This is a genomic window from Pseudomonas sp. NY15364, assembly GCF_048068235.1.
GTDB classification, from domain to species: domain Bacteria; phylum Pseudomonadota; class Gammaproteobacteria; order Pseudomonadales; family Pseudomonadaceae; genus Aquipseudomonas; species Aquipseudomonas mendocina_D.
In genome coordinates this window covers 55922-107132 of record NZ_JBLUPX010000015.1, presented here as the reverse complement: position 1 = coordinate 107132, position 51211 = coordinate 55922, and the positions used below count along the sequence as shown (strand labels likewise).

At 61.1% G+C, this 51211-nt stretch carries 43 protein-coding genes, 2 tRNA genes and 2 pseudogenes (1 of these 47 only partly in view); 33 read left to right on the top strand and 14 right to left on the bottom strand.

The features are described from left to right. Nucleotides 1-214: 214 nt before the first annotated feature. From ACNFCJ_RS14455 to clpB, 3 genes are all read left to right on the top strand, one after another. Nucleotides 215-700 (top strand): glutathione peroxidase, encoded by a 486-nt coding sequence (locus ACNFCJ_RS14455; RefSeq protein ID WP_106735368.1) that lies wholly within the window; start codon nt 215-217, stop codon nt 698-700. Between the two features lie 134 nt (nt 701-834). Then, complete coding sequence (locus ACNFCJ_RS14450) at nt 835-1572, top strand: nitroreductase family protein (RefSeq protein WP_416772008.1); 738 nt, start codon at nt 835-837, stop codon at nt 1570-1572. Between the two features lie 129 nt (nt 1573-1701). Next, a complete protein-coding gene (gene clpB / locus ACNFCJ_RS14445) occupies nt 1702-4266 on the top strand; it encodes an ATP-dependent chaperone ClpB (protein WP_416772006.1) in 2565 nt (854 codons plus the stop codon). A gap of 300 nt (nt 4267-4566) precedes the next feature. On the opposite strand, the gene dld is transcribed toward clpB, so the two are convergent. The 3 genes from dld to ACNFCJ_RS14430 form a co-directional block, all read right to left on the bottom strand. Continuing rightward, nucleotides 4567-6279: a D-lactate dehydrogenase gene (gene dld / locus ACNFCJ_RS14440; protein WP_416772005.1), complete on the bottom strand. Its 1713-nt coding sequence runs from the start codon at nt 6277-6279 to the stop codon at nt 4567-4569. A gap of 4 nt (nt 6280-6283) precedes the next feature. Next, nucleotides 6284-7423, bottom strand: coding sequence for an FMN-dependent L-lactate dehydrogenase LldD (gene lldD / locus ACNFCJ_RS14435; RefSeq protein ID WP_004424458.1), 1140 nt, complete (start codon nt 7421-7423; stop codon nt 6284-6286). Nucleotides 7424-7507: 84 nt separating this feature from the next. Continuing rightward, the gene (locus ACNFCJ_RS14430; protein ID WP_179574425.1) at nt 7508-9199 is read right to left on the bottom strand and encodes an L-lactate permease; all 1692 of its coding nucleotides are present in this window, start codon (nt 9197-9199) and stop codon (nt 7508-7510) included. Between the two features lie 295 nt (nt 9200-9494). On the opposite strand from ACNFCJ_RS14430, the gene ACNFCJ_RS14425 reads away from it, so the two are divergent. Next, entirely contained in the window at nt 9495-10262 is a 768-nt protein-coding gene (locus tag ACNFCJ_RS14425; protein ID WP_416772004.1) for an FCD domain-containing protein, read from the top strand. Nucleotides 10263-10314: 52 nt separating this feature from the next. On the opposite strand, the gene smpB is transcribed toward ACNFCJ_RS14425, so the two are convergent. Beyond that, nucleotides 10315-10797, bottom strand: coding sequence for an SsrA-binding protein SmpB (gene smpB / locus ACNFCJ_RS14420; protein WP_099526116.1), 483 nt, complete (start codon nt 10795-10797; stop codon nt 10315-10317). 127 nt (nt 10798-10924) lie between these two features. Here smpB and ACNFCJ_RS14415 point away from each other — a divergent pair, with 127 nt between their 5' ends. Genes ACNFCJ_RS14415 through ACNFCJ_RS14405 form a run of 3 tightly spaced genes read left to right on the top strand, consistent with a single transcriptional unit; the run spans nt 10925 to nt 13076 of the window. Next, nucleotides 10925-12328 carry a sodium-dependent transporter gene (locus tag ACNFCJ_RS14415; RefSeq protein WP_416772001.1) on the top strand — a complete coding sequence of 468 codons (1404 nt, stop codon included), beginning with the start codon at nt 10925-10927 and terminating at the stop codon, nt 12326-12328. After that, nucleotides 12329-12763: a type II toxin-antitoxin system RatA family toxin gene (locus ACNFCJ_RS14410; RefSeq protein ID WP_055987035.1), complete on the top strand. Its 435-nt coding sequence runs from the start codon at nt 12329-12331 to the stop codon at nt 12761-12763. It abuts the gene before it with no gap. Beyond that, nucleotides 12756-13076, top strand: a complete 321-nt coding sequence (locus ACNFCJ_RS14405) for an RnfH family protein (protein WP_106735375.1) — start codon at nt 12756-12758, stop codon at nt 13074-13076. The genes ACNFCJ_RS14410 and ACNFCJ_RS14405 overlap by 8 nt, the downstream gene beginning before the upstream one ends. 79 nt (nt 13077-13155) lie before the next feature. On the opposite strand, the gene ACNFCJ_RS14400 is transcribed toward ACNFCJ_RS14405, so the two are convergent. Further along, the gene (locus ACNFCJ_RS14400; RefSeq protein ID WP_099526113.1) at nt 13156-13674 is read right to left on the bottom strand and encodes an outer membrane protein assembly factor BamE; all 519 of its coding nucleotides are present in this window, start codon (nt 13672-13674) and stop codon (nt 13156-13158) included. Between the two features lie 94 nt (nt 13675-13768). On the opposite strand from ACNFCJ_RS14400, the gene fur reads away from it, so the two are divergent. Further along, nucleotides 13769-14173, top strand: a complete 405-nt coding sequence (gene fur, locus ACNFCJ_RS14395) for a ferric iron uptake transcriptional regulator (RefSeq protein ID WP_003240531.1) — start codon at nt 13769-13771, stop codon at nt 14171-14173. Nucleotides 14174-14278: 105 nt separating this feature from the next. On the opposite strand, the gene recN is transcribed toward fur, so the two are convergent. Beyond that, nucleotides 14279-15955, bottom strand: coding sequence for a DNA repair protein RecN (recN, locus tag ACNFCJ_RS14390; RefSeq protein WP_416772000.1), 1677 nt, complete (start codon nt 15953-15955; stop codon nt 14279-14281). Nucleotides 15956-16113: 158 nt separating this feature from the next. Here recN and grpE point away from each other — a divergent pair, with 158 nt between their 5' ends. From grpE to ACNFCJ_RS14350, 8 genes are all read left to right on the top strand, one after another. Next, on the top strand, nt 16114-16683 hold the full coding sequence (grpE, locus tag ACNFCJ_RS14385; RefSeq protein WP_256832978.1) for a nucleotide exchange factor GrpE: 570 nt from the start codon (nt 16114-16116) through the stop codon (nt 16681-16683). Nucleotides 16684-16782: 99 nt separating this feature from the next. Then, nucleotides 16783-18699, top strand: a complete 1917-nt coding sequence (gene dnaK, locus ACNFCJ_RS14380; RefSeq protein ID WP_416771999.1) for a molecular chaperone DnaK — start codon at nt 16783-16785, stop codon at nt 18697-18699. Nucleotides 18700-18834: 135 nt separating this feature from the next. Then, nucleotides 18835-19962 (top strand): molecular chaperone DnaJ, encoded by a 1128-nt coding sequence (dnaJ, locus tag ACNFCJ_RS14375; RefSeq protein ID WP_416771998.1) that lies wholly within the window; start codon nt 18835-18837, stop codon nt 19960-19962. Between the two features lie 47 nt (nt 19963-20009). After that, a complete protein-coding gene (dapB, locus tag ACNFCJ_RS14370; RefSeq protein ID WP_416771997.1) occupies nt 20010-20813 on the top strand; it encodes a 4-hydroxy-tetrahydrodipicolinate reductase in 804 nt (267 codons plus the stop codon). A 190-nt stretch (nt 20814-21003) separates the two neighbouring features. Then, nucleotides 21004-22152 (top strand): glutamine-hydrolyzing carbamoyl-phosphate synthase small subunit, encoded by a 1149-nt coding sequence (gene carA / locus ACNFCJ_RS14365; protein WP_416771996.1) that lies wholly within the window; start codon nt 21004-21006, stop codon nt 22150-22152. 36 nt (nt 22153-22188) lie between these two features. Beyond that, the gene (gene carB, locus ACNFCJ_RS14360; RefSeq protein WP_416771994.1) at nt 22189-25410 is read left to right on the top strand and encodes a carbamoyl-phosphate synthase large subunit; all 3222 of its coding nucleotides are present in this window, start codon (nt 22189-22191) and stop codon (nt 25408-25410) included. Further along, a complete protein-coding gene (greA, locus tag ACNFCJ_RS14355) occupies nt 25407-25883 on the top strand; it encodes a transcription elongation factor GreA (protein WP_143506221.1) in 477 nt (158 codons plus the stop codon). The genes carB and greA overlap by 4 nt, the downstream gene beginning before the upstream one ends. Further along, a complete protein-coding gene (locus ACNFCJ_RS14350; RefSeq protein WP_416771992.1) occupies nt 25861-26301 on the top strand; it encodes a DUF4149 domain-containing protein in 441 nt (146 codons plus the stop codon). The genes greA and ACNFCJ_RS14350 overlap by 23 nt, the downstream gene beginning before the upstream one ends. A 26-nt stretch (nt 26302-26327) precedes the next feature. Here ACNFCJ_RS14350 and yhbY read toward each other — a convergent pair whose 3' ends face one another. After that, the gene (gene yhbY / locus ACNFCJ_RS14345) at nt 26328-26639 is read right to left on the bottom strand and encodes a ribosome assembly RNA-binding protein YhbY (protein WP_017675336.1); all 312 of its coding nucleotides are present in this window, start codon (nt 26637-26639) and stop codon (nt 26328-26330) included. Nucleotides 26640-26729: 90 nt separating this feature from the next. Here yhbY and ACNFCJ_RS14340 point away from each other — a divergent pair. The 17 genes and pseudogenes from ACNFCJ_RS14340 to ACNFCJ_RS14260 all read left to right on the top strand — a co-directional run bounded on the left by ACNFCJ_RS14340 (nt 26730) and on the right by ACNFCJ_RS14260 (nt 42838). Continuing rightward, a pseudogene (locus ACNFCJ_RS14340) lies at nt 26730-27227 on the top strand (RlmE family RNA methyltransferase). A gap of 171 nt (nt 27228-27398) precedes the next feature. After that, nucleotides 27399-29312 (top strand): ATP-dependent zinc metalloprotease FtsH, encoded by a 1914-nt coding sequence (gene ftsH, locus ACNFCJ_RS14335; protein ID WP_416771990.1) that lies wholly within the window; start codon nt 27399-27401, stop codon nt 29310-29312. 8 nt (nt 29313-29320) lie between these two features. Continuing rightward, nucleotides 29321-30172, top strand: coding sequence for a dihydropteroate synthase (folP, locus tag ACNFCJ_RS14330; protein WP_273256243.1), 852 nt, complete (start codon nt 29321-29323; stop codon nt 30170-30172). Between the two features lie 13 nt (nt 30173-30185). After that, nucleotides 30186-31523, top strand: a complete 1338-nt coding sequence (gene glmM, locus ACNFCJ_RS14325; protein ID WP_416771989.1) for a phosphoglucosamine mutase — start codon at nt 30186-30188, stop codon at nt 31521-31523. Between the two features lie 65 nt (nt 31524-31588). After that, on the top strand, nt 31589-32344 hold the full coding sequence (tpiA, locus tag ACNFCJ_RS14320; RefSeq protein WP_179574415.1) for a triose-phosphate isomerase: 756 nt from the start codon (nt 31589-31591) through the stop codon (nt 32342-32344). Nucleotides 32345-32347: 3 nt separating this feature from the next. Beyond that, nucleotides 32348-32725 carry a preprotein translocase subunit SecG gene (gene secG / locus ACNFCJ_RS14315; protein ID WP_416771988.1) on the top strand — a complete coding sequence of 126 codons (378 nt, stop codon included), beginning with the start codon at nt 32348-32350 and terminating at the stop codon, nt 32723-32725. A 7-nt stretch (nt 32726-32732) separates the two neighbouring features. Then, nucleotides 32733-32818 (top strand) — tRNA-Leu (locus ACNFCJ_RS14310). A 97-nt stretch (nt 32819-32915) separates the two neighbouring features. Continuing rightward, a tRNA-Met gene (locus tag ACNFCJ_RS14305) sits at nt 32916-32992 on the top strand. 126 nt (nt 32993-33118) lie between these two features. After that, on the top strand, nt 33119-33577 hold the full coding sequence (gene rimP, locus ACNFCJ_RS14300; protein ID WP_099526098.1) for a ribosome maturation factor RimP: 459 nt from the start codon (nt 33119-33121) through the stop codon (nt 33575-33577). A 160-nt stretch (nt 33578-33737) separates the two neighbouring features. Next, nucleotides 33738-35219 (top strand): transcription termination factor NusA, encoded by a 1482-nt coding sequence (gene nusA / locus ACNFCJ_RS14295; RefSeq protein WP_143506227.1) that lies wholly within the window; start codon nt 33738-33740, stop codon nt 35217-35219. Between the two features lie 27 nt (nt 35220-35246). After that, complete coding sequence (gene infB, locus ACNFCJ_RS14290; protein WP_416771986.1) at nt 35247-37736, top strand: translation initiation factor IF-2; 2490 nt, start codon at nt 35247-35249, stop codon at nt 37734-37736. Nucleotides 37737-37845: 109 nt separating this feature from the next. After that, entirely contained in the window at nt 37846-38238 is a 393-nt protein-coding gene (rbfA, locus tag ACNFCJ_RS14285) for a 30S ribosome-binding factor RbfA (RefSeq protein ID WP_143506229.1), read from the top strand. Nucleotides 38239-38241: 3 nt separating this feature from the next. Further along, nucleotides 38242-39162 (top strand): tRNA pseudouridine(55) synthase TruB, encoded by a 921-nt coding sequence (truB, locus tag ACNFCJ_RS14280; protein ID WP_416771985.1) that lies wholly within the window; start codon nt 38242-38244, stop codon nt 39160-39162. A gap of 170 nt (nt 39163-39332) precedes the next feature. After that, entirely contained in the window at nt 39333-39602 is a 270-nt protein-coding gene (rpsO, locus tag ACNFCJ_RS14275) for a 30S ribosomal protein S15 (RefSeq protein WP_004424394.1), read from the top strand. 171 nt (nt 39603-39773) lie between these two features. After that, entirely contained in the window at nt 39774-41879 is a 2106-nt protein-coding gene (gene pnp / locus ACNFCJ_RS14270; RefSeq protein ID WP_179574414.1) for a polyribonucleotide nucleotidyltransferase, read from the top strand. A 349-nt stretch (nt 41880-42228) separates the two neighbouring features. Beyond that, a complete protein-coding gene (locus ACNFCJ_RS14265) occupies nt 42229-42582 on the top strand; it encodes a BON domain-containing protein (protein WP_099526094.1) in 354 nt (117 codons plus the stop codon). A gap of 58 nt (nt 42583-42640) precedes the next feature. Next, on the top strand, nt 42641-42838 hold the full coding sequence (locus tag ACNFCJ_RS14260) for a CsbD family protein (protein WP_416771982.1): 198 nt from the start codon (nt 42641-42643) through the stop codon (nt 42836-42838). A gap of 215 nt (nt 42839-43053) precedes the next feature. On the opposite strand, the gene ACNFCJ_RS14255 is transcribed toward ACNFCJ_RS14260, so the two are convergent. From ACNFCJ_RS14255 to pgi, 7 genes and pseudogenes are all read right to left on the bottom strand, one after another. Further along, nucleotides 43054-43356: a DUF2845 domain-containing protein gene (locus ACNFCJ_RS14255; RefSeq protein ID WP_125835133.1), complete on the bottom strand. Its 303-nt coding sequence runs from the start codon at nt 43354-43356 to the stop codon at nt 43054-43056. A gap of 13 nt (nt 43357-43369) precedes the next feature. After that, nucleotides 43370-43678, bottom strand: coding sequence for a DUF2845 domain-containing protein (locus ACNFCJ_RS14250; protein WP_416771980.1), 309 nt, complete (start codon nt 43676-43678; stop codon nt 43370-43372). After that, nucleotides 43675-46557 (bottom strand): annotated as a pseudogene (locus ACNFCJ_RS14245) (DUF748 domain-containing protein). The gene ACNFCJ_RS14250 and the pseudogene ACNFCJ_RS14245 overlap by 4 nt, the downstream one beginning before the upstream one ends. A gap of 102 nt (nt 46558-46659) precedes the next feature. Beyond that, the gene (locus tag ACNFCJ_RS14240; RefSeq protein ID WP_416771979.1) at nt 46660-47676 is read right to left on the bottom strand and encodes a class I SAM-dependent rRNA methyltransferase; all 1017 of its coding nucleotides are present in this window, start codon (nt 47674-47676) and stop codon (nt 46660-46662) included. 72 nt (nt 47677-47748) lie between these two features. Further along, on the bottom strand, nt 47749-48621 hold the full coding sequence (locus ACNFCJ_RS14235; RefSeq protein ID WP_416771978.1) for an oxygenase MpaB family protein: 873 nt from the start codon (nt 48619-48621) through the stop codon (nt 47749-47751). Between the two features lie 69 nt (nt 48622-48690). Then, a complete protein-coding gene (acs, locus tag ACNFCJ_RS14230) occupies nt 48691-50628 on the bottom strand; it encodes an acetate--CoA ligase (RefSeq protein ID WP_416771977.1) in 1938 nt (645 codons plus the stop codon). A gap of 149 nt (nt 50629-50777) precedes the next feature. Further along, nucleotides 50778-51211, bottom strand: the final stretch of a protein-coding gene (gene pgi, locus ACNFCJ_RS14225) for a glucose-6-phosphate isomerase (RefSeq protein WP_416771975.1). The gene runs 1231 nt beyond the window's last position; the window shows 434 of its 1665 coding nt (coding positions 1232-1665); the start codon falls outside the window, past its right edge — the gene reads right to left on this strand; its stop codon occupies nt 50778-50780.

The window sequence follows — 51211 nt, the reverse complement described above, 5'->3', positions numbered from 1 at the left end:
CTACCTCATCGCCGTGAGGATCGCAGTTATCCGCGAGCGGTCAAACCCAAGCCGTCCAAGTATCCGACCAGAAATAAAAATGCCAGTCAGCTTAACTGACTGGCATTAGCCTCAGGGCGCCTTTTTCATGCATGGCGGTCTGTGCGCTTGCAGCCGCTTCGAGGATTTACCGGGCCGTGCGCCCGTTGCACTGAATTCGCTGAGGAAGTTCGTCATGAGTGCTTTTCACGATCTCAATCTGCGTGCGTTGGACGGTCAGGAACTGCCGTTGGCGCCCTACAAGGGCCAAGTAGTGCTAGTGGTCAACGTCGCCTCCAAGTGCGGCCTGACCCCTCAATACGCCGGGCTGGAAAAACTCTATCAACAGTACAAGGGCAATGGTTTCACCGTGCTTGGTGTGCCGTGCAACCAGTTCGCCGGCCAGGAGCCTGGCAGCGAGGACGAGATCCGTTCGTTCTGCAGCCTCAACTACGGCGTGAGCTTTCCGCTGGGCAGCAAACTGGAGGTCAACGGCCCTGCTCGTCACCCGCTCTATCGCCTGCTGGCCGGTGAGGGAGCCGAGTTTCCCGGTGATATCACCTGGAACTTCGAGAAATTTCTGGTCGGCCAGGACGGTCGTGTGCTGGCGCGTTTCTCTCCGCGTACCACGCCGGACGATCCGGCCTTGATCCAGGCCATCGAAAAAGCCCTGGGCCTCTGAAGTAGCAACGCCTGCGCTCGCTATTCTGGGCGCAGGTGAGGCTAATCGGCCAAATTCCCGGCCATTTCCCCTTGCCCCCTTGTTCTCATCGTCATCCGCTTGCTTAATCGGCCGACCTGCCGAGGAGTACGCCCATGACCAGCTTTCCCCACGAGCAACCGCCTGCCATGGCCTCACCAGGCGAGCTGCGTGCACTGATCGAAAGTCGCCGTTCAGTGCGCCGTTTCACCCCTGAGCTGGTGCCGGACGCGGTGATCCGCGATTGCCTGGAACTGGCCGTGCTGGCGCCTAGCTCCTGCAACCTGCAGCCCTGGAGCTTCCAGGTGATTCGCGACCCGGCGCTGCTGGCGCAGCTGCACCCGGTCTGCATGAGCCAGAACGCTGCGCGTGCGCCCTTGATTATTGCCGTGCTGGCGCGCCCGGACACCTGGCGTCAGGCCTGCCGTAACGTCATCGATTACTGGCCGGAGGCCGAGGTGCCGGCGCGTATCCGCAGCTTCTACAGCAAGACCGCGCCGTTCCAGTACAACCAGGGGCCGTTGGGGCTGCTGGGCCTGTTCAAGCGCCAACTGGTGCGGCTGATGGGGTTACGCAAGCCGCTGATGCGCAAGCCCAACAGCAAGGCCGATATGCGCCTGTGGGCGGTGAAGTCGACGGCGCTGGCGGCAGAAAATCTGATGCTCGCTTTCCAGAGTCACGGCTATGCCACCTGTCCGATGGAGGGCTTCGACGAGCCGCGTTTGCGTCGTGTGCTGGATATCCCGCGCCAGGCCATCCCCATCATGCTGCTGGCCGTTGGGCGTCAGGGCGAGAAGGGTGTGTACAACCCGCGCCTGCGCTTTCCGCTGGAACAGCACGTCACCTGGCGGTAACCAGGTTTGACTTGGATCAAATCGCCTTGTCTTGAATACGGCGTAATCGTCCTTATCTTGTCTGCATCTGAGCGAGTTTCTTTTTTCGGGGAAGTTGTCCCGGCTCGCCATCCTGGAGGAAGGACATTTATGCGTATCGATCGTTTGACCAGCAAGCTGCAACTTGCACTCTCCGATGCTCAATCCCTGGCGGTGGGCATGGATCATGCCGCCATCGAGCCGCTGCACTTGATGCAGGCGCTGCTCGAGCAACAGGGCGGTTCGATCAAGCCGCTGCTGATGCAGGTCGGTTTCGACATCAATAGCCTGCGTCAGGGGCTGACCCGTGAACTGGATCAACTTGGCAAGCTGCAGAACCCCACGGGCGACATCAACCTGTCGCAGGACTTGGCACGTCTGCTCAACCAGGCCGACCGCCTGGCACAGCAGAAGGGCGACCAGTTCATTTCCAGCGAGCTGGTGTTGCTCGCCGCCATGGACGAGAGCAGCAAGCTAGGCAAGCTGCTGCTCGGTCAGGGTGTATCGAAGAAAGCCCTGGAGAATGCCATCGCCAACCTGCGCGGCGGTCAGGCCGTCAACGACCCTAATGTCGAGGAGTCGCGGCAGGCGCTGGACAAGTACACCGTCGACCTGACCAAGCGCGCCGAAGAAGGCAAGCTCGACCCGGTGATCGGCCGTGACGACGAGATTCGCCGCACCATCCAGGTGTTGCAGCGCCGGACCAAGAACAACCCGGTGCTGATCGGCGAGCCTGGCGTCGGCAAGACCGCCATCGCCGAAGGCCTGGCCCAGCGCATCATCAACGGCGAAGTGCCGGATGGCCTGAAGGACAAGCGCCTGCTGTCGCTGGACATGGGGGCACTGATCGCCGGTGCCAAGTTCCGCGGCGAGTTCGAAGAGCGTCTGAAGGCGGTGCTCAACGAACTGGGTAAGCAGGAAGGGCGCATCATCCTGTTCATCGACGAGCTGCACACCATGGTCGGCGCCGGTAAGGCCGAGGGCGCCATGGACGCTGGCAACATGCTCAAGCCGGCCCTGGCTCGTGGGGAGCTGCACTGTGTGGGCGCGACTACCCTGGATGAGTACCGCCAGTTCATCGAGAAGGACGCCGCGCTGGAGCGCCGCTTCCAGAAAGTACTGGTGGACGAGCCGAGCGAGGAAGACACCATCGCCATCCTGCGTGGCCTGAAAGAGCGCTACGAGGTGCACCACGGTGTGACCATCACCGACGGTGCGATCATCGCCGCGGCCAAGCTCAGCCATCGCTACATCACCGACCGCCAGTTGCCGGACAAGGCCATCGACCTGATCGACGAGGCGGCCAGTCGCATCCGCATGGAGATCGATTCCAAGCCGGAGGAGCTCGATCGCCTGGATCGTCGTCTGATCCAGCTGAAAATCGAGCGCGAGGCGCTGAAGAAGGAAGACGACGAGGCGACCAAGAAGCGCCTGGTCAAGCTGGAAGAAGACATCGCCAAGCTGGAGAAGGAATACGCCGACCTGGAAGAAATCTGGAAGTCGGAAAAGGCCGAGGTGCAGGGTTCGGCGCAGATCCAGCAGAAGATCGAGCAGGCCAAGACCGAGCTTGAGGCTGCGCGGCGCAAGGGCGATCTCAACCGCATGGCCGAACTGCAGTACGGCATCATTCCGGATCTGGAGCGCAGCCTGCAGATGGTCGATGCGCACGGCAAGAGCGAGAACCAGCTGCTGCGCAACAAGGTCACTGACGAGGAAATCGCCGAGGTGGTGTCCAAGTGGACGGGCATTCCGGTGAGCAAGATGCTCGAAGGCGAGCGCGAGAAACTGCTGAAGATGGAAGGCCTGCTGCACCAGCGGGTGATCGGCCAGAACGAGGCGGTGGTCGCTGTTTCCAACGCAGTGCGCCGTTCGCGTGCCGGTCTGGCTGACCCGAACCGTCCGAGTGGTTCGTTCCTCTTCCTCGGCCCGACCGGGGTGGGCAAGACCGAGTTGTGCAAGGCGCTGGCCGAGTTCCTCTTCGACACCGAGGAGGCGCTGGTGCGCATCGATATGTCCGAGTTCATGGAGAAGCACAGCGTTGCCCGCTTGATTGGTGCACCGCCCGGCTACGTGGGTTACGAAGAGGGCGGTTATCTGACCGAGGCCGTGCGCCGCAAACCCTATTCGGTGGTGCTGATGGACGAAGTCGAGAAAGCGCACCCGGATGTGTTCAACGTGTTGCTGCAGGTGCTGGAGGACGGTCGCCTGACCGACAGCCATGGCCGCACCGTGGACTTCAAGAACACCGTGATCGTGATGACCTCCAACCTCGGCTCGGCGCAGATTCAGGAGTTGGTCGGCGACAAGGAAGCGCAGCGCGCGGCGGTGATGGATGCGGTGAGCAGCCACTTCCGTCCCGAGTTCATCAACCGTATCGACGAAGTGGTGGTATTCGAGCCGCTGGGCCGTGAGCAGATCGCCGGCATCGCCGAGATCCAGTTGCAGCGTCTGCGTGGCCGTCTGGCTGAGCGTGAGCTGACTCTGGAGCTGACGCCGGAGGCGCTCGACAAGCTGATCGCCGTCGGTTACGACCCGGTGTATGGCGCACGTCCGCTCAAGCGTGCGATCCAGCGCTGGATCGAGAACCCGCTGGCGCAGCAGATACTCTCTGGCGATTTCGCCCCGGGGGCGGTAGTGCATGCCAAGGTCGATGGCGAAGAGATCGTATTCGCCTGATCGAGTGTCGCGTTAAAACAAAGGCCCGCCAAATCGGCGGGCCTTTGCTTTTGTAGTCGTAGGGAAAAGGGGAGAACTCGTAGGGCGTACTCGGCTTTGGCTTCCTGCGTCGCTCTACCTCCTGCATCCATGCAGTCGTCGCGAAGCAGTACGCCGGTCGTTGTGCTGCCAGGCCTGGCATGGCCCGGCGGGCTACTCGCTACGCTCGTGAGGCCGCCCTACGCTAATCCGTAGGAGCGGCTTCAGCCGCGATTTTCCTCGTTCGAGTCTGAAGCCGCTCCTGCATAAAGGTTCAGAGTCTTAGCAGCAATTGCCCCAATGCTTCTTCTTCGAGGTATGGCCGATGCCGGGGTTGAAGGTGTTGGTCGGGTCGAGCTCGCGGTAGAACCCGGCCAGCGCCGGCTTGGCCACGTACAGATGGCCAACGTTGTGCTCGGCCGGGTACTCGGCGCGGCGTTCGTCCAGCAGCTTCCACATACGGTGTTCCATCTCGATCGGGTCGACGCCTTTCTTGACGATGTAGTCCTGGTGGAACACATGGCAGAAGAAGTGCCCGTAGTAGAGCTTGTGGATGATCTGCTCTTCCATCTCCTGCGGCAGCGTCTCGACCCATTCACGGTCGTTACGGCGCAGAGCGATGTCCAGGGCGAGGATGTCCTCGACACTGCTGCGGTACGACTCGCGGTAGCGGATCGCCGCGCCGGCCACGGCGAAGCGATGCAGGAAGGCTTTGCGCCCCTCATCGGCATCGCACTCGAAATAGGCACCGCTGTCACTGCCAGTGAAATACTCGGTCAGGAAGCTGCGGGTCTGTTCCAGCGTGTCGTTGGAAACGCGCACCAGCAGGTGATGCTCGAAACGGTCACGGTACTCGCGCATGCGTTGCGGTAGGTGGCTGGGCAGCAGGTTCATCAGGGCCTGGATCACCTTGTCGGTCACGCCACGCAGGCCGAAGCGCTCGAAGAAACCGTCCACGCGGCTCTTCATGGCGAAGGCGGCCGGCACCTTGGACGTGCCGAATTTGTCGATCACCAGGAAGGTGTCCTTGCCGTACTTCTCGCCGATGTCGAATGCCGTGCGATGGATGTATTCCCCGGCAATCGGCAGGCGTGGCAGCTTGGCCAGCAGGTGGCGGCGCACTTCGGTGAGATCGTGCGGGTCGTTGCTGCCGATGTAGAACACCGTGCTCGGCTCTTTCGGGAAGGTGTCCAGGCGCACGGCGAACAGGCACAGCTTGCCAGCCGAACCGGAGGCTTCGAACAGGCGCGACGGGTCGGCGTTGAAGCGCGCGGGGGTGTCGGCGTCGATGTCGCGCACATGTTCGCCGTAGCGCGCATCGGAGGCCTTGGCGGTGTCCTCGTTGCGTACCTGCTGCGGTGTGTAGTCGCCGTTCTGCAGGCGGGTGAGAATTTCCTCCGGATCGTCGCCCAGTTCGATGCCAAGATGGTTGACCAGCTCCAACGAGCCGTCATCCTTTACCTGAGCGTATAGCGCCAGCTCGGTGTAGGCCGGGCCGCGACGCACCAAGGCGCCACCGGAGTTGTTGCAGATACCGCCGAGTACCGAGGCGCCGATGCAGGACGAGCCGATCACCGAATGCGGTTCGCGATTCAGTGGCGCCAAGGCCTGTTCCAGGCGATCCAGGGTCGCGCCCGGTAGGCACACCACCTGCTGACCATCGTTGATCAGTTGTACACCGGTGATGCGCAGGGTGTTGATCAACACGATCTCGCGGTCGTAGTCATCGCCATCGGGAGTCGAGCCGCCGGTCAGGCCGGTGTTGGCCGCCTGCATGATGACAATGCGGTCGGCCGCTACTGCCGCCTGCAGGATGCGCCACTGCTCCAGCAAGGAGCCTGGGCGCACCACCGCCAGCACGTTGCCTTCACCCGTACGGTGGCCCTTGCGGAAACGCCGTGTTGCTTGTTCGTCGGTCAGCACGTGGCTGCTGCCGACGATCTGGCGCATCTGCGCCAGCAGGGCGTCACGGGTGATGGAGGCGGCAGCAGTCATTGGCTCAACGCTCCTTTACCAGTAGATCCGGAGTGATTTCGGCGATGGACTTGGCGCCGGTCAGCACCATGGCCACGCGCATTTCCTTCTCGATCAGATCGAGAAGGTTGCTCACACCGGCGCCACCGGCTGCTGCCAGGGCGTAGATGAAGGCGCGACCGAGCAGCACGGTGTCGGCACCCAGGGCCAGCATGCGTACCACATCGAGACCGGTACGGATGCCAGAGTCGGCGAGGATTTTCAGCTCGCCCTTGACCGCGTCGGCGATGGCCGGCAGCGCCCGGGCGCTGGACAGCACGCCGTCGAGCTGACGTCCGCCGTGGTTGGAAACGATGATGCCGTCGGCGCCGAAGGTCACCGCGTCGCGGGCATCTTCAGGGTCGAGGATGCCTTTGATCACCATCGGGCCGTCCCAGAAGTCGCGAATCCATTCCAGATCCTTCCAGGAAATCGACGGGTCGAAGTTGGCGCCCAGCCAGCCGATGTAGTCGGCCAGACCGGTGGGGTTGCCGCGATAAGCTGAGATGTTGCCCAGGTCGTGCGGCTTACCCAGCAGGCCGACATCCCAGGCCCACTGCGGATGGGTCATGGCCTGCAACATGCGTCGAAACGGAGCGTTCGGGCCGCTCATGCCGGAGTGGGCATCGCGATAGCGCGCACCGGGTACGGGCATATCGACGGTGAACACCAGGGTCGAGCAACCGGCCGCCTTGGCGCGCTCCAGGGCATTCTTCATGAAGCCGCGATCCTTCAGCACGTAGAGCTGGAACCACATGGGCCGGTCGATGGCTGGCGCGACTTCCTCGATCGGGCACACCGAAACGGTGGACAGCGTAAAGGGAATACCTTTGGCTGCTGCGGCCTTGGCCGCCTGCACTTCACCGCGCCGGGCATACATGCCGGTCAGGCCGACCGGAGCCAGGGCAACAGGCATGGACAGCTGTTCGCCGAACAGCTCGGTGGACAGGCTCAGGTCGGACATGTTCTTCAGCACCCGCTGGCGCAGTGCGATGTCCGACAGGTCGGCAACGTTACGGCGCAGGGTGTGCTCGGCGTAGGCGCCGCCGTCGATGTAATGGAACAGGAAGGGCGGCAGCTTGCGCTGGGCCGCGGCGCGGTAGTCGGTGGAGGCAGAAATGATCATGGGCTCATCCTGTTACTAAAAAGAGAAAGCGTAGCCTGACGGAAAATGCCCCGACAGGGTCGGGGCGCTTTCGTGTGACGAGGTTCAGTGCACCAGCGGGTCAGTCACACCCAGTACGTAGATCGCGACCATCGCGATGATGCCGGTAAACAGCAGGTAGTACAGCGTCGGCCAGATGGTCTTGCGCAGGGTACTGCCTTCGCGGCCGAGCAGGCCAACGGTAGCCGAGGCTGCAACCACGTTATGGATCGCCACCATGTTGCCGGCGGCGGCACCCACGGCCTGGACCGCGACGATCAGCGCGCTGGAAATACCCAGGCTGCTGGCCACGCCGAATTGGAACTGACTGAACATCATGTTGCTGACGGTGTTGGAGCCAGCGATGAAGGCGCCCAGGGCACCGATGCTCGGGGCCAGTAGCGGATAGATGCCGCCAACGCTGTCGGCCACCCAGCGCGCCATGAGGATCGGCATGCTGGCCAGTTCTGCACCATTCACGCCGGAGTTGATCAGGATGCGCACCATCGGCACGGTGAACAGCAGCACGAAACCGGCGCTGAGCAATACGCTGGATGACTCTTTCACCGCCTTGCCCAGGTCACGCGCCTTCATGCCATGCAGGAAGAACGTGGCCATAACCACCGCGACCAGAATGCCGCCCGGTAGGTACAAGGGTTGGAAGTTGGCGCTGACGCCGGCTTCGCCGAGCAGGTCGGGGAAGTTCACCACCACGGCCTTCAGCGCGTTGCCTACTTCCGGGAACACTCGGCTGATCACCAGCAGGGCGCCGACCAGCACATAGGGCAGCCAGGCGCGCAGTGCGCTCATCGGTTTGGCGGTCAGTTCGTCCAGCTTCATCTCGACGGTGCCCAGCCATTCGCTCGGCCATTTGTCCGCCGGGGCGAAGTCCCAGGTCTTTTTCGGCACCAGGAAGCCGAAGCGGGCGGCGCTGGTGACGATGGCCAGGCCGATCAGGCCGCCCAGCAGCGATGGGAATTCCGGGCCGAGAAAGACGCCGGTGAAGACGTACGGCACGACGAAGGCCAGTCCGGCGAAAATCGCGAACGGCAGCACTTCCAGACCGGCTTTCCAGCTTTTCTCCTGACCGAAGAAGCGGGTCAGCATCATTGCCATGATGACCGGCATGACCACGCCTACGGTGGCATGGATGATTGCCACTTCACTGGTGATCAACTGCAGGAACTGCGCCCAGGACGAACCCTGCTCGACCAGCTGCGCACCGATGGTGGCAGTGTCCAGACCGGTATTGAGGCCGACGATGATCGGCGTACCGACGGCGCCGAAGGAGACCGGCGTGCTTTGTACCAGCATGCCCATCAACACGGCGGCCATGGCCGGAAAACCGATGGCAACCAGCAGCGGGGCCGCGATGGCGGCCGGCGTACCGAAGCCCGAGGCGCCCTCGATGAAGCAGCCGAACAACCAGGCGATGATGATGGCCTGGATGCGGCGGTCAGGACTGATGGTGGTGAAGCCGGCACGGATGGCGGTGATACCACCAGAGTGCTTGAGGGTGTTCAGCAGCAGGATGGCGCCGAAAATGATCCACAGCAGGCCGAGAGTGATCAACAAGCCTTGCAGGGTGGAGGCCAGGACACGATTGAGGGTCATGTCCCAGGCGAACAGACCGACGGCGGCAGTCACTAGGTAGACCAGAGGCATGGCGTGTTTGGCCGGCCAGCGCAGGCCGATCAGCAGAACGGCGGCAAGCAGAATCGGCGAGAACGCCAGCAGGGCGAGAATTCCGTTGGACATTGGGTCTTACTCCACACGAGCGCGCAGCGGGCGCGGCAGGGATGAGGCGTGATCGAGCAGGCTTGCAGCGCGTAGGGCTGTCATGGCGTGACCTCGATGGTTTGTTGTTCTTGTTGGTTAAATTGGTAATACCAATTTACAGTTAAGCGAGGTCAGGTTAAAAGTTGCTCAATTGACTGTCAAATCGAGTGGCTAAGACTTTGGTCGTAGAGTGCCTGCTTGTTCAGCGAAAGGGCGCGCTATAGGCTTGCCTCCTGAGGCTTTCGGCCTGGTCAAACCAATGGAGATGTGGGTGATGGAAGTAGGTCAGGTGCGGCAGCGTCGTCTCTCCGATGACATCGTCGCGCAACTGGAAACCATGATTCTCGAAGGTACCTTGCGTGCCGGTGAGAGGCTGCCCGCAGAACGTGCGCTGGCCGAGCAGTTCGGCGTGTCTCGTCCGTCCCTGCGTGAAGCGATCCAGAAACTGGTGGCCAAGGGGCTGCTGATCAGTCGCCAGGGTGGCGGTAACTATGTCGCTGAATCGCTTGGCTCGACCTTCAGCGACCCGCTACTGCAGCTGCTGGAGCACAAGAAAGATGCTCAGCGTGACCTGCTGGAATTCCGCCATACGCTGGAAGGCTCCTGCGCCTACTACGCGGCCAGGCGCGCCACCGATATAGACCGGCAGCGCCTCACCGAAGCGTTCGAAGCCTTGCAGGATTGCTACGCGCGAGTCGGCAAGGTGACTCGTGCCGAGGAGGGGGCGGCCGATGCGCGCTTTCACCTGGCGATTGCCGAGGCCAGTCATAACGCGGTGCTGCTGCACACCATCCGTGGTCTGTTCGACTTGCTCAAGCGCAACGTGGTGACCAACATCGGCGGCATGTATGCCCAGCGTGAGGAGACCCGCGACATGTTGATCGGGCAGCACCGCGAGTTGTACCAGGCGATCATCGAAGGTCGTGCGGAGGATGCTCGCGAGGTTTCCAACCAGCACATCGACTATGTGCAGGAGGTGCTCTCGGAAGTGCAGCTGGAAGCCCAGCGTGTGGCGCGTGCGCAGCGCCGGCTAGGCCTGTAAGAAACAACGAGCCCAGGCGATCGATCATCACCCGGGCTACGAAGTGAGATGTTCAGTCTTCCTTGCCCTTGCTGCGCATCGCGCGCTGAACTTCGCGGTCAGCGTCACGTTCCTTCTCGGTGTGGCGCTTGTCGAAGTCTTTCTTGCCCTTGGCCAGGGCAATTTCGCATTTGACCAGATGCTGCTTCCAGTACAGCGACAGTGCCACGGCGGTGTAGCCCTTCTGCTGTACTGAGCCAAACAGCTTTTCCAGCTCGCGCTTGTTCAGCAGCAGTTTGCGAGTGCGGGTCGGGTCGGCGATGACGTGCGTACTGGCGGTTTTCAGGGGTGCGATGTGGCAACCCATCAGCCAGGCTTCATCGTCCTTGAGCAGCACGTAGCTGTCGACCAGCTGTGCCTTGCCGGCACGCAGGCTCTTCACTTCCCAGCCGGACAGCACCAGGCCGGCCTCGAACTTGTGTTCGATGAAGTAGTCATGCAGCGCCTTTTTGTTCAGCGCGATGGTGCCTTGAGGATGTTTCTTTTGCTTAGCCATAGGGCGCGCATTATAGGGAGTCGTCCGCGCCTGCGCTATGGGGCGTTACCGAGCCAAACTTGAGCCCATGCCGCTAATCTCCGACAATGTGCGATCTTTTTTCCCGCAGTATGGGGTCTTGGCCGTAATGGCGAGCGACAAAGTTTCGATTCACGGTGCCTGGGCCAGTCGCTGGGTATTCATTCTGGCGGCGACCGGCTCGGCAGTCGGTCTCGGCAATATCTGGAAATTCCCCTATATGACAGGGGTCTATGGCGGCGGTGCGTTCGTCGTCATGTACCTGTTCTGCATTGCCCTGGTGGGTGTGCCGATCATGCTGGCAGAAACCATGATCGGCCGCCGCGGCCGGCAGAGCCCGGTCAATGCGATGAAGAGTCTGGCGATCGAAGCTGGAGCCTCCAAGCACTGGTCGCTGGCTGCGCTGATGGGGATGGTCGCCGCGCTACTGATTCTGTCCTTCTACAGTGTGGTGGCTGGTTGGTCGCTGGATTACATCATCGGTATGGGCCGTGGCGACTTCACCGGTATCAGCGCCGATGGCGCAGGAGCGGCGTTCGGCGGTCTGACTTCCGACCCGTGGCGCCTGACCTTGTGGCACAGCCTGTTCATGCTGGGGACCGGCTTCGTCATCGCCAAGGGCGTGGTGGCAGGCCTGGAGCGCAGCCTGCGCATAATGATGCCGCTGCTGTTCGTGCTGCTGCTGGTGCTGCTGGGTTACAGCTTCACCACCGGACATTTCCGCGAAGGTTTCGATTTCCTCTTTCATTTCGATCCGAGCAAGGTGCAGGACGGCATCCTCGCCGCCATGGGCCATGCGTTCTTTACCCTGAGCGTGGGTGTCGGCTCGATCATGGTCTACGGCGCCTATATGCCGAAGAAGGCTTCGATCGGCGCCACGGTACTGACCGTTGGTGTGCTCGATACCCTGGTGGCGTTGACGGCGGGCCTGGCCCTGTTCCCCATCGTCTTTGCCGCCGGTCTGGAGCCGGGTGGTGGCCCGGGGCTGATGTTCGTCACGCTGCCGATTGCCTTCGGCAATATCGCCTTTGGTCAGGTGATGGGGTTGATCTTCTTCGTACTGGTGGCCGTGGCAGCATGGAGCTCCTCAATTTCCATGCTGGAGCCGGCCGTGGCCTACTTCGTCGAGAAAACCGGGCGCAGTCGCGCGCAGGTAACCGCCGCACTGGCGCTGCTGTGCTGGCTGGTGGGGATGGGTACGGTGCTGTCGTTCAACCTCTGGGCTGAAGCCAAGTTCTTCGTTTTCGCCGAGGATGGTTTCCATCTGCTGCAGTGGGGCGCCGAAGGCGGCAAGACCTTCTTCGACAGCATCGATTACCTCACCAGCCGTATCCTGCTGCCGCTGGGCGGTCTGGCTTTCGCCATGTTCGCCGGTTGGGTGTTGAGCCGTGACGCCGTGCGTGACGAGCTGTCCATCAAAAGCCCGCTGCTGTTCAATCTGGCCCTCTGGCTGATTCGCGTCGTGGCGCCAATCGGCGTCCTGATCGTTTTCATCGCGGAGCTGAGCAAGTAAATGGCTACTCGAATTCAGCGTTCGGCGTTACTGCCTTATCCGGCGCAGGCACTGTTTGATCTCGTCAACGATGTTGCCGGTTACCCGCAGTTTCTGCCCTGGTGCCGCGCCAGTGAGGTATTGGAGGTCAGCGAGACGCATATGCTGGCCAGCCTCGAAGTGGCCAAGGGCAGCATCGGTCAGCGCTTCGTCACGCGCAATGTGCTTCAGCCAGGGCAGCGTATCGAGATGAATCTGCAGGAAGGACCTTTCACCAGTCTCCATGGCGTCTGGGAGTTCAAGGCGCTGGGTGACAAGGCCTGCAAGATCAGCCTGGACCTGACCTTCGACTACGCTGGGCCGCTGGTGCGTGCCACGCTGGGGCCGCTGTTCAATCAGGCGGCCAATACCATGGTCGATGCCTTCTGCCAGCGAGCCAAGCAGTTGTATGGATAAGCCCAGTATTGCCATCGAAGTGGTCTACGCCCTTGCCGAGCGGCAGAAGCTGCTGCGCTTGTCCGTACCGGCCGGCACCACGGTGCGCGAGGCCGCACTGCGTTCAGGTATGCAGCAGTTCTTTCCGGAACTGGATCTGAGCCAGGCGCCGCTGGGCATTTTTGGCAAGGCGGTAGGCAAACCGGAAGAGCGAGTGCTGGAGGAGGGTGAGCGCGTCGAGATCTATCGGCCGCTGATCGCCGACCCGAAGGAAGTACGCAAACAGCGTGCGGCCAAAGCCAAGGCCAGGGAAGAGGGCGAAGAACCGGCGTGATGATGGCGCGTCGGTAGGCTAGCCAGGCGCCAGATGTGAAAAAGCCCGGATTCGATCCGGGCTTTTTCGTGTTCGCGTATTACTGCGGATTGGTGTCCAGCGGCTCAGGTGTCGGTACCGGGACGGTTTCGACCTGATCCACCTCGCGCTGGATCTGCTCCAGCAACGAGCCGGGCGCTGGCGGCGTTTCATCCTGTGGTTTGGCTTGCGGCTGGGCACTGCTGGTGTCGCCGCCTTCGCCCATGATCGCCTGGTCACGGCTTACGCCGGGCATGAAGTCGCCGGCCAGGCCAACCAGTTGATCGCTGCCGTCGAACACCAGGCTGACGCGTTCCTGCAGGCGCTGACGGCCGCCAGGTTGGATGCTGTACAGATAATCCCAGCGATCGGCATGGAAGGTGTCGGTGATCAGCGGGTTACCCATGATAAACCGCACTTGGCGTCGGGTCATTCCCGGGCGCAGCTGGTCTATCATGTCCTGTGTCACGACATTGCCCTGTTGAATGTCGATCTTGTAAACCCCGGGGAATGAACAACCGGCGAGTGCGAAGAGCCCGGTCAGCGACAGGCTGGTCAGCAAGAGCTTGGTTTTTTGCATCGGAGGGTGACTTCCACTATCTTGGGCAACTTGAACCCCGGATCATACCCGTATTGAAGGGTGCTGCGAAGCAGCATCCATGAGAAAGCAGACCATGGTTGAAAATAACGAACTGCGCAAAGCTGGACTGAAGGTGACTCTGCCACGAGTCAAAATCCTGCAAATGCTGGATAACGCCGAGCACCGCCACATGAGTGCGGAGGATGTCTACAAAGCGCTGATGGAGGCCGGTGAAGACGTCGGCCTGGCCACCGTATACCGCGTGTTGACTCAGTTCGAGGCCGCTGGCCTGGTGGTGCGTCACAACTTCGATGGCGGCCATGCCGTATTCGAGCTGGCTGATAGCGGCCATCACGACCATATGGTCTGCGTCGACTCAGGTGAAGTGATCGAGTTCTTCGACGCCGAGATCGAGAAGCGCCAGAAAGAGATCGTCAAGGAGCACGGTTTCGAGCTGGTTGACCACAACCTGGTGCTGTACGTGCGCAAGAAGAGCTGATTCTTCTGCGGCAATCAATAAGGCGACCCGCGGGTCGCCTTTTTGCTTTGTCATGGTCCGGTTGTAATTGGGGGGCTTCCGGATTGCGTCCGCGCTAAGCGTGTCTCACGCCGCCTGGGCGCTGGTGACCATCTTGCGCGCATGAGCCAGGGATTCCTCGGTCAGGTCGACGCCACCGAGCATGCGGGCGATCTCTTCGACGCGGCCGCTCTCGTCCAGCTTGCTCACTGCGGTAGAGGTGGCGTCTTCGTCGCGGCGTTTGTGCACGAACAGGTGCTGGTGGCCCTGTGCTGCGACTTGCGGCAAGTGGGTGACGCACAGCACCTGGCCACGTTCGCCGAGGCGGCGTAACAGCTGGCCGACCACTTCTGCGGTTGGGCCGCCGATACCGACGTCCACTTCGTCGAATACCAGGGTCGGTACGCGCGAGGTCTGTGCGGTGATCACCTGAATCGCCAGGCTGATGCGTGACAGTTCACCGCCAGATGCCACCTTTGCCAGGCCGCGTAGCGGCTGACCAGGGTTGGCGCTGACCAGAAATTCCACTGTCTCCAGGCCGCTTGCGTGTGGTTCTTCGCTGCTCATGGCTTGGAGTTGAATATTGAAGCGCCCGCCGGGCATGCCCAGAGCCTGCATTTCCTGCTCTACGGCTGCGGCCAGGCGCTCGGCAGCATTGCTGCGCAGTGTGCTGAGCTCGGCTGCTTTCTCCTGGTAGTGGCGCTCATAAGCCGCCAGCTCCTCGGCCAGGCGTTCGTTGGCCTGATCGTCGGCATTCAGGCCTTCGAGCTCATCGAACAACTGCTGCTGCAAAGCGGCCAGTTCGGCTGGTTGAATACGGTGCTTGCGGGCCAGGGTGTAGATGGTGTCCAGGCGCTCTTCGAGAAACTGCTGACGCTCTGGGTCGGCGTCGAAGTGATCGAGGAAGCGGTTCAGCTCGCCGACTGCTTCCTCTACCTGGATCTGCGCGCTGGCCAGCAAGTTGCTGGCTTCGCTCAAGGTGCCACCCTGACCGCCAAAGGCGCCCAGGCGGTTGAGGCTGGCGGTCAGCGCCGACAGCACGTTGCCGGCATCGCTTTCGCTACACAAATCGAGCACTTGGCGACAGGCCGCGAGCAGCGCTTCAGCATTGCTCAGCGCCTTGTGCTCCTGTTCCAGCTGTTCCAGCTCGTTGTCGCCCAGCGCCAGATTTTCCAGCTCTTCCAGTTGATAACTGAGCAACTGGTGGCGGGCGCGCTGCTCGTCGCTCTGGCTGGAGATGCGCTCAAGTTCGTTGCGCGTCTGCTTCCAGCGCTGCGCGGCGAGTTGCACCTGGCGCGCGAGGTCCTGGCTGCCGGCGTATTCGTCGAGCAGGCGACGGTGGGTGTCGGTCTTGAGCAGCGACTGATGTTCGTGCTGGCTGTGGATATCGATGATCAGTTCGCCAAGGGCCTTGAGATCGGCCTGCGGGCAGGGGCTGCCATTGATATAGCCGCGCGAGCGGCCCTCGGCGGTGATCACCCGGCGCAGGATGCACGGGCCGTCGCTGTCCAGGTCGCGCTCGGCAAGCCAGGTGCGGGCTTCGGGAATGTCCGCCAGGTCAAAGCTGGCGAGAATGTCCGCCTTGTCACTGCCTGGGCGCACCACACCGCTGTCAGCACGATCACCCAGGCACAGGCCGAGGGCGTCGAGCATGATCGACTTGCCGGCACCGGTCTCGCCGCTGATGGCGCTCATGCCGGCATCCAGCTCGAGATCCAGGTGGTCGACGATGGCGTAGTTGTGAATGGACAGGTGCACCAGCATGGCGAACGCTCCCGAATTGATGTCTGGTTATTTATACAGTGTTTTTTCTTTTCCTGGCAATCCTCGTCTATCGCCCCTTGAAAGCTGTGGAATTGACTCCATATAGGCGGCAGGAGCGCGAGCCGGTATCGCGCCAGTTTTTTCGAGAGGAGAAAGGCATGGCTGACGAACAGACCCTGGATACGCAGAATCCCGAAGCGCAGGCAGCGGATGCTGTGGCGCCGAGTGACGATCTGGCTGCTCGCGTGCAAACGCTGGAAGAGCAACTGGCCGCTGCGCAGGATCAGTCGCTGCGCATGGCTGCCGACCTACAAAACGTGCGTCGCCGCGCAGAGCAGGATGTGGAAAAGGCGCACAAGTTTGCGCTGGAAAAATTTGCCGGCGACCTGCTGCCGGTAATCGACAGCCTGGAGCGTGGCCTGGAGCTGTCCAGCCCTGACGATGTATCGATCAAGGCCGTACGTGAAGGTATGCAGCTGACCCTCAAGTTGTTCCACGACACGCTGGCTCGCTACAACCTGGAAGCCATCGACCCGCACGGTGCGCCGTTCAACCCGGAGCACCACCAGGCCATGGCCATGGAAGAGAGCATTCATGCCGAGCCTAATTCGGTGCTCAAGGTGTTCCAGAAGGGCTATCTGCTCAACGGTCGCCTGCTGCGCCCGGCCATGGTCGTGGTCAGCAAGGCACCAACCACGCCGCCGCCGAGTATCGATGAGCAGGCTTGAAATCAGCTGTAGCGACCCCATTTTTAAGTCAAGCGTTTTAGTGCTGCCGGCGCCTGAGAAACGAGGCGACGGAAAAATCAAAGTTTCGGGAGAATATTCATGGGCAAAATTATCGGTATCGACCTGGGGACTACCAACTCCTGTGTCTCCATTCTGGAAAACGGCAACGTCAAGGTAATCGAGAACGCCGAAGGCGCTCGTACCACGCCGTCCATTATTGCTTATGCCAATGACGGTGAAATCCTCGTTGGTCAGTCGGCCAAGCGTCAGGCGGTGACCAATCCGCACAACACGCTGTATGCGGTGAAGCGTCTGATCGGCCGTCGTTTCGACGAAGAAGTCGTGCAGAAAGACATTCAGATGGTGCCGTACAAGATCGCCAAGGCGGACAACGGTGACGCCTGGGTCGAAGTGAACGGCCAGAAGATGGCACCGCCGCAAATCTCGGCTGAAATTCTCAAGAAGATGAAGAAGACCGCCGAAGACTATCTCGGCGAAGCGGTCACCGAGGCGGTAATCACCGTCCCGGCTTACTTCAACGACAGCCAGCGTCAGGCTACAAAGGATGCTGGTCGTATCGCCGGTCTGGACGTCAAGCGCATCATCAACGAGCCGACTGCGGCTGCGCTGGCCTACGGGATGGACAAAGCCAAGGGCGACCACACCGTGATCGTCTATGACCTGGGTGGCGGTACCTTCGACGTGTCGGTGATCGAGATCGCTGAAGTCGATGGCGAGCACCAGTTCGAAGTGTTGGCTACCAACGGCGACACCTTCCTCGGTGGTGAGGACTTCGACATTCGTCTGATCGATTACCTCGTCGACGAATTCAAGAAAGAAACCGGCATGAACCTCAAGGGTGACCCGCTGGCCATGCAGCGCCTGAAGGAAGCCGCCGAGAAGGCCAAGATCGAGCTGTCCTCGAGCCAGCAGACCGACGTCAACCTGCCGTATATCACTGCAGATGCCACCGGTCCGAAGCACCTGAACGTGAAGATCTCCCGCTCCAAGCTGGAGTCGCTGGTCGAGGATCTGGTGCAGCGCACCATCGAGCCTTGCCGTATCGCGCTGAAAGATGCTGGTGTCGACGTCGGCTCTATCAACGATGTGATTCTGGTCGGTGGTCAGACCCGTATGCCGCTGGTGCAGAAGTTGGTGACCGAGTTCTTCGGCAAGGAACCGCGCAAGGACGTCAACCCGGACGAAGCCGTTGCCATGGGCGCAGCCATTCAGGGCGCCGTTCTGGCTGGTGACGTCAAGGACGTTCTGCTGCTCGACGTGTCCCCGCTGACCCTGGGTATCGAAACCATGGGCGGCGTGATGACTGCGCTGATCGAGAAGAACACCACCATCCCGACCAAGAAGTCGCAGGTGTTCTCCACTGCTGATGACAACCAGAGCGCCGTGACCATTCACGTGCTGCAAGGTGAGCGCAAGCAGGCCGCGCAGAACAAGTCGCTGGGCAAGTTCGACCTGGCCGAGATTCCGCCGGCGCCGCGTGGCGTGCCGCAGATCGAAGTGACCTTCGATATCGACGCCAACGGAATCCTGCACGTGTCCGCCAAGGACAAGGCCACTGGCAAGCAGCAGTCCATCGTGATCAAGGCCAACTCCGGTCTGTCCGATGAGGAAATCGAGCGTATGGTGCGTGACGCCGAGGCCAATGCCGAGGAAGACCGCAAGTTCGAAGAGCTGGCCACGGCACGTAACCAGGGCGATCAGTTGGTGCACGCCACTCGCAAGATGCTCACTGAAGCAGGCGACAAGGCCACTGCCGACGAGAAGGCGGCCATCGAGAAAGCCATTGGCGAACTGGAAGTGGCCGTGAAGGGTGACGACAAGGCTGCCATCGAAGCCAAGATGAACGCACTGTCCGAAGCCACCACGCCGCTGGCGCAGAAGATGTACGCCGAGCAGCCGCAAGGCGGTGCTGCCCAGGCTGACGCTGGCGACGCCAAGGATGCCGGTGACGACGTGGTCGACGCTGAGTTCGAAGAGGTCAAGGAGAACAAGTAAGGGATGCGGCCTGCTCGGCGGGCCGCCTCTTCTTTACGCTCCACCGTCGCTCGCGACGGGCAGGATTCGCCGCGCGGGAGCCTTCTCCCGCGTCGGCGTATCTGGAGCTCACGAATCTGAGAGTGCAGCACAACTATGGCAAAACGTGACTATTACGAGATCCTGGGGGTCGAGCGCGGTGCTAGCGAAGCCGAGCTGAAGAAGGCCTATCGGCGCCTGGCGATGAAATATCACCCGGACCGCAACCCAGACGACAAAGACGCCGAAGAGAAATTCAAGGAGGCCAACGAGGCCTACGAAGTACTTTCTGATGCGGCCAAGCGTTCGGCTTACGACCAATACGGCCACGCCGGGGTCGACCCGCAAATGGGTGGCGGTGGTGGCGCTGGTTTCGGCGGCGCCAACTTCTCCGATATCTTCGGGGATGTGTTCAGCGACTTCTTCGGCGGTGCTCGCGGCGGTTCGCGTGGCGGCGCCCAGCGCGGCTCGGATCTGCGCTACACCCTTGAGCTGGATCTGGAAGAAGCGGTACGCGGCACCACCGTGACCATCCGCGTGCCGACCCTGGTCGGTTGCAAGACCTGCGATGGCTCGGGTGCCAAGAAGGGTACCAGCCCGGTCACCTGTACCACGTGCGGTGGCATCGGTCAGGTGCGCATGCAGCAGGGTTTCTTCTCCGTACAGCAGACCTGTCCGCGCTGTCATGGCAGCGGCAAGATGATCTCCGACCCGTGCGGCAGCTGTCATGGCCAGGGGCGCGTGGAAGAGAGCAAGACCCTGTCGGTCAAAGTGCCGTCAGGTGTCGATACCGGTGACCGCATTCGCCTGTCTGGCGAGGGCGAGGCCGGCACCCATGGCGGTCCGGCCGGTGACCTGTATGTGGTGGTCAACGTCCGTGAGCATGCGATCTTCCAGCGTGACGGCAAGCATCTGTACTGCGAAGTGCCGATCAGCTTTGCCGATGCGGCGCTGGGTGGCGAGCTGGAAGTGCCGACCCTCGATGGTCGGGTCAAGCTGAAGATCCCGGAAGGTACTCAGACCGGCAAGCTCTTCCGCCTGCGTGGCAAGGGCGTGGCACCTGTGCGTGGTGGTGCGGCTGGTGATCTGATGTGCCGGGTGGCGGTGGAAACGCCGGTCAACCTGAACAAGCGTCAGCGCGAGCTGCTCGAGGAGTTCCGCAAGTCGCTGCAGGGTGACGATTCCCACTCGCCCAAGGCCAGTGGCTGGTTCGAAGGCGTGAAGCGCTTCTTCGGCGACGTTTAATCGCAACGCGCCCTGGTGATGCCGGGGCGACAGCTTGGAGCTGATGTATGCAACGTATTGCAGTGATGGGCGCCGCCGGGCGTATGGGCAAGACCCTGATCGAGGCCGTCAATCAGGCCGAGGGTGCCAAACTCAGTGCCGCCATCGACCGTGCTGACAGCAGCCTGATCGGTGCAGATGCTGGTGAGCTGGTCGGTCTGGGCAAGATCGGGGTAACCCTGGCAGGCGACCTGAGTGCCGTGATCGATGACTTCGACGTGCTGATTGACTTCACTCACCCGTCGGTGACGCTGAAGAACCTGGAGGCCTGCCGTCAGGCGGGCAAGGCCATGGTCATCGGCACCACCGGCTTCACTGTCGAGGAAAAGCAGCAACTGAGCGAAGCGGCCAAGCAGATTCCGATCGTTTTCGCCGCCAACTTCAGCGTCGGCGTCAACCTGTGCCTGAAGTTGCTCGATACCGCAGCTCGCGTATTGGGTGATGACGTGGATATCGAGATCATCGAAGCCCACCACCGGCACAAGGTCGATGCGCCCTCCGGCACCGCGCTGCGCATGGGCGAAGTAGTTGCCGATGCATTGGGGCGTGATCTGCAGAAGGTTGCCGTCTACGGTCGTGAAGGTCAGACCGGTGCGCGTGAGCGTGAAACCATTGGTTTCGCCACCGTGCGTGCCGGTGATGTGGTGGGTGATCACACCGTGTTGTTCGCCGCCGACGGCGAGCGCGTAGAGATCACGCACAAGGCCTCCAGCCGCATGACTTTCGCCAAGGGCGCAGTGCGTTCTGCACTGTGGCTGCAGCAGCGTTCGCCGGCGCTGTACGACATGCAGGACGTGTTGGGCCTGCGTTGATGCGAATGTGTGACTGAGGTGTCTTATCGGGTGGACCGAAAAAGGGTTTTCCTGTAAGCTTCCTGTTTTAGTGTGTCCACTAAAAGTTACGCAGAATGGCTCAAATAAAAAAGCGGGATGACCTTCACACGTCATCCCGCTTTTTTACAACCTGCGTTTGCTTCAAGCCTTGATCGAGACGGAGGTCTTCTTGACTAAGCCAGCCCCCAAACCTGCCATTTTGGCCCTTGCTGACGGCAGCATTTTTCGCGGCGATTCCATCGGGGCCGATGGCCAGACGATTGGAGAGGTGGTGTTCAACACCGCCATGACCGGCTATCAGGAAATCCTTACCGATCCATCCTATGCCCAGCAGATCGTTACCCTGACTTACCCGCACATCGGTAACACCGGCACCACGCCGGAAGATGCCGAGTCCAACCGCGTATGGGCCGCTGGCCTGATCATTCGTGACCTGCCGCTGATCTCCAGCAACTGGCGCGACAAGCAGCCGCTGGACGAGTACCTGAAAGCCAACGGCACCGTCGCCATCGCCGGTATCGATACTCGCCGCCTGACTCGCATCCTGCGCGAGAAGGGTTCGCAGAACGGCTGCATCCTGGTCGGTGATGACGCCACCGAAGAGAAAGCACTGGAGCTGGCGCGTAGCTTCCCGGGTCTCAAGGGTATGGATCTGGCCAAGGTGGTCAGCTGCACCGAGCGCTACGAGTGGCGCGAAAGCACCTGGAATCTGAAGGACGACAGCCATCCGGAAATCCCGGCCAGCGAGCTGCCTTACCACGTGGTTGCCTATGACTACGGTGTGAAGCTGAACATCCTGCGCATGCTGGTCGAGCGTGGCTGCCGCCTGACCGTGGTGCCGGCGCAAACTCCTGCCAGCGACGTGCTGGCGCTCAATCCTGACGGCGTGTTCCTCTCCAACGGTCCTGGCGATCCCGAACCGTGCGACTACGCGATCAAGGCGATCAAGGAAGTCCTGGAAACCGATATCCCGGTATTCGGCATCTGCCTCGGCCACCAGTTGCTGGCCCTGGCCTCCGGCGCCAAGACCCTGAAAATGGGTCATGGCCATCACGGTGCCAACCACCCGGTACAGGATCTCGACAGCGGCGTGGTGATGATCACCAGCCAGAACCACGGTTTTGCCGTGGACGAAAGCAGCCTGCCGAGCAATGTGCGTCCGATCCACAAGTCGCTGTTCGACGGCACCCTGCAGGGCATCGAGCGTACCGACAAGGACGCCTTCAGCTTCCAGGGGCACCCCGAAGCGAGCCCCGGCCCGCACGACGTGGCGCCGCTGTTCGACCGCTTCATCGAAGCCATGGCCAAGCGCCGTTAAGCCCCGCCGACTGACCCAAGGATTCGAGTAACCGCTATGCCAAAACGTACAGATATCAAAAGCATCCTGATCCTCGGCGCCGGCCCCATCGTCATCGGCCAGGCCTGTGAGTTCGACTACTCCGGCGCCCAGGCCTGCAAGGCGCTAAAGGAAGAAGGGTTCCGCGTCATCCTGGTGAACTCCAACCCGGCCACCATCATGACTGACCCGTCGATGGCCGACGCCACGTACATCGAGCCGATCAAGTGGGCCACCGTGGCCAAGATCATCGAGAAGGAGCGTCCCGACGCCCTGCTGCCGACCATGGGTGGCCAGACCGCACTGAACTGTGCGCTGGACCTGGAGCGTCATGGCGTGCTGGAAAAGTTCGGCGTCGAGATGATCGGTGCCAACGCCGACACCATCGACAAGGCTGAAGACCGTTCGCGCTTCGACAAGGCGATGAAAGACATCGGCCTGGCTTGCCCGGTATCCGGCATTGCCCACAGCATGGAAGACGCTTACGGCGTCCTCGAGAAAGTCGGCTTCCCGTGCATCATCCGTCCGTCCTTCACCATGGGCGGCACCGGTGGTGGCATCGCCTACAACCGTGAAGAATTCGAGGAAATCTGCGCCCGCGGTCTCGATCTGTCGCCGACCAGCGAGCTGCTGATCGACGAGTCGCTGATCGGCTGGAAGGAATACGAGATGGAGGTGGTCCGTGACAAGAAGGACAACTGCATCATCGTCTGCTCCATCGAGAACTTTGACCCGATGGGCGTGCACACTGGTGACTCGATCACCGTCGCACCGGCCCAGACCCTGACCGACAAGGAATACCAGATCCTGCGTAACGCCTCGCTGGCGGTACTGCGTGAGATCGGCGTCGAAACCGGTGGCTCCAACGTGCAGTTCGGCATCTGCCCGAACACCGGTCGCATGGTCGTCATCGAAATGAACCCGCGTGTATCGCGCAGCTCGGCGCTGGCCTCCAAGGCCACCGGCTTCCCGATTGCCAAGATCGCCGCCAAGCTGGCTGTCGGTTACACCCTCGACGAGCTGAGCAACGACATCACCGGCGGGCGTACCCCGGCGTCGTTCGAGCCGGCCATCGACTACGTGGTGACCAAGGTTCCGCGCTTCGCCTTCGAGAAGTTCCCCAAGGCCGACGCCCGCCTGACCACCCAGATGAAGTCCGTCGGTGAGGTCATGGCCATCGGCCGTACCTTCCAGGAGTCGGTGCAGAAAGCCCTGCGCGGTCTGGAAGTCGGCGTTGCCGGTTTCGACCCGAAACTCGACCTGAACGACCCGGAGGCTGAAAGCACTCTGCGTCGCGAGCTGACCGTGCCCAGTGCCGACCGTATCTGGTACGTGGCCGATGCCTTCCGCGCCGGCAAGACCGTAGCCGAAGTGTTCGAGCTGACCCGTATCGACGAGTGGTTCCTGGTGCAGATCGAAGATCTGATCAAGGACGAAGCCACCGTGCAGACCCTGGGTCTGTCGGCCATCGGCCGCGATCTGATGTTCAAGCTCAAGCGCAAGGGCTTCTCCGATGCGCGCCTGGCAAAGCTGCTGGGGGTTTCCGAGAAGAGCCTGCGTGCTCATCGCCACAAGCTGAAAGTGCTGCCGGTGTACAAGCGCGTGGACACCTGCGCCGCCGAATTCGCCACCGACACCGCCTACATGTACTCGACCTACGAGGAAGAGTGCGAGGCCAATCCGTCGAGCCGCGAGAAAATCATGATTCTCGGTGGCGGCCCCAACCGTATCGGCCAAGGCATCGAGTTCGACTACTGCTGCGTGCACGCTGCGCTGGCCATGCGTGAAGACGGTTACGAGACCATCATGGTCAACTGCAACCCGGAAACCGTCTCCACCGACTACGACACCTCCGACCGCCTGTACTTCGAGCCGGTGACCCTGGAAGACGTGCTGGAAATCGTCCGTGTCGAGCAGCCGAAAGGCGTCATCGTGCAGTACGGCGGCCAGACCCCGCTGAAGATCTGCCGCGCCCTGGAAGAAGCGGGCGTACCGATCATCGGTACCAGCCCCGAGGCCATCGACCGCGCCGAAGACCGCGAGCGCTTCCAGCAGATGGTGCAGCGTCTGAACCTGCGTCAGCCGGCCAACGCCACTGCGCGCAGCGAAGATGAAGCCCTGGCTCTGTCGAAGAACATCGGTTACCCGATGGTGGTGCGTCCGTCCTACGTACTGGGCGGCCGGGCGATGGAAATCGTCTACCAGGAAGAAGAGCTCAAGCGCTATATGCGCGAAGCGGTGAAGGTCTCCAACGACAGCCCGGTGCTGCTCGATCGCTTCCTCAACTGCGCCATCGAGGTGGACGTGGATGCGGTGTGCGACGGCGAGACCGTGGTGATCGGTGCGATCATGCAGCACATCGAGCAGGCTGGCGTGCACTCCGGTGACTCCGCTTGCTCGTTGCCGCCGTACTCGCTGCCGATGCACATCCAGGACGAGATCCGCGAGCAGGTCAAGAAAATGGCCCTGGAGCTCGGCGTGGTCGGTCTGATGAACGTACAGATGGCCGTGCAGGGCGAGGATATCTACGTCATCGAGGTGAACCCGCGCGCCTCGCGTACCGTGCCGTTCGTCTCCAAGTGCGTCGGCGAGTCGCTGGCCAAGGTGGCTGCCCGCGTCATGGCCGGCAAGAGCCTGGCCGAGGCCGGTTACAGCGAGGAAATCATCCCGCCGTTCTTCAGCGTCAAGGAAGCGGTATTCCCCTTCGCCAAGTTCCCGGGCGTCGACCCGATCCTCGGCCCAGAGATGAAATCCACCGGTGAAGTCATGGGTGTCGGTGACAGCTTCGGTGAGGCCTTTGCCAAGGCGCAGCTGGGTGCCAGCGAGATTCTGCCGAACTCCGGTTGCGCGTTCATCAGCGTGCGTGAGGACGACAAGGCGGAAGCTGTTCAGGTCGCACGTGATCTGGTCGCGCTGGGCTTCGAGGTGGTTGCGACCGCCGGCACTGCCAAAGTGATCGAGGCTGCCGGCCTGCCGGTACGCCGCGTGAACAAGGTGACCGAAGGCCGTCCGCACGTGGTCGACATGATCAAGAATGATGAAGTCACTCTGATCATCAATACCACCGAGGGGCGTCAGTCCATCGCTGACTCCTACTCGATCCGTCGTAACGCCCTGCAGCACAAGATCTACTGCACCACCACCATCGCGGCGGGGCAGGCGGTCTGTGAAGCGCTCAAGTTCGGTCCCGAGAAGACCGTGCGCCGGCTGCAGGATCTGCATGCAGGAATCAAGGCATGAACAAGTACCCCATGACCGTCCAGGGCGCTCGCGCCCTGGAAGAAGAGCTGGCGCACCTGACCAAGGTGCGTCGTCCCGCACTGAGCCAGGCGATTGCCGAAGCTCGCGAGCTGGGCGACCTCAAGGAAAACGCCGAATACCACGCCGCCCGCGAAGAGCAGGGCATGGTCGAGGCGCGCGTGCGTGATATCGAAGGCCGTCTGCAGAACGCAGTGATCATCGACGTCACCAGCATTGAGCACACCGGCAAGGTGATCTTCGGCACCACGGTGGAAATCGCCAACGTCGAGACCGACGAAAGCGTGACCTACCAGATCGTTGGTGAAGACGAAGCCGACATCAAACAGCGCAAGATCTCCGTAGGCTCGCCTATCGCTCGTGCCCTGATCGGCAAGAGCGAGGGTGATGTGGTGGCAGTGCAGACCCCCAGCGGCCTGATCGAGTACGAGATTGTCGAAGTCCGTCATATCTAAACCGCAACAACCGTCGCGGGCGGCTGCCATAAGTTGGCAGCTGGCCCAGACTCTCTGGGTTGGCGGTTTGTGGTTGGTGCAATTCGTCATCCTGCCAGCTATCGGTCAGGTTGGCCTGGCACCGCTGCTGGTGGAGGTAATCGCTACGCGGCTGGTGCCGTTGCTGGTCGGCATGACGGCCGTATGCATTGCGCTGCAGGCCTTTGCCCTGTTGCGCAGTGATGGGCTATCGAGTCTTTGGCGAGATATACGCGGGCAGTTGTTGTTGACCGTCGCAGTCATGGCCCTGAGCTATTTTGCCGTGCTGCGTTACTGGCCCGATGCCGAGCGCCTGCTGCGTTTCAGCTATCTGGTGATGGCCTTTTGCGGGCTGTTACTGGTACTACAGCCCGTTCCGGGTAAATTGCGCGGCGCCTGACGTCTGACAGGCGCTGCACGCAGCCGTCAACCCTGATAACGAATGACGTTGGACAGGTTGCGATTCGGCTTGGGGTTCTTGCGATAGAGCAGGGCGACCTTGCCAATCGATTGGACCAGTTCAGCGCGTCCACTCTCGCACAGGGCTACAATGGCAGCCTGGCGATCCTCGCGTTCGGTGAGGCGCAGCTGTACCTTGATAAGCTCGTGATCGTTCAGGGCGCGGTCCAGCTCGGCCAGCACTCCCTCGGTCAATCCATTGTCAGCCACGATCAATACAGGTTTCAGGTGGTGGCCGATAGATTTGAATTGTTTCTTCTGCTCTTGAGTGAGCGGCATAATCGTCAGTACCTAATTCGGTCAGGAAAACGGCGCTTATCTTACCCGAGCCTGCGCAGTTATTCATGACCCGTTGAATCCGAGGTTTCAGTGGCACGTTCCAAGACCAGCCAGCGTTGGCTGAAAGAACATTTCGACGATCCTTACGTGAAGATGGCGCGGAAGGACGGCTATCGTTCGCGCGCCAGCTACAAGTGGCTGGAAATCCAGGAGAAGGATCGCATCCCTGATGTCACCTTCATTCAGGGTGACTTCACCGATGACGCGGTCTTCGCGCAGATTCTCGAGGCCATCGGTGAAAATCCGGTAGGCCTTGTTATTTCCGATATGGCCCCCAATATGAGTGGGGTAAGAACTGCCGATCAGGCGCGCGCCATGTAATTGTGCGAGCTGGCGCTGGATCTGGCCAGGCGTGTATTGCGTCCGGGCGGTGATTTTCTGATCAAAATCTTCCAGGGTGAAGGTTTCGACGCTTGTCACAAGCAGATGCGTGAGACCTTCGACAAGGTACGGATGCGCAAGCCGCTGTCCTCGCGTGATCGCTCCCGTGAACAATATCTGCTGGCGCGTGGCTTTCGCGGGGTGTGATTGATACTGGTATCGACCCTGTCGGTCTCAGTGGCAGAAACATCATAAAGGGTTACAGACGGCGCCTGCGGGACGCGGGCGTTTGGTGTAAGTTAGTCGGTATATCATTGGTCGTCATGGGAAGCCCGCTTCGCCACGAGGCCTGCTTCAGAGGGTAGCTAATTGAACGACATGGCAAAGAATCTGATCCTGTGGCTGATCATCGCGGCGGTGCTGGTTACCGTGATGAACAACTTCTCCAGTCCGAGCGAGCCGCAGACCCTGAGCTACTCGCAATTCATCGAGCAGGTGAAGGAAGGGCGCGTCGAGCGCGTCATCGTCGACGGCTATGTGATCACTGGTAAGCGTACCGATGGCGAGGGCTTCAAGACCATTCGGCCGGCGATCCAGGATGGTGGCCTGATTGGCGACCTGATCGATAACAACGTGGTTATCGAAGGCAAGCAGCCTGAGCAGCAGAGTATCTGGACTCAGTTGCTGGTGGCCAGCTTCCCGATTCTGGTGATCATCGCGGTATTTATGTTCTTCATGCGCCAGATGCAAGGTGGGGCTGGCGGCAAGGGCGGGCCGATGAGCTTCGGCAAGTCCAAGGCGCGCCTGCTCTCTGAAGATCAGGTCAAGACCACCTTCGCCGACGTTGCCGGTTGCGACGAGGCCAAGGAAGAAGTCAGCGAGTTGGTGGAATTTCTCCGCGATCCAGGCAAGTTCCAGCGTCTGGGCGGTCGTATCCCGCGCGGTGTGCTGATGGTCGGCTCGCCAGGTACAGGTAAAACCTTGCTGGCCAAGGCCGTGGCTGGCGAAGCGAAAGTGCCGTTTTTCACCATTTCCGGTTCCGACTTCGTGGAGATGTTCGTTGGTGTGGGGGCCTCCCGCGTTCGCGACATGTTCGATCAGGCCAAGAAGCACGCCCCTTGCATCATCTTCATCGACGAGATCGACGCTGTTGGTCGCCACCGTGGCGCCGGCATGGGCGGCGGTCATGACGAGCGTGAGCAGACCCTCAACCAGTTGCTGGTGGAGATGGATGGCTTCGAAATGAATGACGGCATCATCGTCATCGCTGCCACCAACCGTCCGGACGTTCTCGACCCTGCGCTGCTGCGTCCTGGCCGGTTCGACCGCCAGGTGGTCGTTGGTCTGCCGGATATTCGTGGTCGCGAGCAGATTCTGAAAGTGCACATGCGCAAGGTGCCGATGGGCGACGACGTCAATCCGGCTGTCATTGCACGTGGTACTCCGGGGTTCTCCGGTGCCGATCTGGCCAACCTGGTAAACGAGGCTTCGCTGTTCGCAGCCCGTGCCGGCAAGCGCCTGGTGGAGATGAAGGAATTCGAGCTGGCCAAGGACAAGATCATGATGGGCGCTGAGCGCAAAACCATGGTCATGTCCGACAAGGAGAAGCTCAACACCGCTTACCACGAGGCGGGCCACGCCATCGTCGGTCGCCTGGTTCCCGAGCATGATCCTGTCTACAAGGTTTCCATCATTCCGCGCGGTCGTGCCTTGGGAGTGACCATGTTCCTGCCGGAAGAAGACCGTTACAGCCTCAGCAAGCGCGCTTTGATCAGTCAGATCTGCTCGCTGTTCGGTGGCCGTATCGCCGAGGAAATGACCCTGGGCTTCGACGGCGTTACCACGGGGGCTTCCAACGACATCATGCGCGCCACCCAGCTGGCCAAGAACATGGTCACCAAGTGGGGCCTGTCCGAGAAGCTGGGCCCGTTGATGTATGCGGAGGAGGAAGGTGAAGTCTTCCTGGGTCGTAGCATGGGCAGCCAGGCCAGCAATGTTTCCGGTGAGACTGCCAAGCAGATCGACGAGGAAGTGCGCCGTATCATCGATGAATGCTACGACACGGCCAAGAAGCTGCTGGTAGAGAACCGTGACAAGCTCGATGCCATGGCCGAAGCGTTGATGAAATATGAAACCATCGACGCTGAGCAGATCGATGACATCATGAATGGTCGCGAGCCCCGTGAGCCGCGCGGCTGGGGTGGTGGTGACGACTCAGGTGCTCCGCAGGCCAAAGTCGACGAGCCAGACCGCTCTGAAAAGCCCATTGGTGGGCCGGCGGCCGAGCACTAAGGTTTCATATGTCTCAAGCGCAACACCCGAGCCGGCTACCCTGTGGTAGCCGGCTTCTTGATTTGTCCCGTCCGCAGGTGATGGGCATCCTCAATGTCACTCCTGATTCTTTCTCCGACGGTGGGCGCTTTACGGCGCGCGATGCTGCATTGCGTCACGCCGAGCAGATGGTCGCCGCAGGTGCGACGCTGATCGATATCGGTGGTGAGTCCACCCGCCCGGGCGCCCGAGCCGTTTCTCCGACCGAAGAGCTGGAGCGGGTTGCGCCAGTGGTCGAAGCCATCGCCCGTCAGCTCGACGTGATCATTTCCGTGGATACCTCGACGCCCGCAGTCATGCGCGAAAGTGCCAGGCTTGGTGCGGGGCTGATCAATGATGTGCGTTCGTTGCAGCGTGATGGTGCTCTGGATGCGGCGGCAGATACTGGTTTGCCGGTCTGTCTGATGCATATGCGTGGCGAGCCCGGCAACATGCAGGATGATCCGCAATATCCGGATATCGTCGCTGAGGTGCGTGATTTTCTCGCCGAGCGCATGGCCGTCTGCACGACAGCCGGTATTCCCGCTGAGCGGATCCTGCTCGATCCGGGCTTTGGTTTTGCCAAGACCCTGGAGCACAATTTGCTCCTGTTCAAGCGCATGAGTGAGCTCTCTGATCTGGGGCGCCCATTGCTGGTCGGTGTTTCGCGCAAGAGCATGATCGGTAAGGTGCTCGGTCACGAGGTTGGCGGTCGACTCTTCGGTAGTTTGGCATTGGCGGCCCTGGCATTGACCAAGGGTGCAAATATTTTGCGTGTGCACGATGTAGCCGAAACGGTGGATGTGGTGCGCATGATCGCTGCGGTTGAAGCGGCGCAATAACAAGGAAAGCGTTATGACTAGAAAATACTTCGGCACCGACGGTATTCGTGGCCGCGTTGGCCAGTTTCCCATTACTCCGGATTTCATGCTCAAGCTCGGCTGGGCCGCTGGCATGGCGTTTCGCAAACAGGGTAAGTGCCGCATTCTGATCGGCAAGGACACGCGTATCTCTGGCTACATGTTCGAGTCCGCCCTCGAGGCGGGGCTGGCTGCCGCGGGTGCGGACGTGCAACTGCTCGGGCCGATGCCGACGCCGGCCATTGCCTATCTGACGCGCACTTTCCAGGCCGATGCCGGTATCGTCATCAGTGCTTCGCACAATCCGCATGACGATAACGGCATCAAGTTCTTTTCCAGCGAAGGCACCAAGCTTCCGGACGATGTCGAGGCGATGATCGAAGAGTTGCTCGATCAGCCGATGACCGTGGTGGAGTCCGCCGGGATCGGCAAGGCCTCGCGGATCAACGACGCCTCCGGTCGCTACATCGAGTTCTGCAAGGGCAGCGTGCCTAGTGGCGCCAGCTTCAAGGGGCTGAAGATCGTCCTCGATTGCGCTCATGGTGCTGCCTACAAGGTGGCGCCGAGTGTATTCCGCGAGCTGGGTGCAGAGGTTCGGGTCATTTCGGCTCAGCCTGATGGGCTCAATATCAATGATGCTTGTGGCTCCACGCACATCGCTGCGTTGCAGGCTGAAGTGGTCGCGCAGCGGGCGGACCTGGGCATTGCCTTCGATGGCGATGCTGATCGCGTGCTGATGGTTGATCAGTACGGTGCGGTGGTCGACGGTGATGAGTTGTTGTTCATCATTGCGCGAGACCTGCAGGAGCGTGATCGTCTGCGCGGCGGTGTGGTTGGCACGCTGATGAGCAACCTGGGGCTGGAGCTGGCTCTGGCAGATCTGAACATCCCATTCGTTCGCGCCAATGTGGGCGATCGCTATGTGATCGCTGAATTGCTGGCGCGCAATTGGCAGCTTGGTGGCGAGAACTCTGGGCACCTGGTGTGCTTCCAGCACACCACCACCGGCGATGCGATCATTGCCGCTCTGCAGGTGCTGATGGCGCTCAAGCGTCGTGGCCAGAGCCTGGTCGAGGCGCGCAGCGATCTGAAAAAATGCCCGCAGATATTGGTCAATGTGCGGTTTTCCGGTGCGCTCGACCCGCTCGAGCATCCGTCCGTTAAAGAGGCTTGCGCGCGGGTGACCGAGAGCATGGCAGGGCGCGGTCGCGTACTGCTACGCAAGTCCGGCACCGAGCCATTGGTGCGGGTAATGGTCGAGGGTGACGATGAAGGCTCGGTTCGCGGCTATGCCGATGAATTGGCTAAGATTGTTGCTGAAGTCTGTGCTTGATTGAGCTTGCTACCGAGGGTGCTCTTGGGTAACATCTGCGCCCTCTTTGATCGACGAGGCAAAACATGCGTCGCACCTTAGTCGCCGGTAACTGGAAAATGCACGGTACCCGCGCAAGCGTCGCAGAGCTGATCGAAGGTGTACGTCAGCAGGTACTGCCTGCTGATGTCGATGTTGCAGTGTTTCCCTCCAGTCTGCATATCGCTCAGGTTGTCGAAGGCCTGAAGGGTAAAGCAGTGAAGGTTGGAGCTCAGGATTGCGCGGCGCAAGTAGAGCAGGGCGCCTTGACTGGTGAGCTGGCGGTTAGTCAGTTGGTCGACGGCGGTTGTGAGCTGGTGCTGGTTGGTCACTCGGAGCGTCGCCTGATTCTGGGTGAAAGTGACGAAGTGGTCGTGCGCAAGTTTGCAGCGGTGCAGGCTGCAGGTTTGACTCCCGTGCTCTGTGTGGGTGAAACCCGCGAGCAGCGTGAAGCGAATGCAACGCTGGGTGTGGTAGGTGGCCAGTTGGCCGCAGTGATCGACGCGCTGGGTGTCGATGCGCTGAAAAACGCCGTAGTGGCCTATGAGCCTGTATGGGCCATTGGTACCGGGTTGACCGCTACGCCTGAGCAGGCTCAGGAGGTGCACGCAGCGATCCGTGCGCAAGTTGCGCTGCTCGATGCTGGTGTCGCGAGTGGGTTGAGAATTCTTTATGGCGGCAGTGTAAAGGCCGCCAGTGCTGCTGAGTTGTTCGGCATGCGGGATATCGATGGGGGGCTCGTAGGTGGTGCCTCTCTGAATGCGGATGAATTCGGTGCGATCTGTCGCGCTGCAGGAAACTGAAGAATGCTGGAAACAGTCATTGTTGTTTTGCACCTGATGGGTGCGATCGGGATTGTAGCGCTGGTGCTGTTGCAGCAAGGTAAGGGTGCTGACGCAGGTGCGTCGTTCGGTTCGGGTGCTTCGGCAACTGTATTCGGAAGCCAAGGTTCCTCTACCTTTCTGAGTAAGTTTACTGGTATACTAGCCGCGGCTTTTTTCATTACCAGCTTGGGTTTAGCGTACTTTGCTAAAGAAAAAGCTGATGCACTGACTCAGGTTGGTCTGCCAGATCCGGCGGTTCTGGAAGTTCAACAAAAACCGGCTGTCGAAGATGTGCCGGTGCTCGAAGAGCAAGCTCCAGCATCCGATGCTTCGGATGTGCCGGGGGCTCCAGAGCAGTAACAGTTTTGCCGAGGTGGTGGAATTGGTAGACACGCTACCTTGAGGTGGTAGTGGCCATAGGCTGTAGGGGTTCGAGTCCCCTCCTCGGTACCATACTCAAGAAAGCCCGCAGTTCGCGGGCTTTCTTGTTGCTGGAGTGTTTGGTTGACCCTCGCCAGGGGGTGGCCGTATAATTTCGGCCCAGCTTTGACGCGGGGTGGAGCAGTCTGGTAGCTCGTCGGGCTCATAACCCGAAGGTCGTAGGTTCAAATCCTGCCCCCGCAACCAGTTTCAGAAGCCCCTTTTCAGGGGCTTTTTGTTAGCTGAAACACAGTGTCCGCAGCGTTATCGCGGGCAGACGGGATGGGCGTTTCGCCCATTTTTTATTTGCACAGCATGCACGAGGGCCGTTAAGTGTCGAGCAAGCTAGAACAGTTGCAGGCCTTGTTGGCCCCAGTAATCGAGGCGCTCGGTTACCAATGTTGGGGCATCGAGTTCCTGTCGCAGGGGCGTCATTCGCTGCTGCGTGTCTATATCGATAAAGCCGATGGCATTCTTATCGATGATTGTGAAATCGTCAGCCGTCAGCTCAGTGGTGTACTCGATGTCGAGGATCCGATTACCTCGGAGTACACACTGGAAGTTTCTTCTCCTGGCATGGATCGTCCGTTGTTCACCATCGAACAGTTTGCGACGCATGCCGGTGAACAGGTGAAGATCAAGCTGCGTTCGCCTTTCGACGGGCGTCGTAACTTCCAGGGCCTCCTTCGCGGTGTGGAGGAGCAGGACGTGGTAGTTCAGGTGGATGACCACGAGTATCTGTTGCCGATCGATCTGATCGACAAGGCCAATATCATCCCCCGATTTGATTGATATGCGGATTTTGTGGCGCGGCTGAACTGCCGATTTTCGGCGCAGCGCAAGCGACACAGATGGCGCGAAGGTAGCGCGGCCGCTCACGACGATAGCGCCAATGGCGTGAACGTGACGCGGACTGCGCAGAACCAATGGATTGCGAAAGGCGAGGCGTACGATGAGCAAAGAAGTACTGCTGGTTGTTGAGTCGGTATCCAACGAAAAGGGTGTACCGGCCGGCGTGATTTTCGAGGCGCTGGAGCTGGCTCTGGCGACTGCCACCAAGAAACGTTTCGAGGACGAGGTCGACCTGCGTGTGTCGATCAACCGTCAGAACGGTAGCTACGAAACTTTCCGGCGCTGGACCGTGGTCGACGAGTCCGAGTTCGAGGACCCTGCCTACCAGGTGACCGAGGATATGCCGCAGGCCGTTGAGGCCAACGCCAAGATAGGTGCCGTGCTCGAAGAGAAGGTCGATTCCATCGAATTCGGCCGCATCGCCGCGCAAACTGCCAAGCAGGTCATCGTGCAGAAAGTGCGCGAGGCCGAGCGTGCCCAGGTGGTAGACGCCTACCGCGAGCGCCTGGGTGAGATCATCTCCGGCACCGTGAAGAAGGTCACCCGCGACAACGTCATCGTTGACCTGGGTAACAACGCCGAGGCGCTGCTGGCCCGTGAAGACATCATCCCGCGCGAGACTTTCCGCGTTGGTGTGCGTCTGCGTGCCCTGCTCAAGGAAATTCGTACCGAGAACCGCGGCCCGCAGCTGATCCTGTCGCGTACCGCTCCGGAAATGCTGATCGAGCTGTTCCGCATCGAAGTACCGGAAATCGCCGAAGGGCTGATCGACGTCAAGGCCGCCTCCCGTGATCCGGGTTCGCGCGCCAAGATCGCGGTGCGCTCCAAGGACAAGCGTATCGACCCGCAGGGTGCCTGCATCGGTATGCGTGGTTCGCGCGTCCAGGCCGTTTCCGGCGAGCTGGGCGGTGAGCGCGTTGATATCGTGCTGTGGGACGACAACCCCGCGCAGTTCGTCATCAATGCCATGTCGCCGGCTGAAGTGGCTGCGATCATCGTCGATGAAGATGCCCATGCCATGGACATCGCCGTTGGCGAAGACAACCTGGCCCAGGCCATTGGTCGTGGCGGTCAGAACGTGCGTCTTGCCAGTCAGTTGACCGGCTGGACGCTGAACGTGATGACCGAAGCGGACATTCAGGCCAAGCAGCAGGCAGAAACCGGCGACATCATGCAGTCCTTCATCGACGAGCTGGAAGTCGACGAAGAGCTGGCACAAGTCCTGGTTGAAGAGGGTTTCACCAGTCTCGAAGAGATTGCCTACGTACCCATGGAAGAAATGCTCAGTATCGACGGCTTCGACGAGGAGATCGTCAATGAGCTGCGTGCACGGGCCAAGGATCGTCTGCTGACCAAGGCGATCGCCAACGAGGAGAAGTTGGCCGATGCCCATCCGGCAGATGATTTGCTGGAACTGGAAGGCATGGACAAGGCGCTGGCTCTGGAGCTTGCGCTGCGCGGCGTGATTACCCGTGAAGACCTGGCCGAGCAGTCGATTGACGACCTGCTCGACATCGACGGCATCGACGAAGAGCGTGCCGGCAAGCTGATCATGGCCGCCCGAGCCCATTGGTTCGAATAAGCGGTTGCGGCCTGAGGAGAAAGATGCATGACGCAAGTCACGGTGAAAGAACTGGCCACAGTGGTCGACACCCCGGTTGAACGCCTGCTGCAGCAGATGCGTGAGGCTGGCCTGTCCCACGACAGTGCCGAACAAGTAGTGACCGATAGTGAGAAACAGGCCCTGCTGGCCTATCTCAAGAGCAGTCACGGCGACAAGGTCGAAGAGCCGCGCAAGATCACCTTGCAACGCAAGACCACCAGCACGCTGCGCGTTGCTGGTAGCAAGACTATCAGTGTTGAAGTGCGCAAGAAGAAAACCTTCGTCAAGCGCAGCCCGGAAGAGCTCGAAGCCGAGAAGCAGCGTGAGCTGGAAGCTCAGCAGGCAGCTGCCGAGGCCGAGCGCCTGAAGGCCGAGGAAGACGCCAAGCGCAAGGCCGAAGAAGAGGCCAAGCGTCAGGCGGCAACTACTACCGCTACCGATACTGCCGCACCTGCTGCTGCGCCGACGCCTGTCAGCGAGCCGGTGGTTGCCGCTCCGGTCATCGAAGTCGAGCGCAAGAAAGAAGAAGTACGGCGCCCCGAGAAGGCACGCTCTGATGAAGACGAGCGTCGCGACCGCAAGCACACTCAGCATCGTCCTGCCACCAAGGAGAAGGCGCCGGCTCCGCGCGTCGCTCCGCGTAGCGTCGATGAAGAAAGCGACGGCTTCCGTCGTGGTGGCCGCGGCAAGTCGAAGATGAAGAAGCGCAACCAGCATGGCTTCCAGGCTCCGGCCGGTCCGGTGGTGCGTGAAGTGGCCATTGGCGAAACCATCACTGTGGGCGATCTGGCTCAGCAGATGTCGGTCAAGGCTGCCGAAGTGATCAAGTTCATGTTCAAGATGGGCACCCCGGCTACCATCAACCAGGTGCTGGATCAGGAAACTGCCCAGCTGATCGCCGAAGAGTTGGGCCACAAGGTCAAGCTGGTCAGCGATACCGCCCTGGAAGATTCCCTGGCCGAGTCGCTGAAATTCGAAGGTGAAGCCGTATCCCGTGCTCCGGTTGTGACCGTAATGGGTCACGTTGACCACGGTAAGACCTCGCTGCTCGACTACATTCGTCGCGCCAAGGTGGCTTCCGGTGAAGCGGGTGGCATCACCCAGCATATCGGTGCTTACCACGTGGAAACCGAGCGCGGCATGGTCACCTTCCTCGACACCCCCGGTCACGCCGCGTTTACCGCGATGCGTGCACGCGGTGCCAAGGCGACTGATATCGTCATTCTGGTCGTCGCTGCTGACGACGGCGTGATGCCGCAAACTCAGGAAGCCGTACAGCACGCGAAAGCGGCTGGTGTGCCGATCGTGGTTGCAGTGAACAAGATGGACAAGCCGGAAGCCAACCCGGACAACATCAAGAACGGCCTGGCCGCACTGGATGTGATTCCGGAAGAGTGGGGTGGCGACGCGCCATTCGTACCGGTTTCCGCCAAGGCCGGTACCGGTATCGACGAGTTGCTCGAGGCCGTGCTGCTGCAGGCTGAAGTCCTCGAGCTGAAAGCCACTCCGTCGGCCCCGGGTCGTGGTGTGGTGGTCGAATCGCGTCTGGACAAGGGCCGTGGCCCGGTAGCCACCGTGCTGGTTCAGGACGGTACCCTGCGTCAGGGCGATATGGTGCTGGTCGGCGTCAACTATGGGCGCGTGCGCGCCATGCTCGACGAGAACGGCAAGCCGATCAAGGAAGCCGGTCCGTCCATTCCGGTCGAGATCCTCGGCCTCGATGGTACGCCGGATGCCGGTGACGACATGACCGTGGTCGCCGACGAGAAGAAGGCCCGCGAAGTTGCCCTGTTCCGTCAAGGCAAGTTCCGTGAGGTCAAGCTGGCCCGTGCTCACGCCGGCAAGCTGGAAAACATCTTCGAGAACATGGGCCAGGAAGAGAAGAAAACCCTCAACATCGTGCTCAAGTCCGATGTGCGTGGTTCTCTGGAAGCCCTGCAAGGCTCGCTCAGTACCCTGGGTAACGACGAAGTGCAGGTGCGTGTGGTCGGTGGCGGCGTCGGTGGCATCACCGAGTCCGATGCCAACCTGGCGCTGGCTTCCAACGCCGTGCTGTTTGGCTTCAACGTCCGTGCTGACGCTGGTGCGCGCAAGATCGTCGAGGCCGAAGGCCTGGATATGCGCTACTACAACGTCATCTACGACATCATCGAAGACGTCAAGAAGGCGCTCACCGGTATGCTCGGCAGCGATGTTCGCGAGAACATTCTGGGCACCGCCGAAGTGCGTGACGTATTCCGTTCGCCGAAGTTTGGCGCGGTTGCCGGTTGCATGGTCATCGAAGGTACCGTCTACCGCAACCGTCCGATCCGCGTGCTGCGTGAAGACGTGGTGATCTTCGAAGGTGAGCTGGAATCGCTGCGTCGCTTCAAGGACGACGTCGCCGAAGTGCGTAACGGCATGGAGTGCGGTATCGGCGTGAAGAGCTACAACGACGTCAAGGTCGGCGACAAGATCGAAGTGTTCGAGAAAGTCCAGGTGGCTCGCAGCCTGTAATCGCGAGTCGCAACACGCAACGCCCGGCCCCGCATTCGCGCGGCCGGGCGTTTGCCGCTTTTGAGTCCGCTGGCGAACAGGTAGCGGAGGAAGTAAAGGTAACTAGAAAATGGCCAAAGATTACAGCCGTACCCAGCGTATCGGCGACCAGATGCAGCGCGAGCTGGCCCAGCTCATCCGGCGTGAGGTCAAAGACCCGCGTCTGGGGCTGGTGACCATCACTGCAGTCGACGTCAGTCGCGATATCGGGCACGCCAAGATCTTCATCACTGTCATGGGGCAGGACGATGCCGAGGCGATCAAGGAGAGCCTTAAGGTGCTCAACGATGCGGCCGGCTTCCTGCGCATGCAACTGGGCAAGGCGATGAAGCTGCGCAGCGTGCCGCAGTTGCACTTCCACTACGATGAGAGTGTCCAGCGCGGTGCTCACCTCTCGGCGCTGATCGAGCGTGCCGTAGCGGAAGATCGTCTGCACGACGACACCGCAGGTTCCAAGGAGTAAGGCGTGGCGCAGGTCAAACGTATTCGCCGCAAGGTCGACGGCATCATCCTGCTCGACAAGCCGCACGGTTTCACGTCCAACGCCGCGCTGCAGAAAGTGCGTTGGCTGCTCAATGCCGAGAAGGCCGGTCACACCGGTAGCCTCGATCCACTGGCCACCGGTGTGCTGCCGCTGTGTTTCGGTGAAGCGACCAAGTTCTCCCAGTATCTGCTCGACGCTGACAAGGGCTACGAGACCGTCGCTCAGCTGGGCGTCACCACCACCACTGGTGATGCCGAAGGCGACGTTATCGAACGGCGCCCGGTGACCGTCGGTCGCGCCGAAATCGAGGCGCTACTGCCGCGTTTTCGCGGTGAAATCAAACAGATACCGCCGATGTACTCGGCGTTGAAGAAGGACGGTCAGCCACTCTACAAGCTGGCCCGTGCGGGTGAAGTAGTGGAGCGCGAAGCGCGTTCTGTTACTATTGCGCGCCTGGAACTGCTGGCCTGCGAAGGCGAGCGGGCCCGTCTGGCGGTTGATTGCAGTAAAGGCACCTATATTCGTACGTTGGTCGAGGATCTCGGCCAATTGCTGGGCTGCGGTGCGCATGTCGCCGAGTTGCGTCGTACCAAGGCCGGACCGTTCGATTTGACGCGCACCGTGACGCTGGAAGAACTGGAAGCTGCACACGCCGAAGGTGGTAACGAGGCGCTGGATCGCTTCCTGCTACCGGCCGATAGCGGTCTGCAGCACTGGCCTTTGCTGCAGTTCTCCGAGCACAGCGCGTTCTACTGGTTGCAAGGGCAGCCGGTGCGAGCGCCGGAAGCACCGAAGTTCGGTATGGTGCGGGTGCAGGATCATAATGGTCGCTTCATCGGCATAGGTGAAGTGAGTGACGATGGGCGTGTTGCCCCGCGTCGATTGATTTATACCGGTGCGTAGCACCGAACGATTCGGCCGAGATGGCTGAAAGCCTGATGCTGACGATGTCGTCATCAGGTACTGCGAGGGTGGCTGTTAGTAGGCACGGTCATACCTCTTTTTAAAACACGGGGAGCGATTCCCGGCCTATTGAGACTGCTTCGGCAGTTTCCAGATGAGAGGAAGCCAACATGGCACTCAGCGTTGAAGAAAAAGCCCAGATCGTTAACGACTACAAGCAAGCTGAAGGCGATACCGGTAGCCCGGAAGTGCAGGTTGCCCTGCTGACCGCCAACATCAACAAGCTGCAAGGCCACTTCAAGGCCAACGGTAAAGATCACCACAGCCGTCGTGGTCTGATCCGTATGGTTAACCAGCGTCGTAAGCTGCTGGACTACCTGAAGGGTAAAGACACCAGTCGTTACAGCGCCCTGATCGGTCGCCTGGGCCTGCGTCGTTAATAGACGCGAGCTGCACAAGTTGGAAGCTGGGAGTTCGGCGTCGCGGGTGGGGAGTGATCCTCACCTCGTGGCGCTGGGCTTCCAGCTTTTGGCTTTTCGAGGGATGCATCGGGTCCGACTCCCGCGCCTCTTTCCAATTTCCCCCAAGGCAACAAAGAGAAGGAAAACACCGTGAACCCGGTAATCAAGAAATTCCAGTTCGGTCAGTCGACCGTTACCCTCGAGACTGGCCGTATTGCCCGTCAAGCCTCCGGCGCAGTGCTGGTCACCGTTGACGACGACGTCAGCGTTCTGGTCGCCGTAACCGGCGCCAAAACTGCCGACCCAAGCAAAGGCTTCTTCCCGCTGTCCGTGCACTATCAGGAAAAGACCTACGCTGCCGGCAAGATCCCTGGCGGTTTCTTCAAGCGTGAAGCGCGTCCTTCCGAGAAAGAAACCCTGACCTCGCGTCTGATCGATCGCCCGATCCGTCCGCTGTTCCCGGAAGGCTTCCAGAACGAAGTGCAGGTCATCTGCACCGTGGTTTCCACCAGCAAGAAGACCGATCCGGACATCGCTGCGATGATCGGTACCTCGGCTGCCCTGGCCATCTCCGGTATCCCGTTCAACGGCCCGATCGGTGCTGCGCGCGTTGCCTTCCACCCGGAAACCGGCTACCTGCTGAACCCGAACTACGAGCAACTCAAGGCTTCGAGCCTGGACATGGTCGTGGCCGGCACCAAGGACGCCGTACTGATGGTTGAGTCGGAAGCCAAAGAGCTGACCGAAGACCAGATGCTGGGCGCCGTACTGTTTGCCCATGAAGAATTCCAAGTGGTCATCCAGGCTGTTGCCGAGCTGGCCGCCGAAGCCGGCAAGCCGACTTGGGACTGGCAGCCGAAGCCGGAAAACACCGCGCTGCTGAATGCCATCCGTAGCGAGTTCGGCGAGGCGATTTCCCAGGCCTACACCATCACCGTCAAGCAGGATCGCTACGCGCGTCTGGGCGAGCTGCGTGATCAGGTCGTGGCCAAGTTCTCCGGTGAAGAAGGTCAGCCTACTGCCGGTGAAGTCAAGGAAGCCTTTGGCGAGATCGAATACCGCACCGTGCGCGAGAACATCGTCAACGGCAAACCGCGTATCGATGGCCGTGACACCCGTACCGTGCGTGGCCTGAACATCGAAGTCGGCGTTCTGGACAAGACTCACGGTTCGGCGCTGTTCACCCGTGGCGAAACCCAGGCGCTGGTCGTGGCGACCCTCGGTACCGCTCGCGATGCACAGCTGCTGGACACCCTCGAAGGCGAGAAGAAAGACCCCTTCATGCTGCACTACAACTTCCCGCCGTACTCGGTCGGTGAGTGTGGTCGCATGGGCGCCACTGGCCGCCGCGAAATCGGCCACGGCCGTCTCGCCCGTCGTGGCGTTGCCGCCATGCTGCCGAGCGCCGACGAGTTCCCGTACACCATCCGCGTAGTATCGGAAATCACCGAGTCCAACGGCTCTTCCTCCATGGCTTCGGTGTGCGGCGCTTCCCTGGCGCTGATGGACGCCGGTGTGCCGATGAAGGCGCCGGTTGCCGGTATCGCCATGGGTCTGGTGCTCGAAGGCGAGAAATTCGCCGTGCTGACCGACATCCTCGGTGACGAAGACCACCTGGGCGACATGGACTTCAAAGTAGCCGGTACCGCCAAGGGTGTTACCGCGCTGCAGATGGACATCAAGATCCAGGGCATCACCGAAGAGATCATGGAGCAGGCGCTGGAGCAGGCGCTGGAAGCGCGTCTGAACATCCTCGGCCAGATGAACCAGGTCATCGCCCAATCGCGCAGCGAGCTGTCGGCTAACGCGCCGACCATGATTGCGATGAAGATCGACCAGGACAAGATCCGCGACGTCATCGGTAAAGGCGGCGCAACCATCCGTGGTATCTGCGAAGAGACCAAGGCCTCGATCGACATCGAAGACGATGGTTCGATCAAGATCTTCGGCGAAACCAAGGAAGCCGCCGAGGCTGCCAAGCAGCGTGTACTGGCCATTACCGCAGAGGCCGAGATCGGCAAGATCTACGTCGGCAAGGTCGAGCGCATCGTCGACTTCGGTGCCTTCGTCAACATCCTGCCGGGCAAGGACGGCCTGGTGCACATCTCCATGCTGAGCGATCAGCGCGTGGAGAAGGTCACCGACGTGCTGCAGGAAGGCCAGGAAGTGAAAGTGTTGGTACTGGACGTGGACAACCGCGGCCGTATCAAACTGTCGATCAAGGACGTAGCTGCTGCTGAGGCCTCTGGCGTCTAAGTACGGCTGACCTGTTCGAACGAAAAGGCTCCTTCGGGAGCCTTTTTTTGTGCCTGATCGTCAGGGAGCGCTCGAACCCTGCCACTGTCCAGGTCATCCAGGGGGCTGCTCCATATTGCTTTAGATGCGCGCTGGTAGTGGCTTGGTGCCATGTTCATGCAAATTGCCCGAGGTCTTTTATGCGACTCGGCGAAATGCAATCAAAAGCGTAATGGTGATTTTATTTAAGTTATTGTTTTTATAGGATTTTTTATTATTTTAAAACCTGGCACAGGCCCTGCAATAGTACTAGTGAACCTGCAGCCAGGAGTTGGTTTGCAGATTGTCTGGAATGTACAGGAGTCGAATCATGAAACAGCCAATCAACCGTTTTGCCGCTACTACCCTGACCGCTGCCGTGCTGAGCATGTCTCTGGCCTCCGCAGCCTTCGCCGCTGAGCCGACCATGCTTGCAGCCAGTGACACTGTGGATAAAGCCGAGCAGGCGGTATCCGACACTTGGATCACCAGCAAAGTGAAATCCACCTTCGTTGCTGACTCGAACCTCAGCGCGCTGGACATCAAGGTCGAGACCAACCAGGGCGTAGTTTCCCTGTCCGGCGTGGTCGCTACCGACGCCGAGCGTGATCTGGCTATCGCCAAGACCAAGGAAATCGAGGGTGTGCGTGACGTGTCCGCTGATGCCCTGAAAACCGCTGACTGATAGCCGGGCCGGCCGGGCTAGCGCCCGGCCCCCACCTTCTGTCACTGGGAGAATGACCATGAATAGCGACATCATCAAAGGCAAATGGAAGCAGCTCAGCGGTCGTATGAAGGAGCGTTGGGGCAACCTGACCGATGACGACCTGGACGTCGCCGAGGGCCACAGCGAATACCTGGTTGGCAAGCTGCAAGAACGTTACGGCTGGACCAAGGAAAAGGCCCAGCAAGAGCTGCGCGATTTCAGCGACAAGCTCTAAGTAGGGATTATCTGGTAAGGATGCCGATTAAGCACGGACAGCTATGGAAACGGATGTCTCAGTAGCACGGATGGCTGCAGGCAGGACGCCTGATCTGCACGGATAGCGAAAGCATGGATGCGCGAAGGCCCCGTCGGTGTAACCGGCGGGGCCTCGATTTTTGTGCTGAGCACTAGAAATGCGTCAGGCAGGTGCACCCGGCATGCAGGGTTCGATCAGCTACCGCGCTTGCTGCGGACCTCGGTCAGGCGGCCGCCCTCGAAGCGGAGAAAGTGGTACATGCCGCTTTTCGGGCCGTAGATCCACTCCTCGACACTCACCTCATTACGAAAACCATAGCTGTCGACCACTTCCTTGTAGCCGACAAAGTCGCGGCTGGAAGGCTCGCCACATTTGTTCAGCACCTCTGCAGTGGGCGCTGTCTTGCTGACCAGGGCGCTACCGCAGCGATAGGTGGAGGACGCCTCGGCCATCAGGGGCAGGCAGAGCAGGGTGAGCAGACAGCTGAATTTGCGCATGAGAACCTCCTGCTCAGCGTTCGCGCCGGCGTTCGATGGCGGTCAGACGGTTACCCTCGAAACGCAGGATGCTGAGCATGCCGTTGCTCGGGCCGTATACCCATTCCTCGATCATGTACTCACGACGGTCATAGGAGCCCAGGGTGTAGCCGACCGGATCACGGTGCACCGGCGCCCCACATTTGCGCTCGACCTCGAACGGGCGGTCGCCCAGGCTGACCAAGGCGCTGCCGCAACGCAGTGTGTCGGCCTGCGCGTTGGCAGTGCTCAGGCCGGCGACAACGGCAGTGAACGTGATGATGGATAAGCTGCGCATGATCATTGGCTGTCCAGGTGCAGGGTGGTGAGCACGCGGCCGTCGGCTTCGGGCTCACCCAGGTTGGCATCGATCAGGTAGACACGTTCATCGTACAACCCACCTTGTTCAACCAGATAATCCTTGATCGTTGCAGCGCGTTGCTGAGCCAGTTGGCGCAGCAGCAGCTTGCTTTGAGCCCAGGAGTCCAATACTGCCTTGCGCATGTTCTGCTGGCGTTGTTCTTTGTCCAGCTCAGCCCACTCGGCTGGCGGCTGCTGCTTGAGTCGGGTGCGATAAATGCCCTCGAGCAGGGCGGCTTGTTCATCTTCCTCGACCGTCAGTTCATCGGGGCTGGCCGGTACTTTGTCACCACGGCGTTGTAGCACCTTGTACCAGCCTTCGCGAAACTCGCGTTGCAGACGCTGTTCGGCCAGCAGCGGGCCGTCGGCACGCTGTGCGGCCTGACCTTCGACCTCCAGGCGCAGGTTCGGGCGTTCCTCGAGCGCTTTGGCCAGGGTGTCCAGAGCCTGGCGTGCGTCGCCCTCCAGCTCTGCAGAGCCCGCGGCGAACGGCACGGTACTGAGGTCGACGTTGCTGCCGCCGACCAGCCCGGCGATGAACTTGAATGGTGCCTGTGCCGCGCGCAACACCAGATTGCGCAAGGTTTGCCAGACGATGGGCATGACGCTGAACTGCGGATTGTTCAGGTCTCCCTGTACCGGCAGCTCAATGGCGATGCGCCCCTGAGTGTCCTTGAGCAGGGCCACTGCCAGGCGAATCGGCAGGTCGACAGCGTCCGGGCTGTCGACGCGCTCGCCCAGTTGCAGGTTCTCCACCAGCACCTTGTTCTCGGCATTGAGCTGGCCTTTCTCGATGCGATAGTGCAGGTCGAGGTTGAGGCGGCCCTTGCGGATGCGATAACCGGCGAATTTGCCGGAATAGGGGGTGATGGTGGTCAGTTCGACGTTCTTGAAGCTGGTAGCGATATCCAGGCTGTTGAGCGGATCGAACGGCGTCAGCTTGCCCTTGATGCTCATTGGCGCGTAGCGGTCGACCTTGCCCTGGATATCGACGCTGGCGGCTTGCGGCTTCTGATTGTCGAGTACACCGATGCGCCCGTTCATTTACTGAACGGCAGTGGCGAAGCTGGGGGTCAGGCTGAAGTCGGCGAAGTTGGCCGAGCCGTCATTGATGGCTACGCCGCCGATGCGGATCGCCAGTGGTTTGCCCGCATCGGCCTTGCTCTCGTTCGGCGTCGCCGGCTGCGGCACGATCAGTTCGCTGACGTTGGTGGTCAGGTCCTCGTTGATCACGAAACGTGCATAGGGCTGATCCAACTCGACGCGCTCGATGGCCAGGCTTTCGCCGTGACGATAGTCGAGACCACCCACCCGTAATTGCTTCCAGCGCACGAAATCGCGTTCGCGCAGGGTATCCAGGGTGTGCAGCTGATCGATCTTGGCGCTGCCGGTGACACTGAGTGCCAGCGGTTCGGTGCTCTTGAGTTGCACGTCGAGGTCGCTGCCGAGCAGGCCACTGCGCAGTTCCAGGTGAATGAATGGGCTCAGGTAGGCTTGTACCACGCGCAGGTCGATGTCCTGCGTGGCGACCTTGAGTTGAGCGCTGGTCGGGCTCAGTTGTACGTTGCCGGCTGCCTGCAGCTTGCCCTGTTTGCCGAGACCGCTATCGAGCCTGAGGTCGAAAGGTTTGTCGCCCAGGCTGTCGAAATTCTTCAGATCCAGGTTCAGTGGGCCGACCTCCACCGCCACTTCCTGCTGCGGCACGCGGTCGGCCAGGTGAGCCTTGTAGTCGCGTAGCTGCACATCTTGCAGCAGCACTTGCCAGGGCTTGCTATCGCCGGCTTGCGACGTCGGCTCGGCAGTCTCGCTCTTGGCGCTTTCGGGTTTGGCGAACAGCTTCTGCCAATCCAGCTGGCCGTCGGCTTCGCGCGCCGCCCAGGCTTCGAGGCCCTGGCTACGCACCTGGCCGATCACCAACTGCTGCTTGGCCAGGTCGAGGCTGGTGTTGTCGATATCCAGGCGTTGCAGGCGTACCAGGGGTTTGCCTTGCGGATCGTCGATGGCGAAGGGGGCCAACTGCACCTTGACCTTGCTCAGTTGCAGCTCGGTCCCGCTGGAGAGGTCGAGGCGATAGTCGCTGCTGAGGTCGACCTGGCCTTCTTTCAGCACCAACGGCAAGGCATCCCGCACGTAAGGCCAGAAGGTGCTCAGGCGGCCATCGCTGACGCTCAGACTGCCGCTGGAGGTGATGGGCGTCAGGCTGACCTGGCCGCGCCAGTCGATCTGCGAGCCGTGCGGGCCGCTGGCGGTCATGGTCATTTCGGCGTTATCGCCGGCCAGGGTGCTGAGATTGTGCAATTCCAGATCGAGCGCATCATAGGCGAACTCCACGGCCTCGCTCGGGCGCAGGTCCTGGAAGCGCAGTGACTTCTCACGCAGACGGATGCTGTCGATGCGCAGCGGGAAGGGCTCGCTGCTCTCTGTCTTGGGTTCCGCCTGGCTTTCCGGCAGGTTGAACAACTGGGTGAGATTGAGCGTACCGTCTTTGGCGAAGAGTATTTCAGTGCGCGCACCGTCAAGCTCAACGTCACTCAGGTGCAAGGCACCGCTCCACAGGCTGTCACTTTGCAAGTTGGCGTAGAGGCGCTGGAAGCTCACTTGCTCCAGGCCACTCTCGCCGATACGCAGGCCCCAGAGGCTCAGCTCGAGTGTGAAGGGGTTGAGCTGCACGCGCTGCAGCGAGGCGGGCAGCGTGGCGTACTGCGCCAACTGCTGATTGGCGACACGCAGGGCGATGCCCGGCAGAATCAGAAAGCCGATCAGGCTGTAGAGGAAAACGGTGATCAACAGTGCGCTCAGCGCGCGCTTCAGTCCTTTGGGCATGGCTTGGCGTCATCTATCCAGACGAGGAGACGACTTGGAGTATGGCACGGCGGTTCGGTTCCGGTCGTTATCGCTGCAGTCAGATTGCGCGTAAGTCCCGGTTCAGAGGTGCAGGATCAGGGTTTTCAGCGGCGGTTTGGCATCATGCGAAGGGAAGTCGGATGCTGGGACGATGACCTGGCAATCCTGGACTGGGCGGCCGAGTTTCTCGGCGCAGCGCAGCACTTGGGCGCGCCAGTCGCTCATCTCCACTTTTGCCAGGTTGTTGCAGCACACCAGGGTGCCGCCTTCGGCAGTGGCCAGCAGAGCTGGCTTGAGCAGGCTCTGGTAATCACGCAGCAGATCGACCGTACCGAAGGTGCTCTTGGCCCAGGCAGGCGGGTCGAGGAACACAAGATCGAACTGACGCGGTTGCAGGCGCGGGTAACTCGGCAGTTTTTGCCCGCGTCGGCTGCTGATCGGTAGATCGGCAAACTGACGAATCGCCGGGAAGTAATCGGACTGGATGAACTGCATGGCGGGCAACCCAGGGTTGAGCGCACCGTTTTCGCGACCCACGGCGAGGTTACCCTGGGCGAAGTCGAGGTTGGTCACCTCGCGTGCGCCACCCGCCGCGGCGCACAGACCGACGCCGCAGGTGTAGGCGAACAGGTTGAGCACGGACTTGTCGGAGCTGTTGGCCTTGACCCAGCCGCGGGCGTTGCGCAGGTCGAGAAACAGCAGCGGGTCCTGGCCGGCATGCCGGCCGCGTACGCGGTAATTCAGCCCCCATTCGTGGCCGACCATATCCTCCAGCGCTGCCTCGTCGGCCTGGAACAGGGTTGGGTCGCGATCGATCCGCGAATTACCCTTGGAGCGGTCGTTGTAGACCAGGAGCAGCGGCTGACACAGATGGGTTTCGACGTTGCCGACGATGCTGCGTAGCTCGCCGGCCTCAAGTGGTTGATGAAAACTCTGTACCAGCAACTGCGGGCCGTAGCGGTCCACGGTCAGGCCAGGCGCGCCTTCCTGGCTACCGTGGAACAGTCGGTAGCAGTCGGTGCCTTGGGCGTGCAGGTCTGCGAGGAGGTTTTCGCGAGCGGCGAGGGCGGCGCGCAGCGCCTGGTCAAGAGAAGGCATGCGCGGCGTCTCGGAGAAAGGAGGCGCAAGTTTATCAAGAAAAGCCGCGGGGGATGGACGTGGGACGGTGGCCTACAGGCGCGGCGCTAAACGACGGTGTGCGCGCTGTGCTGCGCTGTTACGAATCGCCCAGCGCAGCAGCGTGGCGGTGCGTTGCACGCTGCTGCGAATCAGCGGACGGCGCCAGGGGGACTGGTGCTCGCCGAGCAGGTCGCTGGCCCAGTCCGGCAGCAGGTCTACACCGGCCTGCATCATCAGGTTGCCGAAGGGTTTGGCGAGAATATTGGGCATCGGTGCGGCATACAGCAGCCGCACCACTTCGCAGGTTCGCGCGTCACACAGCAATTGCGGGCGCATGCGCTGGAGGTAGTCGCTGATGGCCTGGCGCGCTTTAGGCACGTCCTGCGCGCCGAGGCGTTCGGCGATCAATGCCACTTCGCGGTAGTAACGATCCTGTTCGGCCACCGGCAGTTGCGGGTCGACGTAGCGCAGGTAGCCGGCGAGAAACTGGCTGACCTCGGAGACATGCACCCAGGTCAGCAGCTCGGGGTCGCTGGCGGCATAGGGGCGACCGTCCGGCGCGCTGCCGACCACCTGAAGGTGGATGCGGCGCACCTTGTCGATCAATTGCTCGGCATCGTGCAGGCCACCATAGGTGGTGCCGGCGATGAACAGGCTAGTGCGGCGCAGGCGGCCGAGCATGTCCTGGCGAAAGGTAGAGTGATCCCACACCCCGGCCAAGGCCAGCGGGTGGAGCATCTGCAGGAGCAGGGCGGAGATGCCGCCGACCATCATCGCGGTGAAGTCAGCGTGGACTTTCCAGACCATCGACTCGGGGCCGAACAGGCCGGCATCACCGTGCGGCTGATCGAGATCGAGCACGCCCAGCGAGGCGCCGGTGAGGCTGTGCACCTGTTTTTCGATTTGTCTGCGTAGGGTTTCCATGGCGCGCAGTTTCGGCGCTTGGCTGGCGCAAGACAAGATGAGCCCGGCCCTTTCGGGCCGGGCGGAGTGTCAGCGGTTGAGACGCTGATCGATCAGGCTGTCGACCACGCTGGGGTCAGCCAGGGTCGAGGTGTCGCCCATGTTCTCCAGCTCGTTGCAGGCGATCTTGCGCAGGATGCGGCGCATGATCTTGCCTGAGCGGGTCTTGGGCAGGCCCGGTGCCCACTGGACCAGTTCCGGCTTGGCGAAACTGCCGATCTCCTTGCCGACCAGGGTCAGCAGATCCTTCTTCAGCTCGTCGGAAGGCTCCTGGCCATTCATCAGGCTGACGTAGGCATAGATGCCCTGGCCCTTCACGTCGTGCGGGTAGCCGACCACTGCCGCTTCGGCCACGGCATCATGCAGCACCAGCGCGCTCTCCACTTCGGCGGTGCCGATGCGGTGGCCGGAGACGTTGATCACGTCGTCGACGCGGCCGGTGATCCAGTAGTAGCCGTCCTCGTCACGACGTGCGCCGTCACCGGTGAAGTAATAACCGGGGTAAGGCTTGAAGTAGGTATCGATCATGCGTTGATGATCGCCGTAGACGCTACGGATCTGGCTCGGCCAACTCGCCTTGATGGCCAGTACGCCGCTGCCGGGGCCATCGATCTCCTTGCCCTGTTCGTCGAGCAGCACCGGTTGTACGCCGAAGAACGGACGGGTGGCCGAGCCGGGCTTGAGGTCGGTAGCACCAGGCAGCGGAGTGATCAGGATGGAGCCTGTTTCGGTCTGCCACCAAGTGTCGACGATGGGGCAGCGGCTATCGCCCACCACATGAAAGTACCACTCCCAGGCTTCCGGGTTGATCGGCTCGCCCACCGTGCCGAGCAGGCGCAGACTGCTGCGCGACGTGCTCTTGACCGGGCCTTGCCCCTCGCGCATCAGTGCACGCAGTGCCGTGGGCGCGGTGTAGAAGGTGTTGACCTGGTGCTTGTCGATCACCTGCCAGAAGCGCGAAGCGTCCGGGTAGTTGGGCACGCCTTCGAACATCAAGGTGGTGGCAGCGTTGGCCAATGGGCCGTAGACGATGTAGCTGTGCCCAGTAACCCAGCCGACATCGGCGGTGCACCAGTAGATGTCGCCCTCGTGGTAGTCGAACACGTACTTGTGGGTCATCGCTGCGCCGAGCAGGTAGCCGCCGGTGGTGTGCAGCACGCCCTTGGGTTTCCCGGTGGAGCCCGAGGTGTAGAGGATGAACAGCGGATCCTCGGAGTCCATCGGCTCGGCCGGGCAGTCGGCATCGACTTTCTTCAGCGCCTGGTGGTACCAGAGGTCACGACCTTCCACCCAGGCGATATCGCCCTGAGTGCGTTCGACTACCACCACGGTGGAGACGTCCGGGCAGCTTTGCAGGGCCTTGTCGACGTTGGCCTTCAAGGGGATGTACTTGCCACCACGCACGCCTTCGTCGGCGGTGATCACCGCACGGCAGTCGGCATCGAGGATGCGGTCGCGCAGGGCATCGGGAGAGAAACCGCCGAACACCACCGAATGTACGGCGCCGATGCGCGCACAGGCGAGCATGGCGTAAGCCGCTTCGGGAATCATTGGCATGTAGATGCACACCCGGTCGCCTTTCTTCACGCCACGGCCCTTGAGCACGTTGGCCAGTCGGCTGACGTTGTGGTGCAGCTTGTTGTAGGTGATATGTGCCGATTCGGCCGGGTTGTCACCTTCCCAGATGATGGCGATCTGTTCGCCGCGCTTTTCCAGATGGCGATCAATGCAGTTGTAGGCAACGTTGAGTTGGCCGCCCTTGAACCATTCGGCGTGGCCTTGTTTCAGGTCGCTGGTGTGCACCTGATCCCAGGGTTTGAACCAGTCCAGAAAGGTCTTGGCCTGCTCGCCCCAGAAGGTCTCGGGTTGCTCGATGGACTGTTGATACAGGCGCAGATAAGCATCGTTATCCAGGTGTGCGCGCTGACGTACCGCGTCGGTCACGGGGTGGCGGGTGATCTCGAACATGGCGGGCTCCTTGTAATTGTTTGTCCGCAACAATCGCAAGGGTGCACCCAAGCAGGCGCTTGGTTCAAGGGGCGATATTCGACGCAAGAGCGGCTGCGCGCCGTGAACACTGCCCGGCGCTTGGCCCCGGGCAGCGTCAGGCGCGTGCATCAGCCGCGATGATGTTCGCGGAAATGAGCGATCAGGCCCTGGGTCGATGCATCCGATGCACTGCTGTCGAGCTGGCCGGTCAGGCGCTGATACACCTCCTTGCCCATCTCCTTGCCCAGCTCCACGCCCCACTGGTCAAAGGCATTGATGCCCCAGATGGCGCTCTGCACGAAGACCTTGTGCTCGTACAGGGCAACCAGCGCGCCCAGCTCGAACGGTGCGATGCGATTCATCACCAGGATGTTGCTCGGGCGATTGCCGGGGATCACCTTGTGCGGCGCCAGGCGCTGCACGTCGGCCTCGGCCATGCCTTTGGCGCGCAGTTCGGCCTCGGCCTCTTCACGCGTCTTGCCCTGCATCAGCGCCTGGGCCTGCGACAGGCAGTTGGCGAACAACCACTGGTGATGGTCGGACAACGGGTTGTAGCTGTTGA

Coding starts and splice junctions, on each gene's coding strand:
- nusA (WP_143506227.1), top strand. CDS start 33,738: ATGAGCAAAGAAGTACTGCTGGTTGTTGAGTCGGTATCCAACGAAAAG.
- folP (WP_273256243.1), top strand. CDS start 29,321: ATGTCTCAAGCGCAACACCCGAGCCGGCTACCCTGTGGTAGCCGGCTT.
- fur (WP_003240531.1), top strand. CDS start 13,769: ATGGTTGAAAATAACGAACTGCGCAAAGCTGGACTGAAGGTGACTCTG.
- ftsH (WP_416771990.1), top strand. CDS start 27,399: ATGGCAAAGAATCTGATCCTGTGGCTGATCATCGCGGCGGTGCTGGTT.
- ACNFCJ_RS14260 (WP_416771982.1), top strand. CDS start 42,641: ATGAATAGCGACATCATCAAAGGCAAATGGAAGCAGCTCAGCGGTCGT.
- ACNFCJ_RS14240 (WP_416771979.1), bottom strand. CDS start 47,676: ATGCCTTCTCTTGACCAGGCGCTGCGCGCCGCCCTCGCCGCTCGCGAA.
- ACNFCJ_RS14455 (WP_106735368.1), top strand. CDS start 215: ATGAGTGCTTTTCACGATCTCAATCTGCGTGCGTTGGACGGTCAGGAA.
- ACNFCJ_RS14450 (WP_416772008.1), top strand. CDS start 835: ATGACCAGCTTTCCCCACGAGCAACCGCCTGCCATGGCCTCACCAGGC.
- clpB (WP_416772006.1), top strand. CDS start 1,702: ATGCGTATCGATCGTTTGACCAGCAAGCTGCAACTTGCACTCTCCGAT.
- ACNFCJ_RS14235 (WP_416771978.1), bottom strand. CDS start 48,621: ATGGAAACCCTACGCAGACAAATCGAAAAACAGGTGCACAGCCTCACC.
- grpE (WP_256832978.1), top strand. CDS start 16,114: ATGGCTGACGAACAGACCCTGGATACGCAGAATCCCGAAGCGCAGGCA.
- rpsO (WP_004424394.1), top strand. CDS start 39,333: ATGGCACTCAGCGTTGAAGAAAAAGCCCAGATCGTTAACGACTACAAG.
- ACNFCJ_RS14425 (WP_416772004.1), top strand. CDS start 9,495: ATGGAAGTAGGTCAGGTGCGGCAGCGTCGTCTCTCCGATGACATCGTC.
- infB (WP_416771986.1), top strand. CDS start 35,247: ATGACGCAAGTCACGGTGAAAGAACTGGCCACAGTGGTCGACACCCCG.
- smpB (WP_099526116.1), bottom strand. CDS start 10,797: ATGGCTAAGCAAAAGAAACATCCTCAAGGCACCATCGCGCTGAACAAA.
- ACNFCJ_RS14430 (WP_179574425.1), bottom strand. CDS start 9,199: ATGTCCAACGGAATTCTCGCCCTGCTGGCGTTCTCGCCGATTCTGCTT.
- dnaJ (WP_416771998.1), top strand. CDS start 18,835: ATGGCAAAACGTGACTATTACGAGATCCTGGGGGTCGAGCGCGGTGCT.
- greA (WP_143506221.1), top strand. CDS start 25,407: ATGAACAAGTACCCCATGACCGTCCAGGGCGCTCGCGCCCTGGAAGAA.
- glmM (WP_416771989.1), top strand. CDS start 30,186: ATGACTAGAAAATACTTCGGCACCGACGGTATTCGTGGCCGCGTTGGC.
- rbfA (WP_143506229.1), top strand. CDS start 37,846: ATGGCCAAAGATTACAGCCGTACCCAGCGTATCGGCGACCAGATGCAG.
- recN (WP_416772000.1), bottom strand. CDS start 15,955: ATGCTGGTGCACCTGTCCATTCACAACTACGCCATCGTCGACCACCTG.
- ACNFCJ_RS14250 (WP_416771980.1), bottom strand. CDS start 43,678: ATGATCATGCGCAGCTTATCCATCATCACGTTCACTGCCGTTGTCGCC.
- ACNFCJ_RS14265 (WP_099526094.1), top strand. CDS start 42,229: ATGAAACAGCCAATCAACCGTTTTGCCGCTACTACCCTGACCGCTGCC.
- ACNFCJ_RS14415 (WP_416772001.1), top strand. CDS start 10,925: ATGGCGAGCGACAAAGTTTCGATTCACGGTGCCTGGGCCAGTCGCTGG.
- dnaK (WP_416771999.1), top strand. CDS start 16,783: ATGGGCAAAATTATCGGTATCGACCTGGGGACTACCAACTCCTGTGTC.
- yhbY (WP_017675336.1), bottom strand. CDS start 26,639: ATGCCGCTCACTCAAGAGCAGAAGAAACAATTCAAATCTATCGGCCAC.
- tpiA (WP_179574415.1), top strand. CDS start 31,589: ATGCGTCGCACCTTAGTCGCCGGTAACTGGAAAATGCACGGTACCCGC.
- ACNFCJ_RS14410 (WP_055987035.1), top strand. CDS start 12,329: ATGGCTACTCGAATTCAGCGTTCGGCGTTACTGCCTTATCCGGCGCAG.
- ACNFCJ_RS14400 (WP_099526113.1), bottom strand. CDS start 13,674: ATGCAAAAAACCAAGCTCTTGCTGACCAGCCTGTCGCTGACCGGGCTC.
- ACNFCJ_RS14405 (WP_106735375.1), top strand. CDS start 12,756: ATGGATAAGCCCAGTATTGCCATCGAAGTGGTCTACGCCCTTGCCGAG.
- acs (WP_416771977.1), bottom strand. CDS start 50,628: ATGTTCGAGATCACCCGCCACCCCGTGACCGACGCGGTACGTCAGCGC.
- dapB (WP_416771997.1), top strand. CDS start 20,010: ATGCAACGTATTGCAGTGATGGGCGCCGCCGGGCGTATGGGCAAGACC.
- lldD (WP_004424458.1), bottom strand. CDS start 7,423: ATGATCATTTCTGCCTCCACCGACTACCGCGCCGCGGCCCAGCGCAAG.
- ACNFCJ_RS14255 (WP_125835133.1), bottom strand. CDS start 43,356: ATGCGCAAATTCAGCTGTCTGCTCACCCTGCTCTGCCTGCCCCTGATG.
- secG (WP_416771988.1), top strand. CDS start 32,348: ATGCTGGAAACAGTCATTGTTGTTTTGCACCTGATGGGTGCGATCGGG.
- carB (WP_416771994.1), top strand. CDS start 22,189: ATGCCAAAACGTACAGATATCAAAAGCATCCTGATCCTCGGCGCCGGC.
- dld (WP_416772005.1), bottom strand. CDS start 6,279: ATGACTGCTGCCGCCTCCATCACCCGTGACGCCCTGCTGGCGCAGATG.